General features: G+C 65.9%; 60 protein-coding genes (1 of these 60 cut by a window edge). 20 read left to right on the top strand and 40 right to left on the bottom strand.

Translation table 11 applies throughout. The features are described from left to right. Both OCU_RS29260 and OCU_RS29255 read right to left on the bottom strand, forming a co-directional pair. A protein-coding gene (locus OCU_RS29260; protein ID WP_009951777.1) for a thiolase family protein crosses the window boundary here: on the bottom strand, positions 1-483 show its 5' end (the start). 663 nt of this gene lie to the left of the window's left edge; the window shows 483 of its 1,146 coding nt (coding positions 1-483); the start codon lies at positions 481-483; its stop codon lies beyond the left edge, outside the window. A gap of 15 nt (positions 484-498) precedes the next feature. Next, entirely contained in the window at positions 499-915 is a 417-nt protein-coding gene (locus tag OCU_RS29255) for a Zn-ribbon domain-containing OB-fold protein (protein WP_009951778.1), read from the bottom strand. A gap of 144 nt (positions 916-1,059) precedes the next feature. On the opposite strand from OCU_RS29255, the gene OCU_RS29250 reads away from it, so the two are divergent. Then, the gene (locus OCU_RS29250) at positions 1,060-1,353 is read left to right on the top strand and encodes a putative quinol monooxygenase (RefSeq protein ID WP_008253825.1); all 294 of its coding nucleotides are present in this window, start codon (positions 1,060-1,062) and stop codon (positions 1,351-1,353) included. A gap of 14 nt (positions 1,354-1,367) precedes the next feature. On the opposite strand, the gene OCU_RS29245 is transcribed toward OCU_RS29250, so the two are convergent. Beyond that, a complete protein-coding gene (locus OCU_RS29245) occupies positions 1,368-2,300 on the bottom strand; it encodes an AraC family transcriptional regulator (protein ID WP_014379226.1) in 933 nt (310 codons plus the stop codon). Between the two features lie 82 nt (positions 2,301-2,382). On the opposite strand from OCU_RS29245, the gene OCU_RS29240 reads away from it, so the two are divergent. Next, the gene (locus OCU_RS29240) at positions 2,383-2,877 is read left to right on the top strand and encodes an anthrone oxygenase family protein (RefSeq protein WP_009951781.1); all 495 of its coding nucleotides are present in this window, start codon (positions 2,383-2,385) and stop codon (positions 2,875-2,877) included. On the opposite strand, the gene OCU_RS29235 is transcribed toward OCU_RS29240, so the two are convergent. Together OCU_RS29235 and OCU_RS29230 are read right to left on the bottom strand one after the other, a co-directional pair. Beyond that, the gene (locus OCU_RS29235; protein WP_014379225.1) at positions 2,874-3,863 is read right to left on the bottom strand and encodes an LLM class F420-dependent oxidoreductase; all 990 of its coding nucleotides are present in this window, start codon (positions 3,861-3,863) and stop codon (positions 2,874-2,876) included. The genes OCU_RS29240 and OCU_RS29235 overlap by 4 nt on opposite strands. Before the next feature lie 27 nt (positions 3,864-3,890). Next, positions 3,891-4,427: a TetR/AcrR family transcriptional regulator gene (locus tag OCU_RS29230; protein ID WP_009951783.1), complete on the bottom strand. Its 537-nt coding sequence runs from the start codon at positions 4,425-4,427 to the stop codon at positions 3,891-3,893. Between the two features lie 81 nt (positions 4,428-4,508). Between OCU_RS29230 and OCU_RS29225 the strand changes: the two genes are divergently transcribed. The 3 genes from OCU_RS29225 to OCU_RS29215 all read left to right on the top strand — a co-directional run bounded on the left by OCU_RS29225 (position 4,509) and on the right by OCU_RS29215 (position 7,279). Then, positions 4,509-5,717, top strand: a complete 1,209-nt coding sequence (locus tag OCU_RS29225) for an FAD-dependent monooxygenase (protein ID WP_014379223.1) — start codon at positions 4,509-4,511, stop codon at positions 5,715-5,717. A 63-nt stretch (positions 5,718-5,780) separates the two neighbouring features. Further along, positions 5,781-6,641, top strand: coding sequence for an LLM class F420-dependent oxidoreductase (locus OCU_RS29220; protein WP_014379222.1), 861 nt, complete (start codon positions 5,781-5,783; stop codon positions 6,639-6,641). A gap of 32 nt (positions 6,642-6,673) precedes the next feature. Next, entirely contained in the window at positions 6,674-7,279 is a 606-nt protein-coding gene (locus OCU_RS29215) for a class I SAM-dependent methyltransferase (RefSeq protein ID WP_041787028.1), read from the top strand. Positions 7,280-7,350: 71 nt separating this feature from the next. Here the strand turns inward: OCU_RS29215 and OCU_RS29210 are convergent, their stop codons facing one another. Together OCU_RS29210 and OCU_RS29205 are read right to left on the bottom strand one after the other, a co-directional pair. Next, a complete protein-coding gene (locus OCU_RS29210; protein ID WP_014379220.1) occupies positions 7,351-9,495 on the bottom strand; it encodes a 3-hydroxyacyl-CoA dehydrogenase NAD-binding domain-containing protein in 2,145 nt (714 codons plus the stop codon). 4 nt (positions 9,496-9,499) lie between these two features. After that, a complete protein-coding gene (locus tag OCU_RS29205; protein ID WP_009951789.1) occupies positions 9,500-10,711 on the bottom strand; it encodes an acetyl-CoA C-acetyltransferase in 1,212 nt (403 codons plus the stop codon). Positions 10,712-10,911: 200 nt separating this feature from the next. Between OCU_RS29205 and OCU_RS29200 the strand changes: the two genes are divergently transcribed. After that, a complete protein-coding gene (locus OCU_RS29200) occupies positions 10,912-12,093 on the top strand; it encodes a pyridoxal phosphate-dependent aminotransferase (protein ID WP_014379219.1) in 1,182 nt (393 codons plus the stop codon). On the opposite strand, the gene OCU_RS29195 is transcribed toward OCU_RS29200, so the two are convergent. Genes OCU_RS29195 through OCU_RS29180 form a run of 4 tightly spaced genes read right to left on the bottom strand, consistent with a single transcriptional unit; the run spans position 12,086 to position 14,642 of the window. Then, entirely contained in the window at positions 12,086-12,541 is a 456-nt protein-coding gene (locus OCU_RS29195) for an SRPBCC family protein (protein WP_026071396.1), read from the bottom strand. The genes OCU_RS29200 and OCU_RS29195 overlap by 8 nt on opposite strands. 58 nt (positions 12,542-12,599) lie before the next feature. Next, positions 12,600-13,055: an SRPBCC family protein gene (locus OCU_RS29190; RefSeq protein WP_014379218.1), complete on the bottom strand. Its 456-nt coding sequence runs from the start codon at positions 13,053-13,055 to the stop codon at positions 12,600-12,602. A gap of 58 nt (positions 13,056-13,113) precedes the next feature. Further along, on the bottom strand, positions 13,114-14,193 hold the full coding sequence (locus OCU_RS29185) for a CaiB/BaiF CoA transferase family protein (protein WP_014379217.1): 1,080 nt from the start codon (positions 14,191-14,193) through the stop codon (positions 13,114-13,116). 5 nt (positions 14,194-14,198) lie between these two features. Next, positions 14,199-14,642: an SRPBCC family protein gene (locus OCU_RS29180; protein ID WP_009951796.1), complete on the bottom strand. Its 444-nt coding sequence runs from the start codon at positions 14,640-14,642 to the stop codon at positions 14,199-14,201. 35 nt (positions 14,643-14,677) lie between these two features. Between OCU_RS29180 and OCU_RS29175 the strand changes: the two genes are divergently transcribed. Further along, positions 14,678-16,393, top strand: coding sequence for an alpha-keto acid decarboxylase family protein (locus tag OCU_RS29175; protein WP_014379216.1), 1,716 nt, complete (start codon positions 14,678-14,680; stop codon positions 16,391-16,393). Between the two features lie 4 nt (positions 16,394-16,397). Here the strand turns inward: OCU_RS29175 and OCU_RS29170 are convergent, their stop codons facing one another. The 5 genes from OCU_RS29170 to OCU_RS29150 all read right to left on the bottom strand — a co-directional run bounded on the left by OCU_RS29170 (position 16,398) and on the right by OCU_RS29150 (position 20,578). Continuing rightward, a complete protein-coding gene (locus OCU_RS29170; RefSeq protein WP_008253794.1) occupies positions 16,398-16,583 on the bottom strand; it encodes a (2Fe-2S)-binding protein in 186 nt (61 codons plus the stop codon). 9 nt (positions 16,584-16,592) lie between these two features. Continuing rightward, entirely contained in the window at positions 16,593-17,219 is a 627-nt protein-coding gene (locus OCU_RS29165; RefSeq protein ID WP_014379215.1) for a hypothetical protein, read from the bottom strand. Then, a complete protein-coding gene (locus tag OCU_RS29160) occupies positions 17,216-18,619 on the bottom strand; it encodes a FadD3 family acyl-CoA ligase (RefSeq protein WP_014379214.1) in 1,404 nt (467 codons plus the stop codon). Before OCU_RS29160 ends, OCU_RS29165 begins: the two co-directional genes overlap by 4 nt. A gap of 257 nt (positions 18,620-18,876) precedes the next feature. Then, entirely contained in the window at positions 18,877-20,067 is a 1,191-nt protein-coding gene (locus tag OCU_RS29155) for an amidohydrolase family protein (protein ID WP_009951843.1), read from the bottom strand. Positions 20,068-20,158: 91 nt separating this feature from the next. After that, positions 20,159-20,578 carry a lipoprotein LpqH gene (locus OCU_RS29150; protein WP_026071394.1) on the bottom strand — a complete coding sequence of 140 codons (420 nt, stop codon included), beginning with the start codon at positions 20,576-20,578 and terminating at the stop codon, positions 20,159-20,161. A 107-nt stretch (positions 20,579-20,685) separates the two neighbouring features. Between OCU_RS29150 and OCU_RS29145 the strand changes: the two genes are divergently transcribed. Together OCU_RS29145 and OCU_RS50135 are read left to right on the top strand one after the other, a co-directional pair. After that, positions 20,686-21,441, top strand: coding sequence for an enoyl-CoA hydratase/isomerase family protein (locus OCU_RS29145; protein WP_014379212.1), 756 nt, complete (start codon positions 20,686-20,688; stop codon positions 21,439-21,441). A 71-nt stretch (positions 21,442-21,512) separates the two neighbouring features. Further along, on the top strand, positions 21,513-21,878 hold the full coding sequence (locus OCU_RS50135) for a hypothetical protein (protein WP_009951839.1): 366 nt from the start codon (positions 21,513-21,515) through the stop codon (positions 21,876-21,878). On the opposite strand, the gene OCU_RS29140 is transcribed toward OCU_RS50135, so the two are convergent. After that, positions 21,794-22,495: a TetR/AcrR family transcriptional regulator gene (locus tag OCU_RS29140; RefSeq protein WP_014379211.1), complete on the bottom strand. Its 702-nt coding sequence runs from the start codon at positions 22,493-22,495 to the stop codon at positions 21,794-21,796. The genes OCU_RS50135 and OCU_RS29140 overlap by 85 nt on opposite strands. 194 nt (positions 22,496-22,689) lie before the next feature. Here OCU_RS29140 and OCU_RS29135 point away from each other — a divergent pair, with 194 nt between their 5' ends. Then, positions 22,690-23,985: a cytochrome P450 gene (locus OCU_RS29135; RefSeq protein WP_009951837.1), complete on the top strand. Its 1,296-nt coding sequence runs from the start codon at positions 22,690-22,692 to the stop codon at positions 23,983-23,985. A gap of 1 nt (position 23,986) precedes the next feature. On the opposite strand, the gene OCU_RS29130 is transcribed toward OCU_RS29135, so the two are convergent. The 4 genes from OCU_RS29130 to OCU_RS29115 are packed head-to-tail and all read right to left on the bottom strand — an operon-like array spanning position 23,987 to position 26,455. Continuing rightward, positions 23,987-24,271 (bottom strand): cytochrome C oxidase subunit IV family protein, encoded by a 285-nt coding sequence (locus tag OCU_RS29130; protein ID WP_026071393.1) that lies wholly within the window; start codon positions 24,269-24,271, stop codon positions 23,987-23,989. Next, positions 24,271-24,861, bottom strand: a complete 591-nt coding sequence (locus OCU_RS29125; protein WP_009951833.1) for a cytochrome c oxidase subunit 3 — start codon at positions 24,859-24,861, stop codon at positions 24,271-24,273. Before OCU_RS29125 ends, OCU_RS29130 begins: the two co-directional genes overlap by 1 nt. Next, entirely contained in the window at positions 24,858-25,673 is an 816-nt protein-coding gene (locus tag OCU_RS29120; RefSeq protein WP_014379209.1) for a hypothetical protein, read from the bottom strand. The genes OCU_RS29125 and OCU_RS29120 overlap by 4 nt, the downstream gene beginning before the upstream one ends. After that, positions 25,670-26,455 carry a hypothetical protein gene (locus OCU_RS29115; RefSeq protein ID WP_020188645.1) on the bottom strand — a complete coding sequence of 262 codons (786 nt, stop codon included), beginning with the start codon at positions 26,453-26,455 and terminating at the stop codon, positions 25,670-25,672. Before OCU_RS29115 ends, OCU_RS29120 begins: the two co-directional genes overlap by 4 nt. A gap of 101 nt (positions 26,456-26,556) precedes the next feature. Between OCU_RS29115 and OCU_RS29110 the strand changes: the two genes are divergently transcribed. Continuing rightward, a complete protein-coding gene (locus tag OCU_RS29110; protein ID WP_009951830.1) occupies positions 26,557-27,159 on the top strand; it encodes a TetR/AcrR family transcriptional regulator in 603 nt (200 codons plus the stop codon). A gap of 5 nt (positions 27,160-27,164) precedes the next feature. Here the strand turns inward: OCU_RS29110 and OCU_RS29105 are convergent, their stop codons facing one another. Beyond that, the gene (locus OCU_RS29105) at positions 27,165-27,554 is read right to left on the bottom strand and encodes a hypothetical protein (RefSeq protein WP_014379207.1); all 390 of its coding nucleotides are present in this window, start codon (positions 27,552-27,554) and stop codon (positions 27,165-27,167) included. Positions 27,555-27,766: 212 nt separating this feature from the next. On the opposite strand from OCU_RS29105, the gene OCU_RS29100 reads away from it, so the two are divergent. From OCU_RS29100 to OCU_RS29090, 3 genes are all read left to right on the top strand, one after another. Then, the gene (locus tag OCU_RS29100) at positions 27,767-28,561 is read left to right on the top strand and encodes a hypothetical protein (protein ID WP_009951828.1); all 795 of its coding nucleotides are present in this window, start codon (positions 27,767-27,769) and stop codon (positions 28,559-28,561) included. Then, positions 28,558-29,175, top strand: coding sequence for a hypothetical protein (locus OCU_RS29095; protein WP_009951827.1), 618 nt, complete (start codon positions 28,558-28,560; stop codon positions 29,173-29,175). Before OCU_RS29100 ends, OCU_RS29095 begins: the two co-directional genes overlap by 4 nt. Before the next feature lie 131 nt (positions 29,176-29,306). Then, positions 29,307-29,828, top strand: a complete 522-nt coding sequence (locus OCU_RS29090) for an Rv2253/PknI dimerization domain-containing protein (protein WP_014379205.1) — start codon at positions 29,307-29,309, stop codon at positions 29,826-29,828. 45 nt (positions 29,829-29,873) lie between these two features. Here OCU_RS29090 and OCU_RS29085 read toward each other — a convergent pair whose 3' ends face one another. The 10 genes from OCU_RS29085 to OCU_RS29040 all read right to left on the bottom strand — a co-directional run bounded on the left by OCU_RS29085 (position 29,874) and on the right by OCU_RS29040 (position 42,595). Next, a complete protein-coding gene (locus OCU_RS29085; RefSeq protein WP_014379204.1) occupies positions 29,874-31,613 on the bottom strand; it encodes an MCE family protein in 1,740 nt (579 codons plus the stop codon). After that, entirely contained in the window at positions 31,614-32,900 is a 1,287-nt protein-coding gene (locus OCU_RS29080) for an MCE family protein (protein WP_014379203.1), read from the bottom strand. Next, on the bottom strand, positions 32,897-34,324 hold the full coding sequence (locus OCU_RS29075; RefSeq protein ID WP_009951822.1) for an MCE family protein: 1,428 nt from the start codon (positions 34,322-34,324) through the stop codon (positions 32,897-32,899). Before OCU_RS29075 ends, OCU_RS29080 begins: the two co-directional genes overlap by 4 nt. After that, positions 34,321-35,439 (bottom strand): MCE family protein, encoded by a 1,119-nt coding sequence (locus OCU_RS29070; protein ID WP_009951821.1) that lies wholly within the window; start codon positions 35,437-35,439, stop codon positions 34,321-34,323. The genes OCU_RS29075 and OCU_RS29070 overlap by 4 nt, the downstream gene beginning before the upstream one ends. Beyond that, a complete protein-coding gene (locus tag OCU_RS29065) occupies positions 35,439-36,461 on the bottom strand; it encodes an MCE family protein (protein ID WP_014379201.1) in 1,023 nt (340 codons plus the stop codon). The genes OCU_RS29070 and OCU_RS29065 overlap by 1 nt, the downstream gene beginning before the upstream one ends. Next, positions 36,458-37,621 (bottom strand): MCE family protein, encoded by a 1,164-nt coding sequence (locus tag OCU_RS29060; protein ID WP_306454223.1) that lies wholly within the window; start codon positions 37,619-37,621, stop codon positions 36,458-36,460. Before OCU_RS29060 ends, OCU_RS29065 begins: the two co-directional genes overlap by 4 nt. Positions 37,622-37,750: 129 nt before the next feature. Then, positions 37,751-38,596, bottom strand: a complete 846-nt coding sequence (locus tag OCU_RS29055) for an MlaE family ABC transporter permease (protein WP_026071391.1) — start codon at positions 38,594-38,596, stop codon at positions 37,751-37,753. A gap of 40 nt (positions 38,597-38,636) precedes the next feature. Then, entirely contained in the window at positions 38,637-39,443 is an 807-nt protein-coding gene (locus tag OCU_RS29050) for an MlaE family ABC transporter permease (RefSeq protein ID WP_014381835.1), read from the bottom strand. A gap of 372 nt (positions 39,444-39,815) precedes the next feature. Further along, the gene (locus OCU_RS29045) at positions 39,816-41,021 is read right to left on the bottom strand and encodes a CaiB/BaiF CoA transferase family protein (RefSeq protein WP_009951816.1); all 1,206 of its coding nucleotides are present in this window, start codon (positions 41,019-41,021) and stop codon (positions 39,816-39,818) included. Beyond that, on the bottom strand, positions 41,018-42,595 hold the full coding sequence (locus tag OCU_RS29040; protein WP_085978332.1) for an aldehyde dehydrogenase family protein: 1,578 nt from the start codon (positions 42,593-42,595) through the stop codon (positions 41,018-41,020). The genes OCU_RS29045 and OCU_RS29040 overlap by 4 nt, the downstream gene beginning before the upstream one ends. A gap of 252 nt (positions 42,596-42,847) precedes the next feature. Between OCU_RS29040 and OCU_RS29035 the strand changes: the two genes are divergently transcribed. The 6 genes from OCU_RS29035 to OCU_RS29010 all read left to right on the top strand — a co-directional run bounded on the left by OCU_RS29035 (position 42,848) and on the right by OCU_RS29010 (position 47,239). Next, positions 42,848-43,549: an SDR family NAD(P)-dependent oxidoreductase gene (locus OCU_RS29035; RefSeq protein WP_009951813.1), complete on the top strand. Its 702-nt coding sequence runs from the start codon at positions 42,848-42,850 to the stop codon at positions 43,547-43,549. 57 nt (positions 43,550-43,606) lie between these two features. Beyond that, on the top strand, positions 43,607-43,804 hold the full coding sequence (locus OCU_RS29030; protein WP_009951811.1) for a ferredoxin: 198 nt from the start codon (positions 43,607-43,609) through the stop codon (positions 43,802-43,804). A 46-nt stretch (positions 43,805-43,850) separates the two neighbouring features. After that, complete coding sequence (locus OCU_RS29025) at positions 43,851-45,215, top strand: cytochrome P450 (RefSeq protein ID WP_014379197.1); 1,365 nt, start codon at positions 43,851-43,853, stop codon at positions 45,213-45,215. A 100-nt stretch (positions 45,216-45,315) separates the two neighbouring features. Further along, positions 45,316-45,759 carry a hypothetical protein gene (locus OCU_RS29020; protein WP_172417488.1) on the top strand — a complete coding sequence of 148 codons (444 nt, stop codon included), beginning with the start codon at positions 45,316-45,318 and terminating at the stop codon, positions 45,757-45,759. A 32-nt stretch (positions 45,760-45,791) separates the two neighbouring features. After that, entirely contained in the window at positions 45,792-46,670 is an 879-nt protein-coding gene (locus OCU_RS29015; protein ID WP_009951806.1) for a hypothetical protein, read from the top strand. Further along, complete coding sequence (locus OCU_RS29010; RefSeq protein WP_014379195.1) at positions 46,667-47,239, top strand: hypothetical protein; 573 nt, start codon at positions 46,667-46,669, stop codon at positions 47,237-47,239. The genes OCU_RS29015 and OCU_RS29010 overlap by 4 nt, the downstream gene beginning before the upstream one ends. 91 nt (positions 47,240-47,330) lie before the next feature. Here the strand turns inward: OCU_RS29010 and OCU_RS29005 are convergent, their stop codons facing one another. The 8 genes from OCU_RS29005 to OCU_RS28970 all read right to left on the bottom strand — a co-directional run bounded on the left by OCU_RS29005 (position 47,331) and on the right by OCU_RS28970 (position 55,860). Beyond that, complete coding sequence (locus tag OCU_RS29005; RefSeq protein WP_167324038.1) at positions 47,331-48,590, bottom strand: IS30 family transposase; 1,260 nt, start codon at positions 48,588-48,590, stop codon at positions 47,331-47,333. A 230-nt stretch (positions 48,591-48,820) separates the two neighbouring features. Beyond that, positions 48,821-49,996 (bottom strand): acyl-CoA dehydrogenase family protein, encoded by a 1,176-nt coding sequence (locus OCU_RS29000; protein WP_014379193.1) that lies wholly within the window; start codon positions 49,994-49,996, stop codon positions 48,821-48,823. Next, a complete protein-coding gene (locus OCU_RS28995; RefSeq protein ID WP_009952130.1) occupies positions 49,980-50,978 on the bottom strand; it encodes an acyl-CoA dehydrogenase family protein in 999 nt (332 codons plus the stop codon). The genes OCU_RS29000 and OCU_RS28995 overlap by 17 nt, the downstream gene beginning before the upstream one ends. Positions 50,979-51,102: 124 nt before the next feature. After that, positions 51,103-51,753: a nitroreductase family protein gene (locus tag OCU_RS28990; protein ID WP_014379192.1), complete on the bottom strand. Its 651-nt coding sequence runs from the start codon at positions 51,751-51,753 to the stop codon at positions 51,103-51,105. A 59-nt stretch (positions 51,754-51,812) separates the two neighbouring features. Continuing rightward, positions 51,813-53,216 (bottom strand): acyl-CoA reductase, encoded by a 1,404-nt coding sequence (locus OCU_RS28985; RefSeq protein ID WP_014379191.1) that lies wholly within the window; start codon positions 53,214-53,216, stop codon positions 51,813-51,815. Then, a complete protein-coding gene (locus OCU_RS28980) occupies positions 53,213-54,478 on the bottom strand; it encodes a hypothetical protein (protein ID WP_225341857.1) in 1,266 nt (421 codons plus the stop codon). The genes OCU_RS28985 and OCU_RS28980 overlap by 4 nt, the downstream gene beginning before the upstream one ends. Before the next feature lie 169 nt (positions 54,479-54,647). Then, a complete protein-coding gene (locus OCU_RS28975) occupies positions 54,648-55,103 on the bottom strand; it encodes a hypothetical protein (RefSeq protein WP_014379189.1) in 456 nt (151 codons plus the stop codon). Between the two features lie 10 nt (positions 55,104-55,113). Continuing rightward, positions 55,114-55,860: a hypothetical protein gene (locus OCU_RS28970; protein ID WP_041787163.1), complete on the bottom strand. Its 747-nt coding sequence runs from the start codon at positions 55,858-55,860 to the stop codon at positions 55,114-55,116. Positions 55,861-56,018: the final 158 nt, after the last annotated feature.

Below are 56,018 nucleotides of genomic sequence, written 5' to 3'. Positions count from 1 at the left end.
GTTGGCCACCCGCGCCAGCGTCTCCTGGGAGATGTTGTGGTCGTGGATGTACTTGTTGGCCTTCATGCCGAAGAACTTGGTGGTGACGAACTGCCCGTTGTTGGCGTACCACTGCGGCAGCGCCAGCTTGGCGGGGTCGTCGGTGAAGGCACCGCGCGGATGCTTGTCGAGGCCGATGGCAATGCCGATGTCGTACTTGCCCAACCGGATGGTGTCGGCGGTCTGCTGGATGGCGCTGGCCGCGGTGGCGCAGGCGTTGAACACGTTGGTGAACGTGATGCCGGTCAGGCCGACCAGGCGGGTCACGGCGTCGGGGTTGGAGACCTCGTAGCTGCCGCCGAACCCGAATTGGATGTCTTTCCAGTCCACTCCGGCGTCTTTGAGTGCGAGCTGGACGGCCTCGGCGCCCATCTGCATCGCCGTCTTTTCGAACCTGCCGAACGGGTGCAGGCCCACGCCGATGATGGCGACGTCGTTGGTCATCTCAATCCTCCTGACTCAGGCGACGGGCTGGAACGCGAAGGTGATGATTTCGGCGCCCTCGTCGTCGGTGGCGAACGGCACCATGGTGAGTTCGACTTCCTGGCCGAACTTCAACTTGGCCGGGTCGTTCTCGGTCAGGCGGCCTTCGACGCGGATCACATCACCGAGCTGGACCAGTCCCACTCCGAAGGGCACGAAGTCCTTACCGGCCGGGCCGATGTAAGGGGCTCCAGGGGGAAAGCCCTGGGTCGTCCACGCCACCAGCGTTCCGCGCCGGGGCAACAGCACGTCAGACATCTCGCCGCCGCTGCAGCGCGGGCACCACTGCTGCACCGGGAAGGTGGTCGCCTCGCAGCTGCCGCATCGGCTGCCGATGAGCTGCGGGCTCTCATCGGGCCAGGTAGAGATCTCGGGGGCAAGTGCCTTCTGCATCGGGGGGTCCTCCAGGAACGTCGACAATCCGCCAACAGAACTCACTGAACCGTATAACAGCTTTCCGAAAAGTGGAAACCGCATTCTCGCCTCCGCGCAATGGGCGAGGGCTGGCATCGGGCGCGGGGAAGATATGTTGGCGCCATGACGGTCACCGTGATACTCGAGCTCAGGTTCAAGCCCGACGAGGTCGCCGCGGGGCGCGAGCTGATGGGCCGGGCGCTGCAGGACACCCGCGCGTTCGACGGGAACGTCCGCACCGACGTGCTCGTCGACGAAGACGATGAAGCGCACTGGTTGATTTACGAAATTTGGGAGACGGTCGAGCACGACGAGGCTTACCGCGCGTTCCGCGCGGGCGAGGGCAAGCTGACGCAGCTTCCCCCGCTGCTGGCCGCGCCCCCGGCCAAGACCAGGTACCTCACCAGCGACGTGTAGCTCGCGCCGGCCGATCAGCCCGCGCCGGCGCGGTGGGTATTCGGGCTCACCCCGTAGGCGCGTTTGAAGGCGGTACTCAACGCGAACGGGGTGGCGTAGCCGACCTCTCGGGCGACGGCGGCGATGGTCGCCTGGCTGGACCGCAGCAGATCGGCGGCCAACGCAAGCCGCCAACCGGTGAGGAAAGCGATCGGCGGCTCGCCCACCTGCTCGGTGAACCGGCGGGCGAACGCTGCGCGTGACGCGCCAACTGCCGCAGCGAGATTCGCGACGGTCCAGGGGTGCGCGGGGTTGCTGTAGATCAGCTTCAAGGCCGGCCCCACCACCGCGTCGTGTTCGGCGTGCCACCAGGCGGGCGCGTTGACGTCGTTGTCGAACCAGATGCGCAGCACCCCGATGAGCAGCAAGTCGAGCAGCCGATCCAGATACGCCTCTTGGCCGGGGCCGCCACGGCCGGCCTCGCTGGCCAACAGCGGAACCAGCGGACTGTCCCATTCGTCCGCGCGCAACACCAGCACGGCGGGCAGCGCGTCGAGCAACCGGGCGCTGACCTCGCTGCGTCCCTCGTACGCGCAGACGATGGAGCGGGACGCACCCGAGGGACTGTTACCCCACGTCCGCACGCCCAACGACATTTCGAAGTGCAAGTCGTCCCCGGTCTGCGTGGTGCACCGTTGACCCGGATGGATCACCGCCATCGGGGCGGTCCCGGGGTCGTCCGCGAAGACGTAATGCTGGGTGCCGCGGGTGAGCGCAATGTCCCCGGGACGTAGCCAATCGGTGCCGCTGTCGTCGCCGACGATGACGGCGCTGCCATGCGTCTGGCAGATGATCGCCAGCGGCGCGTCGTCCTGGATGCGCAGCGACCACGGCGGGTCCATCATCATGCGCAACACAAATGCCCCGCGCGCCCGAACGCCGTCGAGCAATCCCACCACGGCGTCCACAACGGGATCGTAGACGGGCGCATATGTAATCGGGACGGATAGCGATGGATGGTCTCAGCCGGCCCGCGGTTGACTTCAGGCCATGAACGCAAGTCCGGTTGTCATCCTGACCTCCATCGCCACGATCGTCGGCGCCGCCGCCGGCGGAATGATGTACGTGTTCTCCACATTCGTGATGCGCGGCCTGAATGGCATCGATTCGCGCGAGGCGATTGCCGCGATGCGCGGTATCAACGTCGCAGCGAATTCCAGTCCCGCGTTTCTGCTCGCGTATTTTGGTGCGGCGATCCTCGCCTTGGCGGTCGGCGTCGTCGCGGTGACGCAGTTGCGCCAACCCGGCAGCTGGTGGCTGTTGGCGGGAGCGGTTTTCGCGATCCTCGCCGCGATCATCACGGTGGCGTTCAACGTGCCGCTGAACAACCGTCTCGACGGCGTAGACCCGGTGGGGCTGTCGGCCGCCGACGCCGCGCGCGAATGGCAGACGTACTTCTCCACGTGGACGGCATGGAACCATGTCCGCACCGTCACCGCGTTCCTCGGCGCCGCACTGATGCTGGTCGGGCTGCGCTGCCGCTAGCTCAGTGCGGGAATGACCTCTCCTTCGAACAGCTCGATGCCGGAACGGTCGTAGGCGGCCTCGGGGAAATAGCAGATGGCGTAGTCGCATCCGAGATCTCGGAGCTTGGTCAGACGCTCGACGACCTGTTCCGGCGTGCCGGTGGCCGAGTCCGGCCCGCTGGTGCCGGCGATCATCGCGTCCGCGGCGGCCTCCCCGACGTAATCGGCCATGCGGCCGCGGACCCGTTGCAGCCGGTCTTTGACGTCGGCCTCCGACGGGCCGACGACGGCGTTGACGTTGACCGAACGCACGATGGCGTCGAAGTCGGTGCCCACTTCGCGGCAGTGCCCGGCCAGCACCTGCGACTTGTGGGCGAACGCGGCCGGCTCGGGCGTGAAGTTGGTGTACTGCGCGTACCGGGCGGCGATACGCAAGGTCACCTTCTCGCCGCCGCCGGCGATCCACAGCGGAATCCCGTTGTCCTGCAGTGGCTTAGGGGCGACGATCGCGCCGTCCACCTGGTAGTGCTTGCCGTCGAAGCTGACCTTGCCGTCGCGCCAGGCGTCGCGCATGATCTGGACGCCTTCGTCGAGGCGACCCAACCGGACGCCCGCCGACGGGAATCCGTAACCGTAAGCGCGCCATTCATGTTCGTACCAGCCGCCGCCGATCCCCATCTGAATCCGGCCACCGGAGATGATGTCGGCCGTCGCGGCCACCTTGGCGAGGTAGACCGGGTTGCGGTAGCTCATGGCCGTGCACATCTGGCCGAGCTTGATGCGCGACGTGGTGGCCGCGTACGCGGACATGAGCGACCACGCCTCGTGGGTGGCTTCCCCGGTGGGCACCGGGACGGTGTGGAAGTGGTCGTAGACCCACAGCGAGTCCCACCGGCCGCGGTCCGCGTGATCGGCCAGATCGCGCATCACCGCCCAGTGTGTGTCGGGTTCGATGCCGACCAGATCCATCCGCCAGCCTTGCGGAATGAAGAGACCGAAGCGCATACCAACGGACTTTAGCCCCGCCACTATTCAGCCATTCAGCGCGTCGAACGCGGCCGCGACCGACTTCTCGCGCAGTTCCTCCTGCGGCGCGTCGACGAACTGCACGCAGCAGTCCTGCAAGCCGCCGAACGCGACGACCGCGCGGGTGGACTGTGCGAGCGTCGGCGTCTCCCCGAACACCAGCCGCGCCAACCGCTCTCGCCACGCCAGCACGGTGTCGATGAGGTCGAGGTCGATCAGCGTCGACAACTCGGTCAGCAACAGCACCAGGTCCCGGCGGTGCCGGTAGTGGAAATCGAAATAGCCCTCCAACAACTCGCGAACATCGACGGCGCCGCGGCCCTCGTGGTCGGCGACGAACCGCTCGCCCTCGTCGATCAGCGGCACCAGGATGCTGCGCACCAGGTCCTCGCGTGACGGAAAGTGGTAGTACAGCGCGGGTTTGGTGATGCCCAGCTGGTTGGCGATGTCCTGCAGGCTGGTGCGCTGCACGCCGCGCTGCAAAAACAGCTCGCGAGCGACCTCCTGAATCCGCTCGCGCGTGTCTGACCGGGGCCTGCTCACCCGCCCGAGTTTATCTGACTTACCGATCGGTAAGTGGGATGCTATGCTTACCGAACGTTAAGTAAGTGCGGGAGGTGGATCGTGCGGATACTCATTTCCGGCGCCAGCGTCGCCGGCCCGGTGCTGGCGTACTGGCTGTCCCGCTACGGCTTCGACGTCACCGTCGTCGAGCGCGCCCCGACGCTGCGCAAAACCGGCGGCCACGCCGTCGACTTGTTCCGTCCGGCGATGGAGATCTCGGCGAAGATGGGCGTCCTGCCCCGCATCGAGGCCCTGGCCACCGGAACCACCCGCCTGGCGCTGTACCGAGAAGGCCGGGCGCGGGCCACCGACATCGACCTCACCAAGATCTACGCCGCCAGCTCCGACCGGCACGTGGAGATCATGCGCGACGACCTCAGCGAGATCTACTACGACGCCGCCCGCGACGACGTCGAGTACCTGTTCGGCGACTCGATAACCGAGATCGAGCACGACGGCACCGTGGCGTTCGAGCGCTCCGAGGCACGCACCTTCGACGTCATCGTCGGCGCCGACGGCCTGCACTCCAACGTTCGGCGCCTGACCTTCGGCGAGGAAGCCGGCCTGACGCGCTTCCTCGGGGGATACCTGTCGGTGCTGTCGGCGCCCAAGGCGCTGGTGCGGGCCGGCGAGATGGTCGGCCACGTCGGCGTCGGCCGCTTCGCCGGTATCTACACGGCGGACCACCTGGACGACGCGCGGGTGGTGTTTCTGTTTCGCAGACGGGAAGAACCCGACTACGACCACCGCGATGTGTTGCGGCAGAAGGAGTTACTGCGCGACGCGTTCACCGGGATGCATGACCAGGTGGACGGCTGGCTGGCCGAAATCGAGCGCACGCCCACCTTCTACTTCGACTCCATCACCCAGCTCCGCACGGACAGGTGGTCGCGCCGCCGCGTCACCCTGGTCGGCGATGCCGGATACTGCCCCGGGCCGGCGGTGGGCGGCAGCACCAGCCTCGCCGTCCTCGGCGCCTACGTGCTCGCCGGAGAACTCGCCCGCGCCGACGGCGACCACCTGCGCGCCTTCGCCGCCTACGAACTGCAGATGCGCGAACCGGTGCATCGCAGCCGGTCCTTCGCCCGCGGCGCGGCCAAGGGCATCATCCCCGGTTCCCGCGCCGGAGTCTGGGCGTTAACCCGTGGAGCCCAACTGATCTCGGCGATGCCGGGGTCGCTGTCCCGGTCGCTGGCCAAGCTGAACACCAAGGGCGTCCGCATGCACGACTCGATGCCGGTCCCCGACTACGCCGGAAGCGACGTCTGACAGCATGTCCAGTAGGCCGCGGACCCGAGCGGCCGCGCGCGTGCCACGAAGGGAAGGCCTCAGATGGAACTGACCGGTGTTGGGATCTGGAGCAGTCAACTGCGCTACGGCGACCCGGCCGAATCCGCCGACGCCGCAGCCGAACTCGATGAACTCGGCTTCCCTGCGCTGTGGATTCCCGACGTCGGTGGGCCGGTGTTCGACTCGGTCGGTCATCTGCTCGCCGCGACCAAGCGGACCGTGATCGCCACCGGCATCCTGAATCTATGGATGCATGGGCCCGGCGACGTCGCCGAATCCTATGCGGCGCTCACCGCGGAGCACGGCGACCGCTTCCTGCTCGGAATCGGCGTCAGCCACGCACCGCTGATCGACGCCGGCCAGCCCGGACGCTACCGCAAACCGCTCGCGGCCACGGCGTCGTTCCTGGACGGGTTGGATGCCGCGCCGCGGCCGGTTCCCACCGGGCGCCGGGTTCTTGCCGCGCTCGGACCGAAGATGCTGAAGCTGTCCGCGAGCCGCGCCGCGGGCGCCCACCCCTACCTGGTCACCCCCGACCACACCGCTTCTGCCCGTTCGACTTTGGGCCAGGGCCCCCTGCTCCTGCCGGAGCAGACGGTCATCCTGACCGACAGCGCCGACGAGGCGCGTCAGATCGGAACCGAGTGGCTGCGGTCCTATTTGGCGTTGCCCAACTACGCGAACAACCTGCTGCGCAGCGGCTTCTCCGAAGACGATGTGGCGCAGGTGAGCGATCGACTGTTCAACGCGATCATCGCCTGGGGTGACGAAGACGCCATCATGGGCAGGGTCGCCGAACATCGTTCCGCCGGAGCCGATCACGTCTGCGTCCAGGTGTTGCGGGCCGATCCGAGAGCCTTCCCGCGCGAGGAATGGCGCCGAATCGCCGCCGCCTGCCGATAGCAGGTGATCCGCCGCGCGGCATAGGGTGAGCTATGGCTTCCAAACAGATGCTGTTTCGGATCTTCTACCGCATCGGTTTCACCCCATGGGACGGTCACCCGCTGGCCCGCAGTGTGCGGGACCTGGTCGAGGGAACCGGCGACACGGCCGCGCTTGCCGCCGGGTCCGCCCTCGAACTCGGATGCGGTACCGGTGACTGCTCGATCTACCTCGCTCAGCACGGCTGGCGCGTCACCGCGGTGGATTTCGTGGCCAAACCCCTGGAGCGGGCGCGGGCCAAGGCCGCCAAGGCCGGCGCGGCCGTCGACTTCGTCCAGGCCGACGTCACCCAGCTGAGCCGGGCCGGGATCGGCGCGAACTTCGAGCTGATCGTCGACAACGCCTGCCTGCACAACATGAGCGACGCGGATCGCGACGCCTACGTCCGCGAGGTCAGCGCCGTGGCGGCCCCGCATGCCCGGCTGCTCATCATCGCGTTCGTGCCCGGCGGCCGCGTCGGGGTGCGCGGCATCGACCACGCCGAGATGGAACGGCGCTTCACTCCCAACTGGACGTTGCTGTCCGCGGGCGCGGAACGCGAACTGGACCGCGCCGAGAAGACCCCGGCTCGGTACTACCTGTTCCAACGGCGCACCTGACCGGCGAGCAGACGTAAAAACCCCCGACACGCCGTGCGTGCGAGGGTTTTTACGTCCGCTCGTGGCAGGACTTAACTCAGTGACTTCGGCGGCAGGAACCGCTCGCCGTACTTGGCCGCCAGTTCCTTGGCGCGGGCCACGAACGCATCCTTGCCCGTGCCGCCGGCACCGGAGTAACCGACGATGAACTGCGCGCTACCACCGGTGTACGGCGGGAAGCCGATGCCCATGATCGAGCCGATGTTGGCGTCGGCGGTCGAGGTCAGCACGCCCTCGTCCAGACACTTCTGCGTCTCGAGCGCCTCGGCGAACAGCATGCGATCGATCATGTCCTGCAACGGAATCTCCGCGCTGCCCGACTTGAACGTCTCCTGCAGGCCGGGCCACAGGCGGGTCCGCTTGCCGTCCACGTACTCGTAGAAGCCGGCGCCCTTCAAGCGGCTGGGCCGTCCGATTTCGATCATCTTGTCGACGACGGCCTCGGCCGGGTGCGGCTCGTAGGTGCCGCCCGCGTCCTCGACGCCCTTGCGGGTGGCCGCGGCGATCTTGTGCATCAGCTCCAGGTTGAGCTCGTCGGACAGCTGCAGCGGCGGCGCCGGGTAGCCGGCCTGCGAACCGGCGTGCTCGATGCTGGCCGGGGCCACGCCCTCGCCGAGCATCGCCAGCGCCTCGTTCACGAACGTGCCGATCACGCGGCTGGTGAAAAACCCGCGGCTGTCGTTGACCACGATCGGCGTCTTGCCGATCGCCAGCGTGTAGTCGAACACCCGGGCCAGGGCCTCGTCGGAAGTCTTCTCGCCCTTGATGATTTCCACCAGCGGCATCTTGTCGACCGGCGAGAAGAAGTGGATTCCGATGAAGTCCTCCTGCCGCTTGACGCCGGTCGCCAGACCGGTGATCGGCAGGGTTGAGGTGTTCGACCCGAGCAGCGCGTTGGGTTCGACGATGTCCTCGATCTCCTGGAACACCTTGTGCTTGAGCTCCTGGTTCTCGAACACCGCCTCGATCACGAAGTCGACGCCCGCCAGGTCGGCGGGGTCGGCAGTCGGCGTGATGCGGTCCAGCAGCGCCTTGCTCTTCTCCTCGGTGGTCTTGCCACGCTGAAGTGCCTTGGCCTCAAGCTTTTCCGAGTAACCCTTGCCCTTCTGGGCGGCCTCGATATCGACGTCCTTGAGCACCACGTCGAAGCCGGCCTTGGCCGACACGTAGGCGATGCCGGCGCCCATCATGCCCGCGCCCAGCACACCGATCTTGTTGATCTTGACCGGCTCGATGCCGTCGGGGCGCGAACCGCCGCCGTTGATGTGCTGCAGGTCGAAAAAGAACGCCTGGATCATGTTCTTGGCGACCTGGCCGGTGACCAGCTGGGTGAAGTAACGGCTTTCGATGCGGCTGGCCGTGTCGAAGTCCACCTGCGCGCCCTCGACGGCCGCGTCCAGGATGGCCCGCGGCGCCGGCATCGGGGCTCCCTTGAGTTGCTTCTTGAGCAGCGCCGGGAACGACGGCAGGATGCCGGCCAGCGCGGGGCTGGACGGGGTGCCGCCGGGCATCTTGTAACCCTTTTTGTCCCAGGGCTGTTCGTGCGAATCGGGGTTGGCCTTGATCCACGCCTTGGCGGCGGGCACCAGTTCGTCGACCGAGCCGACGAGCTCGTCGACCAGGCCGATCTCCTTGGCCTTGGCCGGCTTGAAGCGGGTGCCCTGGCTCAACACCTCCATGAATGCCTTCTGGATGCCGAACATCCGCACGGTGCGGGTCACCCCGCCGCCGCCCGGCAGCAGGCCCAGCGTCACCTCGGGCAGACCCAGGACGCTGCCCTTCACGTCGGCGGCGATCCGGTGGTGGCAGGCCAGCGCGATCTCCAGGCCGCCGCCCAGTGCGGCGCCGTTGATGGCGGCCACCACCGGCTTGCCCAGGGTCTCCAGCGCACGCAGGTCGCGCTTGACCGACTCGACGGTGTCGAACGCCTCGCCGGCGTTCTCGGGGCCGAGGTTGATCATGCCCTTCAGGTCACCACCGGCGAAGAAGGTCTTCTTCGCGCTGGTGATCACCACGCCGGTGATCGAATCCTTCTCGGCGGCAAGGCGTTCGACGGCGTTGTGCATGGACTCGCTGTAATGCTCGTTCATCACGTTGGCCGACCCGGTGGGGTCGTCAAGCGTCAGGGTGACGATGCCGTCGGCGTCCTTATCCCACGCAATGGTGTTCTCTGCCATGGTCTTAAACCCTCTCGATGATGGTGGCGACACCCATGCCGCCGCCGATGCACAGCGTGATCAGGGCGCGACGCGCGTTGCGGCGCTCGAGCTCGTCGACCATGGTGCCGGTGATCATGGCGCCGGTGGCGCCCAGCGGGTGGCCCATCGCGATGGCGCCGCCGTTGACGTTGAGCTTCTCGTCGGGAATGTTGAGGTCCTTCTGGAACTTCAGCACCACCGACGCGAACGCCTCGTTGAGCTCGAACAGGTCGATGTCGTCGATCGTCAGGCCCGCGCGGTCGAGCACCTTGCGCGTGGCCGGGGTCGGGCCGGTCAGCATGATGACCGGGTCCGAGCCGCTGGTCGCCGTGGCCACGATGCGGGCCCGCGGCGTCAGGCCCTGCGACTTGCCGGCGGCCTCCGAACCGACCAGCACCAGCGCGGCGCCGTCGACGATGCCCGAGCTGTTGCCACCGGTGTGGACGTGGTTGATCTTTTCGACCCAGTGGTACTTGGTGAGCGCGACGTCGTCGAAGCCGCCCATCTCGCCGATGCCGTCGAACGCGGTCTTGAGCTTGCCCAGGCCCTCGAGCGTGGTGTCGGGGCGCATGTGCTCGTCGTGGTCGAGGATGACCAGGCCGTTCTGGTCGCGCACCGGCACGACCGACTTGGCGAAGTAGCCGCCCGACCACGCCGCGGCGGCCTTCTGCTGGCTGCGCAGCGCGTAGGCGTCGACGTCGTCGCGGGAGAAGCCCTCGATGGTGGCGATCAGGTCGGCGCCGATGCCCTGCGGCACGAAGCCGATCTGGTAGTTGGTCTCGGGGTCGGTCGCCCAGGCGCCGCCGTCGGAGCCCATCGGGACGCGGCTCATCGACTCGACGCCGCCGGCCAGCACCAGGTCGTCCCAGCCGGAACGAACCTTCTGAGCGGCGGTGTTGACGGCCTCCAGACCGGAGGCGCAGAACCGGTTGAGCTGCACACCCCCGGTGGTCTCGGGCAGGCCCGCGGCCAGCACCGCGGTGCGGGCGATGTCGCCGCCCTGGTCGCCGACCGGGGACACGACGCCGAGGATCATGTCGCTGATCAGGTTCTCGTCCAGGTCGGGGAAACGCCGCCGGAGCTCGTCGACCAGGCCGACGACCAGGTTGAGCGGCTTTACCTCGTTGAGCGAGCCGTTACGCTGCTTGCCCCGCGGTGTGCGGATGGCCTCATAAATGAAAGCTTCTTCGGACATGACGACTTCCTTGTTCGCGAATAGGGTTCGAATCCCGTCTTCAGGACTAGGTCCCGCACCACCCTAACAGCAGGCCCGGCCAACCTGTTGGTTGAGCAGGTTGGCGCTGGTCAGAGCCTCGAGCGTGACGCGACAGTCACGTTCGGCGCCGAACGTGACGGTGCAGTCACGCTGGGCGCAGGAAGTTAAGCTCGACGACCATGACGGTCTCGCGACTGCGCCCGTACGCGACCACGGTGTTCGCCGAGATGTCGGCGCTGGCTGCGCGGATCGGAGCGGTGAACCTCGGCCAGGGGTTTCCCGACGAGGACGGGCCGCCGGCCATGCTGAAGGCCGCCCAGGAGGCCATCGCCGACGGCGTCAACCAGTACCCGCCGGGGATCGGCATCGCGCCGCTGCGATACGCGATCGCCGCCCAGCGCCACCGCCAGTACGGCATCGAGTACGACCCCGACACCGAGGTGCTGGTGACGGTCGGGGCGACCGAGGCCATCGCCTCGGCGGTGATCGGCCTGATCGAACCCGGCTCGGAGGTCCTGCTCATCGAGCCGTTCTACGACTCCTACTCGCCCGTGGTGGCGATGGCCTCCGCGCGGCGGGTCGCCGTGCCGCTGGTCCCCCACGGTCGCGGCTTCGCCCTGGACGCCGACGCGCTGCGCCGGGCGGTGACGCCACGGACCCGCGCGCTGATCGTCAACTCGCCGCACAACCCGACCGGCACGGTGCTCAGCGCGGCCGAGCTGGCCACCATCGCCGAGATCGCCGTCGCGGCCGACCTGTTGGTGATCACCGATGAGGTGTACGAACACCTGGTGTTCGACGGGCGCCAACACGTGCCGCTGGCCGGCTTCGACGGCATGGCCGAGCGGACCATCACGATCTCCAGCGCGGCCAAGATGTTCAACTGCACCGGCTGGAAGATCGGATGGGCTTGCGGCCCAGCGCAACTCATCGCCGGGATGCGTGCGGCCAAACAGTATCTGAGCTATGTCGGCGGCGCGCCGTTCCAGCCGGCCGTGGCCTTGGCGCTCGAGCAGGAGGGCGCCTGGGTGGACGACCTGCGCGCCACGTTGCAGGCCAGGCGCGATCGGCTGGCCGCCGGGCTGATCGACGTCGGGTTCGAGGTGCACGACAGCGCCGGCACGTACTTCTTGTGCGCCGATCCCCGCCCGCTGGGCTACGACGACAGCGCCGCGTTCTGCGCGGCGCTACCCGAAAAGGTGGGGGTCGCCGCCATCCCGATGTCGGCCTTCTGCGACCCGGACACGGCACGCGGGCCGGCCGACGTGTGGAATCACTTGGTGCGCTTCACCTTCTGTAAACGCGACGACACGCTCGATGAGGCGATCAAGCGACTGGCCGCACTGCGCGACGCTACCTAGCCGGGCCGAAGCCCCGAGGCCCCATCACCCGCTTGCGCAAGCCCTCCAGCGCGGAGTGCAGGATCTTCTTGCGGGCCCGCGCGACCCAGAACTCCGGCAGCGGGGCCCACGGTTCGACGGTGATGGTGAACCGCACCCTCGTCCGGTCGTCGCCCAGCCGGCTCAGGTTGTACTCCCCGTGCTGGCCGTGTTGCTGGGCCGTCTTGTGGGCGTCCCACACCATCCAGTCGGGCCCCCAGTGGTATTCGAGCAGTTCGGTGTCGTGGATGCCGGTCACCGCGATCGTGACCTTCACGTGGTGCGGTCGCCCGTCGGGGTGCTTGTCGATGACCTCGACCCGCTTGTGCACCGACGACCATGACGGCACCGCGTCCATATCGGCGAGCGCCTCCATGATGACCTCCGGAGGCGCATCGATCACGATTTCCGACGATGCTTGTACAGCCACTGCTAACAAGTTAACTACAGCGCCGCGGCCGGCGAGGGCCGAAAACCACAGACGCCGGCTATTCGGGCTCCGCGGGACGGGTGCCGCGCATCACCATTTCGCGCAATCCCTTTTCCGCCCCGTCGAGGGCGCTTTCGCTGGCCCGCCGGACGATGAACGCGGGCATGGGCCGGCCCGGTTCGACGGTGATGTCGAAGCGCACTCGGGTCTGGCCGACGCCTTCGGGTTTGAGGTTGTATTCGACGTGCTGACCGTGCTGCTGGGAGGTTCCTTTGGCGTCGTAGCAGACCCAGTCCGGGCCCCAGTGATATTCCAGGATCTCCTTGTCGACGAGCCCCAGGATCTTGATGGTGGTCTTGACGTGGTGGGGCCGGCCGTCGGGATACCGGTCGATCACCTCGATGTTCTTGTGCAGCGGTGACCAGGACGAGAGGACGCCGACATCTGTCAGCGCCTCCATGACCACTTCTGGCGGCGCGTTGACGACAAATTCGCGAGATGCTTTTACGGCCACTGGGATCAAATTTAGCAACGCCGGCCCGGGCATGGATCGGTTCGTCGTAATCGATGGCCTACCAGTTGATTTCGTCAAGCGGTGTCGTCGCCGCCGGGGGTGGCTCGACCGGCCCGGTGGGTGTTCGCGAAAAGCGCGGGGCGGGTGCGGCCTGGTCGACGCCGTGGGCGGTGATGACGGTGGACCGCGTCCGCAGGTGGTCGTCGGTCGCGGCTTCGGTCCATGTCAGCACCGGGGTGACGCACGCATCGGTGCCGGCGAACGTGCGCGCCCATTCGTCGCGGGTTCGGCTCGCGAACCGTTTCGTGAAGATCTCGCGCATCCGTGGGTAGGAATCCTTGTCGAGCTGGCCGGGCACGTCCTCGGGTGACAGGCCGAGCCCGGCGAGCAACGCCGCGAAGAATTGCGGCTCGATGGCGCCGACGGCCACGTATCCTCCGTCGGCGGTCTCGTAGCAGCCGTAGAACGGGGCGCCGCCGTCGAGCAGGAAGGATTGGCGTCGGTCGCGCAGTGCGCCAGTGGACTTCATCGTCCACATCATCTGGGCCAACAGACTCACCCCGTCGACCATCGCCGCGTCGATGACCTGACCCTTGCCCGACCGTTCCCGTTCGTAGAGGGCGACGGCGATGCCGAACACCACCAGCATCGAGCCGCCACCGAAGTCGGCGACCAGGTTCAGCGGCGGAATCGGCGGACGGTCGGCGTAGCCGAGCGCCGAGAGCGCGCCGGTCTGCGACAGGTAGTTGATGTCGTGACCCGCCGTGCGCGCCAGCGGCCCGTCCTGCCCCCAGCCGGTGATCCGCGCGAAGATCAGGCGCGGATTGGCCGCCGCGCAGTCGTCGGGACCGATTCCGAGCCGCTCGCACGTGCCGGGGCGAAAGCAGTCCAGCAACACGTCGGCCTTGGCGGTCAGCTCGAGCAGGGCCTGCGGTTGCGTCTTGACGTCGAGGTCGACGATCCGCTTGCCGCGATGCAACAAGTCCCGGCCCTCGGCCGGCATTTCGAGGCCGCCCGACGGCCGCCGCACCCGCACCACGTCGGCGCCCAGGTCCGCCAGCAGCATTCCCGCGTGCGGCCCCGGTCCGATGCCGCCGAGTTCGATGACCCGCACCCCGGCCAGCGGGCCGCCGCCCACCGTGACTACTTGCCCTTCTTGACCGTGAGCACCCGCTCGCGCAGGGCCTTGGTGGCGGAGTCGATCGTCCCCTTCACGGCACGCTTCAGCACGAAGCCGGGCAGCGGCACGTTCGGGTCCGCCAGCAGCTCGAACTTCACCAGGGTCTTGTCGCCCTGCGGTATCAGGGTGTACTTCCCGTCCTGCGCCTTCTGCTGCGAGGAACTCACCAGCGTCCAACTCACGGCGTTGTCCGCCCAGGTGTAGGCGACCACCTGTTCGTCGGTGATCCCGGCGACCTTGACCCTCATCCTGACTTGGCGGGGCCGCCCGTCGTCGCCGGTCTCGAGGACCTCCGCGCTCTGGTGCGGTTCCGACCATTCGGGCATCGATTCGAAATCGGCGATGACGTCCAGAATCTCCTCGGGACTGGCTTCGATCACGATGTCGCGGGATTCTTTGAGTGCCATGGCCCGCACGATACTGGCCCGGCGTCCCGCCCGGAATGGATTCGGCCGAGCGTACCGTCGTGCCTGTGACTGATGCCGCGACCGATCCCGCTTACACCGTCGGTGACTACCTGTTGGACCGTCTCGCCGAACTCGGCGTGTCCGAGATCTTCGGCGTTCCCGGTGATTACAACCTGGAGTTCCTCGACCACATCATCGCCCACCCCAGCCTGCGCTGGGTCGGCAACGCCAACGAGCTGAACGCCGGCTACGCCGCCGACGGGTATGGACGGCTGCGCGGAATGTCGGCGTTGGTAACGACATTCGGCGTCGGTGAGCTGTCCGCGGCCAACGCGATCGCGGGCAGTTACGCCGAGCAGGTGCCCGTCGTGCACATCGTCGGCGGCCCGTCCAAGGACGCGCAGGGCACCCGCCGGGCGCTGCACCACTCCCTCGGCGACGGGGACTTCGAACACTTCTTCCGGGTCAGCCGCGAAATCACCTGCGCCCAGGCCAATCTCATGCCCGCAACGGCCCGCCGGGAGATCGACCGGGTGCTGTGCGAGGTGCGCGAGCAGAAGCGACCCGGATACATCCTGCTGTCCACCGACGTGGCCCGCTTCCCCACCGAGCCGCCCGAAGCTCCGCTGCCCCGCTACAGCGGCGGCACCAGCCCGCGCGCGCTGGCGATGTTCGTCGAGGCCGCGACCGAGCTCATCGGCGGCCGCCGGTTGACCGTCCTCGCCGACCTGCTGGTCCACCGCCTGCAGGCGATCAAAGAACTCGAGGCGTTGTTGGCCGCGGACGTCGTGCCGCACGCCACGCTGATGTGGGGGAAGAGCCTGCTCGACGAGAGCTCACCGAATTTCCTGGGGATCTACGCGGGATCGGCCAGCGCGCCGGCGGTGCGCACCGCGATCGAAGAGGCACCCGTGCTGGTCACCGCCGGGGTGGTGTTCACCGACATGGTGAGCGGCTTCTTCAGCCAGCGGATCGACCCGGCCCGGACCATCGACGTCGGGCAATACCAAAGCAGCGTCGCCGGAGAAGTCTTCGCGCCGTTGGAGATGGGCGCCGCGCTCGAGGCGCTGGCCACCATCCTGGCCCGTCGCGGGACCGCGTCGCCACCGGTGGCGTCGCCGCCGGCCGCACCGCTCCCGCCGCCCCCGCCCCGCGATCAACCCCTGACCCAAAAAATGCTGTGGGATCGGGTTTGCCGGGCCCTCACACCGGGCAACGTGGTGCTGGCCGACCAGGGCACCTCCTTCTACGGCATGGCCGATCACCGGCTGCCGCACGGTGTCACCTTCATCGGCCAACCTCTTTGGGGCTCAATCGGTTACACGTTGCCCGCCGCGCTGGGGGCCGCCGTCGCGCATCCCGACCGCCGCACGGTGTTGCTGATCGGGGACGGCGCCGCGCAACTGACCGTCCAGGAGCTCGGCACCTTCTCACGCGAGGGGCTCTCCCCCGTCATCGTGGTGGTCAACAACGACGGCTACACCGTCGAGCGCGCCATCCACGGCGAGACAGCGCCCTACAACGACATCGTCAGTTGGAAGTGGACGGACGTCCCGCACGCGCTGGGCGTCACCGACCACCTGGCGTTCCGGGTCCAGACCTACGGGGAGCTCGACGACGCGCTGACCGCCGCCGCCGAACACAAAGACCGCATGGTTTTCGTCGAGGTGGTGCTGCCGCGGCTCGAGATTCCCCACCTGCTGGTCGAACTCGTGCAACCGACGTCACCGGACGGCAGTCCGCGCCGCTGAAGTTCTAGCGCGGATTCGGCGTCCGCTCCGGGGACGATGATCGCAGGATGGCTTGCACCGTCCGCCGGCAGCGACCGCAGTCGGTGCCCGCTCCGCACGCCTGGGCGACTTCGTTGGTGGTCGACGCCCCGCACTCGACGGCCTCGGTCACGGTCTGGCTGGTGACCCCGTTACACAGGCACACGAACACCGGCGAACCTCAGTCCGCCTCGATGCGCATCATGTCGGAGAACCGGCCGACGAACAGCGGGGGGTAGGCGCCGATGCCCGCTCCCGACATCCACTGCGCCGCGGCGTCCGGGTGGTCGATCCACTCTCGCGCGCGTTCTTCGTCGGGGAACTCCTGCAGGATCAGCACCTCGTGGTCGTCGTCGAAAGCCTGGAACACCCAGGTCTTTCGGATGCCGGCCGTGGTGAACCTGTCGATCGCCGTGCTGACTTCGGAGGTCAGCAGGGTCACGTCGTTGACCGACGCGATGGCGGCCACCACGACGCCCGGCGCTGCCGGGGTTTGCGGCGGCTGGGCAATGAACCGGTCGATGATCTCGCCGGCGAACACCGCGGGGATGTCGTCGACACCGGCTTCGTCGAACCAATCGAAGAAGACCCGCGAGCGCAGCAGCTCGACGATCGGCTCACGGCTGTGGACCCCGATCATCACCAGGACCCGGCCGTAGTCGTGGGTCGAGGTGTAGACGAGCACGTGGTGCGCGCCGATGTCGGCCAGGGCCGCCTTGTTGCGTTCCAGCAGCGGCCATACTCGCGACGGATCGGGGACGCGGTAGTCCGACGCGATCACCATCGAATGAATATCGCCGTTATTCATCGAAGTTGGTCCTTCATCACTTTCCCCGTCGCGTTGAGTGGGAGTGAATCAAGGAACTGTACCGCGCGCGGCACCTTGAACCCGGCCATGCGGTCGCGGCACCAGCCGATCAATTCGTCGGCGCTGACCTCGCCCTTGCGGACCACGAACGCCTTGCCCACCTGGCCCATCCGTTCGTCGGGGATACCGATGACGGCGGCCTGCGCGACGGCGGGGTGGTTGAGCAGGAAACCTTCGATCTCGGCGGGATAGGCGTTGAAGCCGCCGACGATGAACATGTCCTTCTTGCGGCCGACGATGCGCAGCCGCCCGGCGTCGTCGAAACTTCCCAGGTCCCCGGTGTGCAGCCACCCCTCGGCGTCGATCGCCTGGGCCGTGGCGGCCGGGTCGTCGAGGTAGCCCTGCATGACGCCGTAGCCGCGGACCACCACTTCGCCGTCGTCGGCGATGCGCACCTCGACTCCGTCGCAGGGTAGGCCGGCGGTGGTGGCGACATCCTCGAAGGAATCCCCGGGCCGCGACAGCGTCACGTTGCCGGCCTCGGTGAGTCCGTAGCCGGTCATCAACGTCTCGAACGGCAGTTCGCCGTGGATGCGACGGACGAGTTCGACCGGGATGTCGGCGGCGCCGGTCACCGCCGCCCGCAGCGTCGACAGCTTGGACTTGTCGCCGACGCTCAGCAATGAGTGGTACAGCGTCGGCGGCCCCGGAAGCATCGTGATGCGTTCGCGTTCAATGAGTTCCACCACGGTGTCGATGTCGAAGACCGCGACCGGCAGCATCGTCGCGCCGCGCAGAAAGGACGTCACCAGCCCCGCCTTCAAGCCGAACGTGTGGAAGTACGGGTTGATCTGCAGGTAGCGATCGCCCTCGCGCAGATCCGCAAGCGTCGCCCACTCCTCGTACATCCGCAGCGTTTGGCCGTGGTTCAGCATCGCCCCCTTGGGGCGGCCCGTTGTGCCCGAGGTGAAGATGATGTCGGAGATGTCGGTGCCGCTGACCGGCCGCTCGAAGGGCGAACCGCTGGACAAGAAGTCGGACTTCAGATCGATGACCGGTGTCCCGGCCGGCGCGGTGTAATCCTGGTCCAGAAAGCCCTTTTGGACCAGGACGGCCTTCACCTTGCTGCGGACGATGATGTCGCCGGCTTCCTCGGTCTTGAACCGGGTGTTGACCGGGACAAGCACGCCGCCGGCCGTGAGCAACCCGAACGCCGCGATGATCCACTCGGCCGAATTGGGCGCCCAGATCGCGACCCGGTCGCCCTTGTCGATGCCGAGTTCCGCGAAAGCGCCTGCGGCACAGCGTATCCGCTCGACGACTTCGGTGAAGGTGAGGCGCAGCGGACCGTCGACGACTGCTTCCGCGTCGCCGAAGCGGTCCGCCGCGCTCAAGACCATCTCGGGGATGGTCCGCCACTCAGGCTCGATTGGTCAGCTCCTCCTCATCGCGCTGCGCGCTCTGCATCGTCGCCGACCGGGGCTCGATTGGTCAGCTCCTCCTCATCGCGCTGCGCGCTCTGCATCGTCGCCGACCGGGGCTCGATTGGCCGGCTCCTCCTCATCGCGCTGCGCGCTCTGCATCGTCGCCGACCGGGGCTCGATTGGCCGGCTCCTCCTCATCGCGCTGCGCGCTCTGCATCGTCGCCGACCGGGCCTCACACCGTGACGAGTCGACCGAGGTTGCCGCCCATGATCTTTGCCTGGTCTTCAGTGGACAGGTGCGACAGCGCCTCGATGTAATAGGTCGGCTCCGCCAGCCCCTCCGGGTGCGGCCAGTCCGACCCGTAGAGCACCTGGTCCACACCGACCAGGTTGACCAGATCGTCGATGCCGTCCTCGAAGAACGGGCTGACGTGAATCCGGCTCTTGACCATCTCGACCGGGTCGCTCGGGAACGCCTCCGGGGCCTTGCGGAAGACCTCCGCCAGGCCGTCCAGCAGCGGGGTCATCCACTTCGAGCCGGCCTCGACGATCGCGACCTTCAGCTTGGGATGCCGGTAGAGCGCGCCGTGAATCACCCACGACCCCACCGAGTCCTGGATCGGCCGCCACTCGTTGAGGATGCCCATCGCGTTGGTCTGGAACGGCAGCATCTCCTGGTCGGCGCCGTCCCACTCGGAGGTGTACCGGGAGTAGCCGCTGTCGGACGAGTGCATGCCGACCAGCACGTCGTGCTCGACGACCCGCTCCCAGAACGGGTCGAACTCGGGCACCGCGAACGACCGCGGACCACGGAAGCCGGGGACCGGAGCCGGGCGGATGAGGATGGCGCGAGCGCCACGCTTGACCGCCCACTCCAGCTCCTCGATCGCCTTCTCGACGATCGGCAACGTGATGACGGGTGTGGTGAAGATTCGGTTCTGGTAGTTGAAGCCCCAGACCTCGTCCAGCCACTGGTTCAGCGCGTGCACCAGGACGTGGATGGCGACCGGGTCGTCACGCAGACGCTCCTCCAGGAGGCTGGCCAACGTCGGGAACATCAGCGTCTTGTCCAGGCCCAGCTCGTTCATCGTCTCCAGGCGCGGGCCGGGCTCGAAGAACGCCGGGATGGCGCGCATCGGCTCGCCGAACAGCTCACGCTTGCTCTTGCCGTCCGGGTTGCCGTACTTGAAGTACTCCTCCCAGGCGCCCGGCCGGGCGACGACCTCGAAGGTCGGGTTGGGAATGTAGTTGCTGATCTGGCCGCGGATGGCGATCTTGGTGCGACCGTTGACCTGCACGTACTGGACGTAGTCCTTGTACTCCTTAGGCAGGAACTTGGTCAGCGCCTCCGGCGGCTCGTAGAGGTGGTTATCCGCGTCGAAGATCGGGAACGGAACGTCCACCTTGTGGGACAACTGGCCCATGGAATCCTCCTTCTTGATTTGTGAGAATACTATTCTCTACAGGTGCCCAACCGCAACGTGTGGGCCCCGCCGAGCCCGGTTCGGCGCGATGTCAGCACGTCACGACGATTTTGAACGTGGCGGCGGCGGGTTCACTGGGTTTGTCGGTCTGGTAGCCGTTGGCGGTGCCGCTGACGGTGAATTTGTCGCCGGTCATGCTCATGTCGGCGTTGCCGTCGCCGCCCTGCGAGTACATCCCGCTGAACCCACCCACGTTCCGGATGCGCACGGACTGGGTCGTCGCCGGCTGCGCGTTCTCGTCGACGACGACCTTGGCGCCGGAGAATTCGCTGCCGATGTCGATCATCCGAGTCCACTGCACCTGACCACACTTGACGATGTGGAAGGTTCGATCGTGACCGTTCACGGTCACTGATGCCGTGCTGGAGATGTGGGTCGGTGGATGCGAAGTGCATGCCCCGAGCAAGGCAGCGGTGAGGACCGCGCCGGCGGCCACTGTTCGGTTCCGCACCGAGTCACCTCCATCCTCCCAGCGAAAATTCTTTTGCCTGCAGCGATGATGTTATTCTCGCGAAAAGAGAATGCCAATATCGGGTTGGTGTCGAGGAGCGATGACGCATGGTGGACCTGGAGATCGACGGCGGGCTGGCGGTGGTCACCATCGACCGTCCGCACGCGCGCAACGCGATCGGCCTGGACACCATGGACCAGCTGGAGAAGGCGCTCGATGCGGCGGCGGGCGCCCAGGCGCTGGTGATCAAGGGCGCCGGAGAGCACGCTTTCGTCTCCGGCGGTGACCTCAAGGAACTGAGCGCGCTGCGGACCGAAGAAGACGCGGCGGCGATGGCCCGGCGCATGCGGTCCATCTGCGATCAGTTGGCGGACTTCCCCGCTCCCGTCGTCGCCGCGCTCAACGGTCATGCCTTCGGTGGGGGTGCCGAGGTCGCCGTCGCCGCCGACATCCGGGTGGCCGCCGACGACATCAAGATCGCCTTCAACCAGGTGCAGCTCGAGATCATGCCCGCGTGGGGCGGGGCCGAGCGGTTGGCCGCGCTGGTCGGAAAGAGCAAGGCACTCTTGTTGGCCGGCTCGGGAACCGCGCTGAGCGCGGCGGACGCCGAGCGACTCGGCCTGGTGGACAAGGTGTTGCCTCGCGCCGTCTTCGACTCGCCCGACGAGGGGTGGCGTTCTGTGGCGCGGTCGCTCGCCCGCCTCCCGGCGACCGAGATAAAGCGGGTGATCCGCGGAGTTTCCCCCGAGGAGGCGATAGCATCCTTTGCACGGTTATGGGTTGCCGACCCGCACTGGCAGGCTGCGGAACGGGTCATGACCCGCAACAGCAAACCTCGCCCGGCGGCCGGAGGAGCGTCATGACGATCAAAGTGAGGACGGCGATGCGCGTCGGGTCGGTCCTGTCGTCGGCTTCCCTCTTGGTCGCAGCGGGTGTGCTGGCGGGAAGCGGCCGGGCACATGCCGACGACCTCGTCATGCACCACGTCAAGTACACGGTCTCCACGCAGAACCCGATCTACACCAGCATCTATTACCTGGACCATGAGCCGGCCATTTTCGCCGACTACAGCCACAACCCTTACTCGTTCACGCCGCACGTCGACGTCGACCTCGCACCGGGCAAGCCGTGGAGTTACGAGCTGGACCTGTCAAAACCCGACGTGTATGCGATGGTCGTGGCAAGCACCGGTACCGAACCCGGAACGCCAAACCTTCACTGCGACTTGGCGGTCGACGGCGCTGTCGTCGTATCCAAGGACGGTCCCAAGGGTGTGCTCTGCTCGCTGCGGCATTGGTGAACCACCCAGGTTTGCGGGATATCTTCCATGGGGCGCGGTTCGCCTTCCAGGCGACGCAGATAACTTTCGACCAGTGCCACGGTTTCGGCGTGGCCACCATGAATGCCCACCGCCTGCTCGAGCACCAGGAACCACGACAGGCTGCTCATCAGGACCGTCCACACCACCGGCGGCATGTCTTCCCTGACTTCCCCATACCGCTCCAACGCGGCCGTCACCGCCTGGCGCTGATCCTCGCGGAGGCGCTGGGCGTAATAGGCGATTTCGGCACGCATCTCCTTGCGGTGGTTTGCCAGCGCCATGAATTCCATGGAGATCCGGGTGAACGCGGGGTCGGTGCCGAACCGCCACAACGCCCACAGCGGCTGCGGCGATTGCAGCAGTCGCGCATGCACGTCGAGCGCTTCCTCGGCGCGGCGGCGGAAGACCTCGAGGAACAACTCCTCCATGGTGCGGAAGTAGTAGTGCACGAGCTGAGGCTTCAGCCCCGCCTTGTTCGCGAGGCGGCGCGAGGTCACCGCGGCATAGCCCTCTTCGAGCATCAATTGCTCGGCGGCGTCGAGCAACAACCCGCGATTTTTCGCGTCCGGCGCCCCGATCCTGCGGGCAGATGTCATGTCCCTGCTCCGTACTGTGTGCCATCCCGTGCCGACCACACGGATCGTATCGTGGCGCGGCACCCTCGATCTTGACCCTGACATTACCGCCATGCTAAGCAGGTGCTCAGCACATTTCCGATTTCGAATTCACCGCGGCGGTACCGCTTGCCGCCGATACCACCGGTAAACCCAGCCCAGGGAGACGCAATCCGATGAGCACCTTCGAGTCGATCGACTTCTTCACCGATCCGTCTCTGGTCCCAGATCCGCACCCTTACTTCGACTATCTGCGCAGCCAGAACCCAGTGCTGCGGCTGCCGCACTACGGCGTCGTTGCGATCACCGGCTACGACGAAGCCTGCGAGGTCTACAAGGATCCCGAGACGTTCTCGAACATCGTCGCGCTCGGCGGGCCGTTCCCTCCGCTGCCGTTCACCCCCGAAGGCGACGACATCAGCGCACAGATCGACGCGCACCGCAGTTCGTTCCCGATGTTCGAGCACATGGTCACCATGGATCCGCCGGACCACACCAAGGCCCGGTCGGTGCTCGCCAAGCTGCTGACCCCGAGCCGACTCAAGCAGAACGAGGAGTTCATGTGGCGCCTCGCCGACCGTCAGCTCGACGAGTTCCTCGGCCTCGGTGAGTGCGAGTTCATCGCCGAATACTCAAAGCCGTTCGCCACCTTGGTGATCGCGGACCTGCTCGGTGTGCCGGAGGAGGACCACAAGGAGTTCCGCACCGTCCTGGGTGCCGATCGTCCTGGCGCGCGGGTGGGCGCCCTAGACCACGAGTCGGTCGGCATCAACCCGTTGGAGTGGCTCGACGACAAGTTCTGTCACTACATCGAGGATCGGCGTCGCGAGCCGCGCGGCGACGTCCTGACCTTCCTCGCCGAAGCGAAGTACCCGGACGGCTCGACGCCCCCGGTGATCGAGGTCGTCCGCTCGGCGACGTTCCTCTTCGCCGCCGGCCAGGAAACCACGGCCAAACTGCTCAGTGCCGCCCTGCAGGTGCTCGGCGATCGGCCGGACATCCAGCAGCAGCTGCGTGAGGACCGCAGCCTGATTCCGGGCTTCATCGAGGAGTCGCTGCGGATGGACAGCCCGGTGAAGAGCGACTCACGCCTGGCCCGCAAGTCGACCAGCATCGGCGGAGTCGACATCCCCGCCGGCACCGTGGTCATGATCCTGCCGGGCGCCGCCAACCGCGACCCGCGCCGATTCGACAACCCGCACGAGTTCGACCTGCGCCGCAAGAACGTCCGCGAACACATGGCGTTCGCGCGCGGCGTGCACTCCTGCCCCGGTGGCCCCCTGGCCCGCGTCGAGGGACGCGTGTCGATCGAGCGGATCCTGGATCGCATGCCGCACATCGAAATCAACGAGGCCCACCACGGGCCGGCCACCGAGCGTCGTTACACCTACGAGCCGACGTACATCCTGCGGGGTCTGAGCGAGCTGCACCTGACGTTCACGACCGCCGACGCCGTCGCACCCGTGGCCTGAGTCAGACCTGCATGCCGACGAAGTAACAGCCGAGCAAGACGGCGCCGACCAGCGCCACCCACGCATCGGTGAGTCGGCACAGCAGGACCGGAGCGTTTCGCACCTCCATGAACTCGCGAAAAATGATGCGCACCTTGATGAGTGCGATCACGATGACGCTCGACGTCACCACCGCGCTGGACTTCAGCAATCCGCCGGCGGAGTGATCTATCCATAGGTAGGCCAGCGTCAGCGCCGAGAGGACGAGCCATACGAACGTCAGCCGCTTGTTGAATTTGATTGCGATCACCTCACCACGTACAGCAGCGCAAAGATGAGCACCCACAGGAAATCAACGGTGTGCCAATAGGTAGCGCAGGTTTCGACGAGTTGCTGGGCTTGGACGGGCCCCTGCGCTTTTCGCGCCGCCCTGCGGATTTGGTAGACGATGACGCCGAGCGCGACGAAGCCGATCAGCAGGTGCACGAAGTGGATGCCGGTGAGAAAGAAGTAATAGGTGAAGAAGTCGTCGCTGTCGAACCCGTGCCCGATGCCGACCAGCCGGGCCCACTCCAACACCTTGAAAAAGAGGAACATTGCGGCGAAGGCGGCCGTGATGTACACGTCCTTGAGCGCCGCCCGGTAGGCGCCGGCCCGGGCCGACTGGACGCAGCGCGCCACCGACCAGGAGCTCAGCAACAAGACGAGCGTGTTGAAGACCCCGATCCGCAAATCCAGCTGCGCCTGCGAGTGCAAGAAGAGCTCGGGATTGTGGGCGCGGTAGAACAAGTAGAACCCGAAATACGCTGTGAAGACCAGCGTTTCGAACAGCACGAAGGCCCACATGTCCGGCTGGCCCGGCACGGCGCGCTTGTTCGAATCGGCGAGGTCCGTCATCGTGTGGCCGCCTCCTTGCGGGGACGGTCGGGCAGCGGCCCGGTGCCGAAGTCTTCGCGCCGGATCATCTGGAACAGCATGACGATGAACGTGACCTGGTAGATGCCGAACACCACCATGTCCAGCCACCAGGCGATCTGGCCGTTCCAGGCCAAGATGCCCCGCCGAAAGATCCAGCACGGAGCCACGACGACCTCGGTCAGCGCGTTGCACAGGTTGAGATAGCCGAACCACTTGGGGAACACGCGATTCCTGTCGAGCAGGATCGCGACCATCCAGATCAGCGATCCGATCAGGAACACCCCCATGGTCCCGTCGAAAGACAGGAACGCGAAGTCGTAGAGCCAGCCCAGCGCTTCGGGGTCTCGCTCGGGTCGCAGCGTCCCCACGATGAGCGCGATGTTGAGCAGCAGCATGCCGGGAACCGCGCTGAGCGAGTAGATGATCAGATAGCTGTAGCCGAACGCGGGACTGACGGACATGCGCCGCATGGAATACGCGATGAGGGCGTTGTTGATCGCGATCATGCCGCTGATGGCGAAGATGACGCCGAAGCCAAACGGTATGCCGAGGTGGCGCTCCGAGAACCAATGGGCTTGCGTCGCCAGATCCCAGGTGGGCTGCGGCGGCGGCTGGACTTGGGCCACGATGAAGAACATCGGAAAGAAGATGTTGTAGAACACCACGAGCGTCCACCACGCCAACCAGAGTTCGCGTTTGGGGTTGTGGCGCAGGTGCCAGGCGAATCGCTGGTGCAGGGGTCCGGCGGGCGGCGTGGCCGGAACGGACGGCGGTGTGATCACCGCACTCATGCGCCGACCAGTTCCTCTGCGCGCCTGGCGTTCTCGGCGCGCTCCCGGTGGACGGCTTGCCCCAACACCACGCCCGTCACGACGATCCAGACGGCGATCGCCACGTTTTTGACCCAGAAGGACAAGAGCCCGTCCCAGGCCAGCGGGCCGGTCAACGACACGCCGACGAAAGCGGCGGGAACCAGCGCGGCCGCCACCACGAGATTGAAGTGGGCCACCCAGTGGCGGAATACCGGACGCGGCTGATCGTCGAAATAGATTGCCAAGGCCAGGATTACGCTTTGGCCGATCAGGAACGGGACGAGGATGGTGAAGGTCATCCAGCCCAGGTCGTTGAGCAGCTGGGTCAGCGCCGGGCTGCGTTCCGGTCGAAAAGCGGCCAGTAACCAGCAGACGTTGGCGACGAGAAACAGCGTCGGACCGCCGGCCGCGCAACCCAGCATCGCGTACGAGAAGATCGGCGTCCGATGTGCCATGCGGCGGATCTGCAGCACGATCAGGGCCAGGATCGGGACCAGGCACACGCCGAACCAGTTGAACAGGATCATGCTGTAGCGGATCTCTGGGAGGTGGGCCGGATCGCGATAGAACGCGGCAACCTGGTCCGCCGGCATGGTGGGCGACATCGGCGGGTTGAAGCCGGGAAACAGGAAAAAGGAGGCGATCCACAGGATCAGCGCCACCGGCAACGTCCAGAGCAGGATCACCTCGCCGTCCGTCCGCCGGGGCGCGGTGCGCGCAGGCTGGCGACCGCCTGCATCGTTTCGTCCGACGTCGGACATCGATACTCCTTCCCCGCACGAGATCACCGCACGAGCTCGGCTCGTGAGCGAAGCTAGCCGATCGGCTAGCCTCGGTCAATAGCGTCGTCTAGTCTCGGTGCGTGGGAACAGCACGCCAGCCGGTCGCCGGAGAGCAATTCTGGCTGATCGCGCACAGCGCGGCCCGGACGCGCGTGCTCGACGCCGCCTTGGACCTGATCGCCACCCACGGGGTCAGCGGTACGTCGCTGCAGATGATCGCCGACGCCGTCGGCATCACGAAAGCTGCTGTCTACCATCAGTTCCGCACCAAAGAGCAGATCGTCATCGCCGTGACCGAGCGCGAACTCGGCCGCCTCGCGCCCGCGCTCGAGGCGGCCGAAGCCTACGACGACGGCCCTCAAGCACGAGATGCCTTGCTGGTGGGCGTCATTGAGATGGCCGTTCGCGACCGCCGGTTGGTGCGCACGCTGCAATTCGACCCCGTCGTCGTCCGGCTGCTGGCCGAGCACAAGCCGTTTCAGCTTTTCATGGACCGCCTGTACCGGGTGCTACTGAGCGATGCGGGCCTCGACGGCCGGATCGAGGCGGCGATGTTCTCCGGCGCGCTGAGCACCGCGGTCATGCATCCGCTGGTCGCCGACATCGACGACGACACACTGCTCGACCGGGTTACCGATCTGAGCCGCCGACTGCTGGGTCTGCCTCGGCAGACCCGCGACTGACGAAGCTACGTGTCGGCGCGGACCCAGCTCGATATGCCGTCGTGAGCAATACAGATCAGGAACAGGCCATCGGGCGCCTGCGCGACATAGTTCAGATAGTTCGTGCAGTCGGCGTTTTCTTCCTTGACCCCAGCCATGGGCGGGGAGCGGAACCATCGAGGCTGGTATCGCCTTGGCGACCCGCAGAACATCAACCGTCCGGGTTCCGAGGCGAAGGAGACGTAGCCGTCGGCGACACCGAAGGCGTAGTAGGTGGTGTTGTCACACGGCGCGCCGAGAACCTGATGGGGCATGATGCCCGGGGTGCAGGCGGGGTAGTCGCAGACGGTCGGTCCTGCCGAGGCTGGCGGCGCCGCCACCACACCGGCGCCCAGCAACGCGGCAACCAGAGGCACGATTGATCGCACCCGATTACTCTGCCACACCTGAAAAGAAAATTCTCCTGGTTGGAGAAGATCTCCATTACCTAACGGTGGTGGCGCCGGGCCCTCCCGAACGCATGGAAGCCCCGTCCCCCTGCCAGCGCGCATTTCCGCACGTAAGAGCCACGAAGGCGGCCGTCCGGCGACGGCGTTGAGCCCAGGTTCCAGTGATAAGCTGCTTCTCCGTGCACGACCCGGAGGGACCTAACGTCGACGATCGTAATGACCCGAGGGACGCAGTCGATCCTGACGCACCACAGTCGGGCGCAGGGGCCGACAGCGACGACGTAGCGGCCCCCTCAGAATCGGACGTAGAAGACGAAGTTGCCAAGGCCGAAGCGCGCGCCGAGGCGGCCCTGGCACGCCTGCTGAAGCTGCGCGGGGCAACCGAAACCGCGGGCGCGGACGACACCGAAGATGCCGAGCAGCGCCCCGCCAAGTGGGCCCGGAAACGGCTGCGGTTGGGGCGGCTTCGACGTCCGGGGTGGCTCCGGCGCCCAGGGCGGAAAACGATAGCCGCCGGCGTCGGCATCGTGCTCGCCTCCACGTCGCTCGCCGCGAGCGGCTACATGCTGTGGCAGCACCGCATCGCGGTGCATAACCACCACCTCGCCGCGGAGTTCAGTGCGGCCGCCCGGCAAGGGGTCACGGCACTGATGTCGATTGACCCCGATCATGCCCGGGAGGATGTTCAGCGCTCGATCGATGCCTCGACGGGCGACCAGAAGAACCAGCTATCGGTGCTGTCGCCCCTGATCGTCAACAAGGCCCAGGAAACGAAGGTCGGCACCAAGGTCACCATCGAAGCCGTCGCCGTCGAGTCGCTGAGCGACAATTCCGGCGTCGTGCTGGTGGCGGCGAAAACCATTCCCACCGGACCGGATAACGCCAAACCGCCACCGGCCTTGTTTCGGCTCAGCGTCAACATGGACCGCGACGACGGCCAACTCAAGATGTCGAAAGTTGATTTCTTGCGATGACCGAGGAACATGGCTCGTCGCCGAACGGCACCGCCAAGCCGGTTGACGACGCGGAGACTTCACCTGCCGGCGAGGGTCCGGCACGCTCGGGTCGGCTGGCAGCGATTCGGCGTCGCGCGCACCGGTATTTGGCACGGTGGCGTTCGATGGTCGCGACGACGTTGGTCATTGCCGCGGTGGGAGTCGCTGCCGGCGTGTACTTCTTTCTGTATCGGCCCGATCAGCAGGTCGGCGACGCGGCGGCGCGCCGGGCAATCCAGGCGGCGTCGGATGGTGCCACGGCGGCGTTGTCGTATTCGTACGAGCATTTGAACCGCGATTTCAACAACGCGAAGTCCCATCTCACCGGCGACTTTCTCACCTACTACAGCAAATTCGCCGAGGAGGTGGTGGCGCCGACGGCGCAGAAGGGGCAACTGACGGCCAGCGCCAAGGTGATTCGGGCCGCGGTCTCGGAATTGCATCCCAATTCGGCCACCGTGCTGGTTTTCATCGACCAGACCACGGCAAGCGTGAAAAAGAAAGATCCCGAGAAGACGCAGAGCAGCATCCTGGTCACGATGACAAAAGTCGACGGTTCCTGGCTGATCTCGAAATTCGACCCGGCGGGGTGAGCCCAGCGGATCTTGTCCTAACCGTTACCGGGCCGACCGAAGCGGTGTAACGTCATCGCTCGAGGACGCCGCAACCGACGGCGGAAAGGTGCCACAGGCACTCTCGGATTACGCGCTTCGAGGAGCACCTGATGCGTTCAGTCAAAACACTCACCACCGCAACGCTGGTGGCCGCCACTGCATTCGGCGGTTTGAGCGCTGCCCCCACGGCCCGGGCAATAACCAAAGAAGACGTGGCGATCAACGGAACTTTCCGGGCCACGTCCATTGGCGATTATGCCCAGACCAACGATCAGTACAAGGGTGAGCCGACGGTCTACCAGGTATGGACCATCACTTCCACGTGCGACTCAACCCAGGAATGCCATGGCCAGGTGACGAGCGACCAGGGCTGGACCGCCCCCCTGTACATGAACGATGGGGAGATGTGGAAGGTGAGACGCGAAGTGCCGAACTGGGAACGGTGTGAAGACGGCACCACGTTCACCGGAGTGCAGACCTACTTTTTCTACCCCGTAAACGACAACGGCGGATGGCAACTCGGGTCTCGAGTCTTCTCGGGCAAGGACAAGACGGTCGGCCCCAGCGGTGCCTGCGGGCAGAACCAGTGGCTTGATGTTGCGATGCCGTTGCGCCTGGACCAGCTGTCCTGACCGGGCGGCCATAACGTCGTTCCCGCGCTTCGCCTCCGGGTGGATTCAGGTGGGGAGCATGTCCTTCCACGTCTTGGGCGCCTTCTGAGCGACGAGATCCGACTGCTGGTACAACTTTCCGTCCGGCCCGACATAACGACCGGTGTGCGGATCGTACTTCGCCACCACGACCGAGGGCGCGGGCTTAGATGTGTTGGCGCCGAACGAGCTTGGCGCGGCCTGGGGCTGTCCACCGTCGACCTGATCCAGCGGTGCAGGCGCTAGTGCGGGCACCGGTGGTGGCGGCGGTGGCGTCGGAAGCTCGCCCGGGGCAGCGACATCGAGCGGCGCAAAAGCCGGGATGTCAGCCGACATTCTCGTCATCGGCGCCAGCGTTGGTCCCGACGACGGCATGGGGGGCACAGCTGCCCCCGCCGTGCCCGGCGGTGGATTTTCTCCCCGCGGCCCCGCCGCGTCGCCGCGAGGCACCGCCCCCGGGGGCAGCGGCGTGCCCTCGACCGGGCCGAAGATCCTGTCGTTGACGGTAATCCGGTCATCGGGCGGGACGCCCTGGGAAATCAGGTTCGGATCCAATGGGTAGGGCCCCGTGGTGTGCTGGCGCATCGCCAGCGGCATGTACGGCTTGTCGCTGTTGCAGATTTCGACGGTGGGCGCGCGCTTGCCCGGGTGACCCATGCAGGGATAGTTGCGGGCACCGCGAACCGCGATCGGCGAATCCTGCGGGAGTTTGCAATACAACCCGTCCGGTGTGTCGATGTCGCTGAGGTCGTCCGGGGATCGCCAGGTGTTGGGCGGCATGAAGCCGACGGTGCAGATCGGCGGATCGTCGACCGTGGCCGCGAAGTCGCCGTAAGCCCTACCGTCGGGGTGGTTTTCACCCGTAGCGGCCTGCTCGATTGCGACCCCCGAGGGCAGCAGCACCAGCAGCTGCTCGATCGAGGGGTGGTAGGTGATGCCGATCTGCCCGATGGTGGTCAGGTTGGCGAGCAACACCGGCAGCGTCGGCTTGATCTGTTCGAGAAGCCGGGATGCTTCGTTCGCGGTGTCCGGACCCTTCTCCAGGATGGTCCGGAAGTGGGAATCGTTGTTCACCAACACATCCGAGATGCCGGCGAAGCTGCGCGCCCACGTTCTGATCGAGTCGGTGGTGTGCGCCTGGGTATCCAGCAGCGGCCCGGTGTCTTCGGTGAGGGCCCGGGTGCGATCGACGACGCCGTTGGCGTCGCGCGACAGGGTCTTCGAGGAATCGATCAGTGAGCCCAGGTCGTAACCGGTGCCGTTGAAGCCCTCGAAGGACTCGTCGAGCAATTGGCCGAGTTTGGCCTTCGGGATGCTTTGAACCATGGCATTGACCTGCTCGAGCATCGGGGCGACCGGCTGCGGAATCGTGGTGTCGCGCACGGAGATTACCGAGCCGTCGTGCAGGTAGGGCGGCGAATTGGTTTTGGGCCGCAGGTCCACGTACTGCTCACCCACCGCGGAGACACTGAGCACCTCGGCGGTCAGGTCCGCGGGGACTTTTGGTGAAGTGCTCAGCGACAGCGTCGCTTTCGCGCCCGTCGGCGTCAAACCCACCGCGGTGACCTTGCCGAGCTGAACACCGCGGTAGGTCACGTTGGAAAACCGGTACAGCCCGCCGGTGGCCGGCAACTCCAGCGTCACCGTCATCCGGCCGATGCCGAGCAGGGTCGGCGCCTGAATGTAGAAGAGCACCATCGCGACCACGCCGATGATCCCGGCGACCAAAAAAATCCCCAGCTGAATTCGAACGAAGCGCGTCAGCATCTATCCACCCGCTCCCGTCGAAGGTGCCTCCGCCGGCGGTGGCGTTTGACCCAGATTCGCGTCAGGCATCGGCGCCTCAGCCGGAGCAGGCCCCGGACGAGGTCCATAGTTCCCCGGTCCCGGCACCGCACCCGGCGGTGGCGGGGGCAACGGCAACGCGTCGGGATCGACCCACGGTGGCCTCAGCGGGTTATGCAAGGGATCGAGCGTGTAATTCATGCGATACGGATCCCCGGGCACCGGCGGCACCGGCATATCGAGTTGCCCCCAGTGGGTTCCCAGGAACAATCCCTTCTTGAGCCTTGGGATCGTCAGGTCGAAATCGAAATGCAGGTTGAAGAAGTCGCCTCGGACGGCTCGGTCGACGAAGTTCTGGGTGAACGGGAACACGAACGACGCCGCGATGGCCGCGCCGAAATCCGGTCCGACGTCGGCGAGCGCTTTGATGGTCGGCTCCAAGTTTTTGAGGTTCCTCACCAGGTCGGCCTGGGCGTCGTTGACCAGCCGGTTGGCGGTGTTGCTGAACACGCGGAGGTGATCCAGCGCCGCCGTCAGACGCGGCCGCTCCTTGATCAACACCTCGAGCGCCGGCGGTATCTTGCGCAGCGCGTCGGTGACAACGTCGCGCTGGTCGGCGAAGGTGGCCGACAGCCGATTCAGCGCCTGGATGGAGGCAATGATGTTGTCCTGCTGGTCGTCCAGAGTTCCCACGAACGTGTCCAGGCGGGTGATCAGGTCACGCACCGCACCCTCGTGCCCGGACAGGGCGGCCGAGAAATTGTGGATGACCTCCCCGATCTGACCCAGTCCACCGCCGTTGACGACCGCACCCAGCGATGACAGCGTCTGCTCGGTCGACGGGTAGGCCGAGGACCGGCTCAGCGGGATGGTGGCGCCCGGTTGCAGCCGTCCGCTGCCCTGCTGGCCCAGCGGGGTATTGAGCTCCACATGCATCGAGCCCAGCAGGCTGGTCTGACCGACGGTGGCCACCACATTGGCCGGGACCACCACGTCGCGCTTGACGGAGATCTCGACGTCGGCGTGCCAGCCATGCACCCTCATCGTGCCGACACTGCCGACCACGACGTCGTTGATCATCACCGGCGAATTCGACTCCATCGTACCGACATTGGGGAGTTCGACGTGGTAGATGTTGGCCCCCGGCCCGCGTCCGACCGCGCCCGGCAGGGGTAGTGAATTCAGGCCGTGGAACGCGCATCCCGTCGCCGTCAACACCACGCAACAGCCGACGGTGAACACCCGCCGTGCCGCTGCCCGGGCGATCATTGTTGCGGCCCGTCTGTCGGCAACAGCATCTCCGAGGCACTCGGCGCCGGCGGTGGTGGCGCCGGTGTCGACGGTGGGGGCGGCAGCGGCATCGCCGCGCCCGGTATCCGCGCCGGTGGCACCGCCCCCGGCGGTCCCACCGGGTCACCCGGCAGACCGGTGTAGGCCGACACCGCGGGCGGGATCTCGGGTGCCGTGGGCTTCGGGCCCTCCCCGCCGGGTGCCAGGCGCGGTTCGGTGTAGAGAACCCTGGCCGGGTCAATCGACTTGGATATGAACGGGTTTAGCGGAAGGGGCGAGTTATTCCAGCTGGTCTGCCGCAATCCAGGACCAATGAACAGGGAGCAGAGCTTGCCCGTTTCGACCGAGGTGATGTTCCCGATGGCGCCGATTTGCGTGCAGCCCGGTACGGATAACAGAACCTGACCGCCCCATGTGGGATTCGACATGTTCATGAGCCCGAATCCTCCGACGATGGTTCCGGTGTCGGCGTTGTAGTCGTTGAAGAAGTTGCCGAACGCGTTCGGCGCTGCGTGCAGGATGTTCTCCAGGTCCAGGTGGTGATCGACCAGGTTCTGCGTGACGTCGGCCAATCGGGCGATCTGTTCGCTGGTCTGGTTGCGCGTGCCGGCGATGAATCGCTGTACCTCGCCGACCGCCGTCGACAGATCGGTCAGCGCCGCGTCCAGGTCGGATTTGCTGTCGTTGACGACGCTGGTGAGCGTGGCCAGGCGACCGTTGAACTGCTCGATCTGCACGTTGCTGTCGCGTAGCGCGCCGATGAACGTCTGCAGGTTTTTGATGATGTCGACGATGTTGCCGCTGCCGTTGGCGAGGATCCGGCCGACGCCCGAGAGCTGACCGAGCGTTTGCCGCAGCTTGTCGCCGTTGCCGTCGAGGGCGTTGGCGGCGCTGTCGATGAACCGGCCGACGGATGTGCCCGATACCCCGCTTTTGGGTCCCAAATCCGTTGCCAGCCGCATCAACTGGGTTTTGACCTCGTCCCACTCGACCGGCACCGCGGTCCGTTCGACCGGTATGACCGCGCCGTCCCGCATGACCGGCCCGCTGTCTCGATAGGCCGGGGCGAGCTGAACGTAACGGGCGGACACCAGGTTCGAGGCGACGATCACCGCCTTCGCGTCCGCCGGAATCGGCACGTCATGGTCGACCTTGAGGATCATCTTGGCCTGGGTGCCCTGCGGCTGAATGGATTTGATGGTGCCGACTTTGACACCCGAAACCCGCACCTCGTCGTGGGGATAGATCGCGGTGGCGGTGGTGAAATAGGCCGTGATCGTCTTCTGCCCGAAGAACGTATTGCGGACGACCACGGCCGCTCCGGCAAGCAGGAGCCCGACCAAGGCAACCGCCGTCACGGCCGCGAGCCGCTTGCGCGGGATCCGAGAGGTCCAGGAGGTCACTGTGACCCTCCGACCCGTCCGCCCAACGTGCAGCCAGGGCACATTGGAATGGAGTTGTAGGGCCAGGGGGTCAGCGCCCGAGGCACCGGCGATGGGAAGCCGGGACCCTTCGACGTATCGAAGGTGCGGAATCCCCAGAGGTAGTCGAACAACTCCTGGAAGAGTTGCGGGATAAGGAAGTTCGGGGCGAACGCCTGGTAGGCGTACATACCGGCGATGGCCTCACCGACCGTGATCTGAAATTTCTTGAGGCCCGCCAGCGACTTGGCGATGTTGTCGCGGTTCTTTTCCAGCATCGCGGTCACCGAATTCAGTCTCTCCAGCGTCGGCGCCAACGTGCTTTCGTTGTCGTGCACCAATGCCGTCAGCTGCTTGGCCACCGCCGACGTGTTGGCCAGCAGGTCGACGATCTCTTGACGCCGCGCCACCAGGACTTGGAGCAGGGAGTCGGAGTTGAGGATGAGCTTGTTGACCTGCTGGCTGCGTTCGGAAAGAACCCCCGTGACGTCGCCGGCGCTCTTGAAAAGGTCTCCCAGGTTCTTGTTGCGACTGTTGAGGGTGCGCGATAACCGAGTGAGCGCGTCGAAGGCCGGGCCCATTTGGGGCGCAATCTGATCCAGCGTCGCCGCCAGCGTGTCCAGCGACTGATTCAGCGCCGCGGTATTGGTTCCCGCGGTGTCGGTGGTCAGGTCGCTGACCGCTTCGGTCAACGAATACGGCGAGGACGTGCGCGAGACGGGGATGAGGGCCATCGGGTGCATCGTGCCGCTGCCGGCGGACTCCACAGCGAGCATCCGCTCGCCCAGCAGCGTGCCCGTGCGGATGTGCGCGGAGGTCTCCGAGCCGAGCAGGACGTTGCCCTTCATCGCGAACGTCACCAGCGCATCGCCATGGCGCAGCTTCACATCCGACACCGTGCCGACCTTCATCCCCGACACGATGACGGGGTTGCCCGCCGCAAGGCCCCCGGCTTCGGTGAACAGCGCCTGGTACCTGACCATCGTCGCCCATGCGACGAATCGGTCGGGCGACAGCCCCACCAGGATGACCATCACCGCCAGGACGGTGCCGATGAGTCCGGCTTTGACCAGCCCGGCTCCGCGATACTTGAGCATTAGGGTTCCGTGCACCTTCCTGCATCTGACCTGAAGATATTGGCGCGCACGGTCTTGCCGTTGAGATCCGTACCGCGGAGCCCGAACTGGCAGATGTAGTACGGGATGGTGGCGCCGTTCACGCCGAGTCGAACCAGCTTGCGGTAGTTCCTGGGCGCCTTCTGAATTGCGGTGTCGATGCGGTCCTTGTCGTTGTCGAGAATGGGTGCCAGTCGATTCAGCTGAGCGATGGTCCCCGACAGCGGCGGGCGAGCCTCGGCAAGCAGATCCGCCAGCGAGGCGGTTCCCTTGTCCAGGGCGTCAATCGCGGACCCGATCGTGTCGCGGTCATTCGACAGCCCGCTGACAAGCTGCTCGAGGCGATCGATTGCGCCGGAGAACTGTTTGCCGTCCTTGGCGATCGTGCCGATCACCGTGTTGAGGTTGTCGATCAGCTGCTGCACGGTTTGATCGTTGTCGGCCAAGGCGTTCGAAAACGACGTCGTCTTGGTGAATAGCGACTCGATCGTCCCGCCCTGACCCTGGAAGACCTGCAGCAGCCCTGCGGTCAACGCGTTGACATCGTGCGGATTCAGCCCCTGCGTAACGGGTTTCAGTCCGCCGAGGAGGAGGTCGAGGTCAAGCGCGGGCGCGGTGCGGCTGACGGGAATCTGACCGCCGGCGGGCAGCCGTTTGGGCGAGCCCGGACCATCGAGCAGTTCGAGGTAGCGGTCGCCCACCAGGTTCAGGTAGCGGACCGCCGCCCTGCTGCCCTCGGTGAGGACGACGTTGCGGTCGGCATCGAACTTCACCACGACTTTTTTGTCGGGCCGCAACGAAACGCTGTCGACCGTGCCGACGCGAATCCCGGCGACGCGCACCGACTCGCCCGGTTTCAGCCGCGACACGTCGTTGAACACCGCCGAATACCCGGTCGTCGCGCCCGTCCGGTACTGGCCGAAGATGAAGAACAGGAAGGCGGTCAGCACCGCCATCACGACCGCAAAGGTCGCGAACTTGATGAGCGTTGCGCGCGTTCTCATCCCTGTTGTCCGATCTGGGCGGGGTTGCGCGGCGGGCCGGCGATCGGCCCGTACAACAGCTGCTTCAGCCCGTCGAAGTTGAGCAACAGCTGCGGGTTTCCGTAGTTCACCGGGTTGGCGCCGATGTCGGCAATCAACTGCGGCGGGGCGGTATTGAACGGCAGCTTCGGCAGGCCCACACATTGCGGGCCGCCCGTCGCCGCGACCTTGGGCAGGTTCGTCGGATACCGATAACGTTCTGCGCCCCACGTGAGGCTCGCCGAGATGTTGATGCTCGGTTCCGACAACGGCGCCCCGTGCGTTATCTGTACGAGCCCGGCGAACGCACAGTTGAGCGCCGGGGCGTACTCATTGGTCAGATCCGTGGTCGGCGCCAGCAGATGCACCACGTCCGTCAGCGGTTGACGGTTCGTCGACAAGACGTCGTTGCCGATGTCGGCCAGGCCGATCGCGCTGATCAGCAACGCATCCAGGTTGCGTTGCTCGTCGACGATCGTCTTGCTGATCCGCGTCGCGTTCGAGGCGGTCTTCATCAGGTCGGGCGCCGCGTCGGCGTAGGCGTTGGACACCACCGGTAAGACCGCGAGGTCATGCCGGAAAGCGGGCAGGCTCGGCTCCAGCCTGGCGAGAAAGGAATCCAGGTCGCTCAGCGATTGGCCAAGCTGTGGACCCCGCCCACTGAACGCCTGTGCCAGCGCACCCAGCGACTCGTTGAGCTTGGGCGGATCGATGTGGCTCAGGACCGACACCAGTTGCTGGAACACCGTGTTGATTTCGACCATGACGTGCTGGCCCTGCAGCGTCTGGCCGCTGTGTAGCCGCTGCGCCGAGGGTTGGGCCGGTTCTACGAGCAGGATGGACTTGGCGCCGAACACCGTCGAGGACGCGATGTCGACGAGCACGTTGCCGGGGATGAAGTGCAACTGGGACGGGTCCATCGCCAAGTGGATGGCCGCTTGGCCGTTGGGCAGCGGGTCGATCGAGGCGACCTTGCCCACCTGCACGCCGCGCATCTTGACCTTGGCGTCCGGGTTCATGACCAGGCCGGCTCGTTGCGAAATCACGGTCACCGGCACGGTTTCGGTGAAAGAGCCCCGAAACAGGCCAACGGCAACGGCGACGATCACGGCGACCACGGCGACGGTCGCCAAACCGGCCAGGGGGCGCGCATACGATTGCGCGCCGAAGTTGCCACCGGGTGACGCCGCGACAGGCGCTGCGCTGCTGGCTGTTTCCGAACGGTCGATAGGGCCGGGTCCGAGGCGGTCCGTCACGTCAGGTCTCCTCCCCTACCCGGACAAGTTGAAGTTGCCGTTGGAGCCGTAGATCGACAGCGAGACCAGCAGCGTCACGGATACCACCACGACCAGCGAGGTGCGCACCGCGTTGCCGGTCGCGACGCCGACGCCGGCCGGGCCGCCGGAGGCAAAGTAACCGAAGTAGGTATGGATCAACAAGACGGTCAGCGCCATCAAAACGGCTTGCAGGAATGACCACAACAAGTCGATGGGGTTGAGGAACGTGGTGAAGTAGTGCTGATACAAACCGCTTGACTGACCGAACATAAACACCGTGATGAACTGACTGGCCACGAACGACAAGATGACGGCGATGGAATAGAGCGGGGTCACCGCGAGCATCCCGGCGACGATCCGGGTGCTGACCAGATACGAAACCGGCCGGATAGCCATGGATTCCAGGGCGTCGATTTCTTCGTTGATCCGCATGGCGCCCAGCTGCGCGGTCACGCCGGCGCCGAACGTGGCCGCCAAGCCGATGCCTGCGACGATCGGCGCGGCAATCCGCACGTTGATGAAGGCCGATAGGAATCCGGTCAGCGCCTCGATGCCGATATTGCCCAGCGAGCTATAGCCCTGGACGGCCAGCACGCCACCGGCGGCGAGTGTCATGAAGCCGACGATTCCCAGCGTGCCGCCGATCATCGCCAATGTGCCCGCCCCCATGCTGATTTCGGCAATGAGGCGAATGATCTCGCGGCGGTAGTGGGCCGTCGCGAACGGCACCCCGGCCAGCGCCCTGGCGTAGAACAGCGTGTGATCGCCGATCCGGCTCAACGTGCTGACGGGCTTCTCAAGCTGCCGCGTCAGACGCGGGTAGGTAGCGCGTAGGGCTATCACGATCTGTCCTTACACCTCCTTCGTCACTACTTGGCCGCTACTTGGCCGAAAATCGGATGCCGATGGCGGTGACAACCACGTTGACGACCATCAGGGACATGAACGCATACACCACGGTTTCGTTGACGGCGTTGCCGACGGCCTTGGCGCCACCGCCGGTGATCGTCAACCCGCGATAGCACGCGACCAATCCGGCAATAAGGCCGAAAAGCGCTGCCTTGACGCAAGAAATGATCACTTCCGGCACGCCGGTGAGCAAGGTGATGCCCGCAGCGAACGCGCCTGGGTTGACGTCTTGAATGAACACCGAGAAGGCGTAGCCACCGACGATGCCGATGATGACGACCAGACTGTTCAGCAACAGGGCCACCAGCCCCGCGGCCAGCATGCGCGGAGTCACCAGGCGCTGCACCGGATTGATGCCGAGCACCTCCATCGCGTCGATCTCTTCTCGGATGGTTCGCGACCCCAAGTCCGCGCACATCGCCGTGGAGCCGGCGCCGGCCACGATCAACACGGTCACCATGGGGCCGATCTGAGTGACGGCACCGAACGCCGCGCCCGCGCCGGAAAGGTCCGCGGCACCGAGTTCCCGCAGCAAGATGTTCAGGGTGAAGCTGACCAGAACGGTGAACGGGATGGCCACCAACAATGTCGGCGCAATCGCGACCCGCGCGATGAACCACGACTGCTCGAGAAACTCACGCCACTGGAACGGGCGCTGGAACAAGAACTTGACCGCGTCCGCCGACATCGCGAACAACCCACCGATCGCCTGTGCCGGCTTGGAGCCGCGCCCCAACATAATCCCGGGTGACCAGCGGTCAGCCCCTTTATTCGCCATGGGAACAACACCCTTTCGGCATTACGAGACTGCCAGTCTTGTTCCGGCGCAAGGCCTGCGGTAGATTCGGCAGAACCGGCGCCCGCGAAGCCGTGCCGCCGATGGCGAAAAGCGCAGCGGGCGGCCGCATTTCGGAGTCGACATCCGGTACGACAGCCGCGACCTCGGTCACGCCAGTCCTCCGTTCTGCTGCGGGAGTCGGCGCTGCAAAACGGGTGGCCCCACGTCTTGAAGCGTCCGGAGATTATGACTCATGCGCCGTCCCGGCGGAGCGAAAAAGGCATAACCGTTATCGGACTCCGCAACGTCGGAACGGCGACGCGGCACGGGTGGGTCGCAACAAACATGTTCGGCATCAGGCAAACTCCAGTCCTAGGTGACGGCGCCGGCCGTCTTGAGCTCGATGATGCGGTCCCAATCGAGTCCGAGTTCCATCAGAATTTCGTCGGTCTGCTCAGCGAACCCGGGGGCCGGTCCGGTCTGTGGCGCTGCGACGTCGAACTGTACCGGGTTGGCAACCAATTCGAGCTCACCCGCTCGCACCATGTACTCGTTCGAGCGGATCTGCGCGTCGTCGACGGCTTGCAGGGTGTCCTGCACCGGCGCCCACGGCCCGGACAGCGTCGCGAAGCGTTCGCTCCACTCGGCCAGGGTGCGGGTTGCGATGGCCTTGCTCAAAAGCTCCACCGCTTCCGCCGTGTTGGCGGCAATCTCCTCCACCGTGGCGAAGCGCGGATCGTCGGCCAGCTCCGGCAGGTCGACGTGGCGGCACACGTCAGCCCAGAACTTGGTGGGCTGCATCATCACAAAGGAGATGTAGCGGCCGTCGGACGTCGTGTACAGCCCCACCAACGGATTGTTGGGCGCGCCGTGCACGCCGGGCGGGGGCGCTTCGAGCCGCTGCCCCAGATGCTTGGTCAGCGCGACGGTGTGCCCCATCGACCACAGCCCACTGCCCAGCAGTGACACGTCGACGACGGACGGTTCCCCGGTGCGCTCACGTTTGAGCAGCGCGGCCGCGATGCCGCCGGCGAGGTTGGTCCCCGAGATGGTGTCGCCGTAGGCGGGCCCGGGCGGGGCGATCATGCCCGGCATCCCGGCGGGAGTAATGGTCGCCGCGGTTCCCGCCCGGCACCAGAAGGCGGTCATGTCGTAGCCACCCTTCTCCGCCTCGCCGCCGCGCGGGCCGAGTGCGCTGCCGCGGGCGTAGATGATGTTCGGGTTGACCGTACGAATGTCGTCGACGTCGATGCCGAACTTGTTCCGATGAGCGGGAAGGAAGCTGGTCAGGAACACGTCGGAGCGACGGGCCAGCTCGTAGAGCACTTCCTTGCCCTCGGGCACCGACATGTCCAGCCCGATGCTGCGCTTGCCGCGGTTGGCGTGCTCGATGTTGGGGTTGGGATCGCCTTCGACGCGCAACATCCCGGTCTGGCGCAGCCCGCGCTGCGGGTCGCCGGTCACCGCGTGCTCGACCTTGACCACGTCGGCGCCCCATTCGGCGAGCACCGCGCCCGCCGACGGGACGAACCCGTACATGGCGACTTCCAGCACCCGGATGCCCTCCAGCGGCCTCACGCGCCCGCCCCCTTGGTCGGCACCGCGGGAACGGCGAACGTCTTGCGCTCGAGGAACTCCTCCAACCCGGCCACCCCCATCTCGCGGCCGACGCCCGACTGCTTGAAGCCCCCGAACGGGCTGTCGGCGCCGAAATAGTTGCCGCCGTTGATCGAAAACGATCCGGCCCGGATCCGGCGCGCCACGGCCAGCGCCCGGTCCTGGTCGCGGCTGAACACCGCGCCCGCCAGGCCGTAGATCGAGTTGTTGGCGATGCGCACCGCATCGTCGTCATCGTCGAACGCGATCACCGCGAGCACCGGCCCGAAGACCTCGTCCTGGGCGATCTCGCTATCGGGATCGACGTTGGTGAGCAGCGTCGGCGCATAGAAATAGCCGGGATCGAGCCGCTTGCCGCCCGTGACCAGGGTTGCCCCGGCGGCGACGGCGCGCTGGACCATGCCGTCGACCTTGTCCCGCTGCCGTTCGTTGATCAGCGGGCCCATGTAGGTCTTGGGGTCGGCCGGGTCGCCGTGGCTCACCTTGGCGAAGTTCTGCGAGATGAGGTCGACGATTTCGTCGTGGTGCGATCGGGGCACCAGGAGCCGCGACGTGAGCGCGCACCCCTGGCCGGCGTGGGTCACCATGCTGAAGGCTGCGAACAGCGCCGCGTTGGCGAAGTCGGCGTCGTCGAGCATGATCGCCGCCGACTTGCCGCCCAGCTCCAAAAAGACGCGCTTGACGGTCTGGCTGGCGGCGGCCATGATCTTGCGCCCGACCTCGGTCGATCCGGTGAAGGTGATGACGTCGACGTCCGGGCTGGTGGTCAGCGCGACCCCGGACACGGGATCCGACGAACTGAGCACGTTGACCACGCCGGCGGGAATGTCGGTGTGGTTGGCGATCAGCTCGCCGAGCGCCAAGGTGACCAGCGGCGTGTCCGGGGCGCCCTTGAGCACGACCGTGCATCCCGCGGCAAGCGCCGGCGCCAGCTTGGCGAGCGCGAGCTGGTTCGGATAGTTGTAGGCGATGATGGCGCCGACCACCCCGGCGGCTTCCTTTTCCACCCAGCGGTGGTGCAGCATGCCCCGCGATTCCCGTTCCCCGAGGTCCTCGGAGAACTGATAGGTGCGCAGCAGGTCCGCGTAGAAGCGCACGATGCCGATCGGCTCGTCGAGCTGCGCGCCCTGGGTCAGCGCGCGGGTGGCGCCGACCTCGGCGATGGTGAGCTCACGCAACTCGTCGGCGTGCTCGACGAGCGCCCGGTGCAGCTGGTCGAGGCAGCGAATGCGCAACTCGACATCGGTGGGCCAGTCGGTGCTGTCGAACGCGCGACGCGCCGCCGCGATCGCCGCTTCGGCCTCCTCGGCGCCGGCGTCCGGCGCGTGCCCGATGACAGCGCCCGTCGCGGGATTGATCGAAGCGAACGTCTTGCCGGCGGCGACGAGGCGGCCGTCGATCAACAGGCGGCGGTCTGCGCCTGACCCCGGGCCCGGCTCAGGCGCGGCTTCCGCGATGGTCGCTGTGGACCCAACGGCGGGTTCTGCCGTGTCCTGGGCAGGCATGCCGGTACCCCCTGGTGTGGTGACGATCACGATAATTTCATTCTCTTCCCCGGCGAATCTTACATTCGAGTTTCGATAATTCAAGAAAGTCTCAGGAATGAGATCGAGGTGCTGACCAGCGGCGCAAACGGCCAGAAGTTGCCCCCGAGGCCCTCTCGACGCAGGCCGAACGCGGTTTCGCGGGCGTGTTGCACGCCACTCCGCGTGGAGAGTAGGGTTCTCATAATTGTAAGGGAGATTCTTTGTGGCTGAAATGGCCCCCGTCGGAGTAGAGGCCTCAAGATGAAGACTGCGGTGGTCACCGGTGGCGGATCCGGCATCGGCCTTGCCGTCGTGCAGCGCCTACGCGCCGACGGCTTGAACGTCGCCACCATCGACCTGCGGCCGTCGGACGCCGAATTCACCTTCACCGCCGACGTGACCGACCGGTCGCAAGTGGACGCCGCGCTCTCGGCGATCCGCGCCCAACTCGGCCCGGTGACGGTGCTGGTCAACGCCGCCGGGCTGGACGGCTTCAAGAAGTTCCACAACATCACCTTCGAGGACTGGCGGCGGGTGATCGACGTCAACCTCAACGGCGTCTTCCACACCGTCCAGGCGGTGCTGCCCGACATGGTCGAGGCCGGCTGGGGACGCATCGTCAATATCTCTTCGTCGAGCACACATTCCGGCGCGCCCTACATGAGTCACTACGTGGCGGCCAAGTCGGCGGTCAACGGCCTCACGAAATCGCTGGCACTCGAATACGGGCCCAAGGGCATCACGGTCAACGCCGTGCCGCCCGGCTTCATCGACACCCCGATGCTGCGCGCCGCCGAGAAGAACGGCTTCCTCGGCGACATCGAAGAGACCATCGCCCGCACCCCGGTCCGTCGCATCGGCACACCCGAGGACATCGCCGCGGCGTGCGCGTTTCTGGTGTCCGAGGAAGCCGGCTACATCACCGGTCAGATCTTGGGCGTCAACGGCGGTCGCAACACCTGAGCGGTGGCGATTCGTCGACGGTGCCCGGCAACCAGCATCAGGTGAGAGGAGACAGCCGTGAAGGTTTGGGTGGATTCGCAGCGATGCCAGGGCCATACCCTGTGCGCGATGATCGCTCCGGATTCGTTTCAGCTCAGCGACATCGACGGCAGCTCGTCGGCGATCGACGAAGTGGTGCCCGCCGATCGGGAGGACCAGGTTCGTGAGGCGGCGCAGTCCTGTCCGGAGCAGGCCATCATGATCACCGAAGACTGAACCGGCACCGAAGTCGTAGAAGCGAAACACTGAGGGAGACAGAGCGTTGAGTGTCGACGACGTCGTCAATGACGGTGACCGGAAGAAGAACCGATACCACTTCGATCGGCATTCTTCCGAGTATCGGTCGCAGTTCAAGGCCATCACCGAAGAGATGCACGCCAAGTGCCCCATGGCCTGGACGGATACCTACGGCGGCCACTGGGTGGCGGCCGGCAGCCACGAGGTCTTCGAGCTGGCGCGCTGCCCGGCGGTCTCCAACGACCACGACATCCACGGCGAACGCCGTGGCTATAAAGGCATTTCGATCCCCACGGCCAGCCGCGTCAGCGCCGTCCGCGGCGGCATCCTGGAGATGGACGACCCCGAGCACCGCACCTACCGGACCGTGCTCAACCCTTATCTGTCCCCGGCCGCGATCAAGCGCTGGGAGCCGTTCATCGACGACGTGACGCGCGCCTGCCTCGACGAGAAGATCGAGGGCGGCAGCATCGACTTCGTCGACGACCTCGCCAACATCGTGCCCGCCGTCTTCACCCTGGCCATGCTCGGCATCCCGCTGAAGAAGTGGAACATGTACAGCGAGCCGGTGCATGCCGCGGTCTACACACCCGAGCACTCCCCCGACATCGAGCGGGTCACCGCGATGCACCGGGAAATGGGACTCGACATGGTCAACAACATGATCGAGATCCGCGCCAATCCGCGGCCAGGAATCGTGAACGGTCTGCTCCAGATGCGCATCGACGGCGAGCCCGCCCCGGAACTGGAGATCCTCGGCAACCTCGGGTTGGTCATCGGCGGTGGCTTCGACACCACGACCGCACTCACCGCGCACTCGCTGGAGTGGCTTTCGGAGCACCCGGAGCAACGGCAGCTGCTCAGCGACGAGCGCAAGACCCTGCTCGACCCGGCGACCGAAGAGTTCCTGCGCTACTTCACCCCGGCACCCGGGGACGGCAGGACCTTCGCCGAAGACACCGAACTCGACGGCACCCGGTTCAAAGAGGGCGAGCGGCTGTGGATTTCGTGGGCGATGGCCAACCGAGACCCCGCGGTGTTCCACGACCCGGACGAGATCATCCTCGACCGTAAGGGTAACCGGCACTTCAGCTTTGGGCTCGGGGTCCACCGATGCATCGGGTCGAATGTGGCACGCACGGTGTTCAAATCCATGCTGACCGCGGTTCTCGACCGGATGCCCGACTACAAGTGCGATCCCGAGGGGACCGTCCATTACGAGACTATCGGTGTCATCCAGGGCATGCGTAAGCTGCCGGCGACCTTCACGCCCGGCCGCAGGATCGGAGCCGGCCTGGACGAGACGCTCGAAAAGCTCCAACGCATTTGCGACGAACAAGAGCTCGCCCGGCCGATCACCGAACGCAAGGAAGCCGCGGTCATCGACTAGGTAGGCCTGGACGGACCAATCGTTGACGGCCGCAATTTTTCCGAGTAGGCCTGTTCAGCGTGACCGCCCCCTATATTTGGGCGCAAGCGCGTGTGCAGAGATGGGAGACGCAACGGTGAAGCGATTCGCAGTGAGCCTTGCGGTTGCCATGGCCGCGCTGACCATCGCGCCGACCGCCCACGCGGACATGCTGTATTCCAACTACAGTGTGAACTCGGACCGGGATCCCGGCCATTTCTGGGTTTGGTCGATCAACCCGTGCTTCCCTAATCAGCCGGGATGCCTGCAGATCTACGCGACTCCGCAGCCCAACGGGCAGGCGACGGTCTACCGGGGAGAGGCCCGCCTGTCCAACGGCCGCTACACCATGGCCGTCGACGTGCCCGATGGTGTGCGCTGCGTGGTCCAGTTCTTTCCCTCGCATGATGTTTACTCGTGGGATGCGGTGACGCTGGCGGGTCAGGTCGACTCGACGTTCGACACCGGTTGCGGTGGCGGACCGGGGGGCACCAACAGTTGGCCGTTCACGCTCGTGCGATTCTAGCCGCGTGAGAGGTACAGGAGTCGGTAAGCACGATGGCTGAGGCCAAAGAACCGCCGCGCGATTCGGCCACGTCGAAAGCCGATGCCAGGGCATTGCTCGAGGAAGCCGAGGCCGAAGCAGCCGAAGCCGAAGCGCTTGCCGCAGCGGCGCGCGCCCGCGCCCGCGCCGCCAGGCTCCGGCGCGAAGCGCTGGACGAAGCCCGAAAAGAGGCCGAGGCAAAGGCCGCCGAGGACAAGGCCGCCGAGGAGAAGGCCGCCGAGGAAGCAACCGACACCGACGGGCCGAAGGCCGACGACGACGTCGCCGACACCGACGAGGCAACCGACGCCGACGAGGCGGAGACCGAAAAAGAAGAAGTTTCCGACGAAACCCCCGAAGACGCGGAACCGGAAACCGAGCCGGCCCGCAGCCGGCGGCGCTTGCGAATGCCGCCGCTGTCCGTGACGTGGAAAGTGGCCGTCATCCTGCTCATCTGCGCCTTCGTCGCGGCCAGCGGATACATGATGTGGAACCGCCATGAAGTCAACGAGCGCAGCCAGCGGATCGCGAACTTCGTCGCGGGAGCCAGACAAGGTGTCGTCAACTTGACTTCCATGGACTGCAATAAGGCCAAGGAGGACGTCCAGCGGGTGATCGACAGCTCGACCGGCCAGTTCCACGACGACTTCCAGGCCCGCGCAAAAGATTTCACGACCGTCGTCGAGCAGTCCAAGGTGGTGACCAAAGGAACCGTGAACGCGGCGGCCGTGCAATCCATCAACGGCGATTTCGCGTTGGTTCTCGTCGCCGCGACGTCGCGCATCACCAACGCCGCGGGCGCCAAAGACGAACCGCGCAATTGGCGGCTCAAGGTGACCGTCAAAAATGACGGCGGGCAATACAAGATGTCCAACGTGGAGTTCATCCCATGAGTGAGGACGAGCCCAGCATCGACACCGCCGACGAGTCTGCCGACCGAACCGAGGGCGGCGAAACAAGTGCCCCACCGGCGCGGCGCAGGGTGAAAGTCGTTCCCGCGATTCTGATTGCGCTGCTGCTGCTTTCCGGTGGTGGGGCGACGTGGCTGTACTTCAAGCAGTACCGGCCCGATAAGCAGACAGACGCCAGCGTCGCGACCGCGGTCGTCAATGCCGCCTCCGACGGAACGGTCGCGCTGCTCTCCTACTCGCCCGACTCTCTCGACAAAGATTTCGCCACCGCCAAGTCGCACCTGTCCGGCGACTTCTTGTCGTACTACAACCAGTTCACCGAGCAGATCGTGGCTCCGGCGGCCAAACAGAAGTCACTGAAGACCACCGCTCGAGTGTTGGGGGCCGCGGTCCAGGAGTTGCATCCGAATTCGGCAGTCGTGCTGGTGCTGGTCGATCAGAGCACCACGAGCAAGGACAACCCAGACCCAGCGATGGCGTCGAGCAGCGTGCTGGTGAGCCTCACCCGGGTCAACGGCAAGTGGCTGATCACCAAATTCGACCCTGTCTAAAAACACGTTAGGTGTCGCCGGGTCGCATCGTCATCGAGTGTGAATCCGCGGCTTTGACTGTGCGCTGAGGGCGACGACACGCCGGGTGGTTTCAAGGTTTGGTTGCAACAGTGGTTTGTGGCGGGTTTGACAGTAGCCGGTTGAGGACTTGGGCGGGGCTGTCCCAGCCGAAGCGTTTGCGTGGGCGTTCGTTGAGTTCAGCGGCGACTTCGGCGAGGTAGTCGGCCGAGTGCACGGATAAGTCGGTGCCTTTCGGAAAGTATTGGCGCAATAGGCCATTGGTGTTTTCGTTGCTGCCGCGCTGCCAGGGTGAGTGTGGATCGCAAAAGTAGATGTCGATGCCGGCGTCGATACTGATGCGGGCATGGCGCAACATTTCGTGGCCTTGGTCCCAGGTCAGCGAGCGCCGCAATGCCTGGGGCAGGGTTTTGATGGTGGCGATCATCGCATCAGCCACCGTCTCAGGGTCGCGACGGGCGGGCAGGTGCAGCAGTTGCACGAACCCGGTGGAACGTTCGACCAGGGTGCCGATCTGAGAGTGTTGATTTTTGCCCAGGATTAAGTCACCCTCCCAGTGCCCGGGCACCGCGCGGTCAGCGGCCTCAGCGGGCCGCTCACTGATGTTGACCATGCCCGGAATTCGGCCGCAGCCGCTACGGGCGCCGACTCTGGCCCGTGGCTTGCGCAATGCCCGCCCGGTCCGCAAACACTTAGTCAGCTCGCGGCGTAGCTCCCCGCGTCCTTGCACGTAGAGCGCCTTGTAGATGGTTTCGTGGGACACCTGCATCTCCGGGCGGTCGGAATACGTCGTGGCCAACATCCCGGCAATCTGCTCCGGGCTGTACTTCTTGACCAACCACGCTTGCACCTGATCACGCAACGCAGGGCAGCGACCCAGCTTGCCGATCTTGGGCCGGCGCGCTCGCTGCTCGCTGCGAAGCTGAGCAATCCGCGCCGAATAGCCCGATTTCGCATCCACGCCCGCTCGGCGGGCTCCGAAGCGGTAACGAGAACGATAACGGCCCACATACCCCCGCATGACGCCGTTGTTGGCGATCTCGCGCATGACTGTCGACGGGGCCCGGCCCAACCGGGCTGCCATCGAGCGAATCGATTCGCCCTGAGCGGTGCCGATCATGATCTGTTCACGCTCATCAGCCGACAACCGCGGCCGTTTCTGCCCCTGAGGGGCTAACCATCGCGGATTCACACCACCAAACCTGCGAAACCACTTGCCGCCGCACGTCGCCGACACGCCGACCGCAACCCCGGCGTCCTCCGAGGACACCCCGGACGCGATCAACTCCCAATACCGGCGCTGCACCGACAACAACTGAGGCTGACCCGTCATCAACACCCCTAACTACGAAGTGTTGCAATCACCCCTTGAGCCCACCCCGGTGGCTGCCACCGTGGCTTCACGCTCAAAGCCGTGGCTTCACGCTGCGCGGCGGCCCGTCGCCATGCTGAGCACATGGCCTTCCCCACCGCGTTGCCGTGCTTGCCGGCCAGCTGGCAACTCCGGACGTGGTCCGGATCCCGTTGCCCAGCAAGTTCTCTGGACAGGCGCTTTGACACGCGCTAGGCGCGCGGGAGTCCGAGCACCCGCTGGGCGATGATGTTGCGCTGGATTTCCGACGTGCCGCCGGCGATGGTCCCCGAGAAGCTGCGGGCAAAGCGCTCAAACCAACTGGCGAAGTAGTGGTCGAGATTCATGTGCGCATACGGCCCGGTCTGCCCGGGCTGGACGAGCCCGTCGGCGCCCGCGGAGGTCAGCGCCAGTTCCATCCCGCGCAACTCCGCTTCAGAGCCGAGCAGCTTGAGCACCGAGATCGCGGCCACGTCGTCTTCGCCACGGGCGGTGCGGGCCAGGGCGGCCGAGCCCAGCAGGCGCAGCGCCTGCCGGTCCATGATCGTCGTGGCGTACTGGTCGCGCTCGACATCGGTGGTGGGGTGGAAGTCGTCGATCATGTTCTCGAGACGGTCCGCAAAGCCCAGCCACATCATGGTGCGCTCGTGGCCCAACGAACCGTTGGCCACCATCCATCCCTGGTTGAGCTCACCGACCAGGTTTTCCGCCGGCACCCGCACGTCGGTGAAGAACACCTCGTTGAAGTCCAAATCGTCGATCGAGCAGATCGACGGGAAGGGCCGGCGGACGACGCCGGGGGTGTCGGTGGGGATGACCAGCGCGCTGATTCCCTTGTGCTTCGGCGCATCTGGGTCCGTCCGCACGAAGGCCAACAAGAAGTCGGCGTCGTGGGCCCCGGAGGTCCACACCTTCTGCCCGTTGACCACGAAGTGATCGCCGTCAAGCACCGCGCGGGTGCGTAGCGACGCCAGGTCAGAACCCGCGCTGGGCTCGCTCATCCCCAGCGACGCGGTCATCTCGGCGCGCAGGACGGGCACGGCCCAGCGTTGTTTCTGCTCATCGCTGCCGAACGACAACAGCGATGCCGCAACGATATTGACGCCCTGCGGGTTGAAGCTGTGATAGATGCGGCGGCGGCTCAGTTCCTCCAGGTAGACGAACTGCTGCAGCACGGTCGCGTTGCGGCCACCGTATTCCGGTGGCTGGCTCGGCAACAACCAGCCGTTGTCGAAGAGGAGCCGTTGCCAACGTCGCGCCCACTGCGGCATATGCGACACCGACCGCGGGCGCTCGCTCGTTTCGCTTGCGGGAGGCAGGTTTTCGTCGAGGAAGGCCGAAAACTCGGACCGGAACGCCTCGACGTCGGGATCAAAAGTCAGCTGCACGATATTCCTCGGCGATCCGCGCCCGATGCTCCGCCGCGCCGCCCAGCATGAGTTCGCCCGCCTTCGCGCGCTTGAGCGCGAACTGCAGGTCGTTCTCCCACGTGAATCCCATCGCGCCGTGCAGCTGCAAGCCGTGACGGAAGACCAGCGACTGGCACTCCCCCGCCGACGCCTTGGCCATCGCGGCCGCCAGCCGGCGGCGCGGATCGTCCGCCGCGATCGTCAATGCCGCGAAGTACGCCAACGCCCTCGCCCGTTGCACCGCGACGTGCATGTCGGCGGCCTTGTGCTGCACGGCCTGGAACGAGCCGATCGGCACACCGAACTGCTGGCGGCTACTCACGTGCTCGAGCACCAGGTCGAGGATGCGTTGGCAGGCGCCGACCATGGTGATTGCCATGCCCGTCAACGCAATATGGTGCGCGCGCTCGTGGTCGACGCTGATACGGGCGGTGTCGGGGACCCGGACCTCGCTGAACGACAGGTCGGCCACGTGCAGGACGGGGTCGAAGACCGCCGTGCGGCGGGCCGACACCTGGCTGGACGGCGCGATGAACACGCCCGCGTCGGTCACCACCGCCAGGCGGTCGACGCGATCGCCGTCGAGCACATGGCGCGCGGTGCCGTCCAACACCCAGCCTTCGGCGTCGCGGTATGCCACCACCCCGCCGTACACGGCCGTGCCCGACTCGTGCGGGTCGAAGCGATCCGCCACCAGCGGCGCGAACTGGCTCATCGTCGCCAGGAACGGTGTGGGATCGGTGGCGCGGCCCAGCTCTTCGAGAACGATGGCGAGCTCGACCGTGCTCTCCGGGTCGTTCAGCTCGGTCCAGCCCTGATCCACGTAGGACTTCCACAGCGGGCTCGGGTCGACGCCTTCTTCGGCCACGCTGCGCACCAGCGAGGGCGGGCACTGCTTGGTGACGGCATCGCGCACCGTGTCCTGCCACAGTCGCTGATCAGCATCGAACTCCAACAGCATCCGCGCCGCCTCTCGTCGTGACTGTCACGGCGAGAATATCATTCTCGGTTCTGGAAGTAATAATCTCTGAATCCGGGCATGGGTTCACCGAACGGTGCGTGACGAGCCGAATCGCTGAAGCCACCTAGTCGCTGGTCAGCAGCCCGTCGGCGGCGCCATCCCAGCGGTCGAGGTTCACGAACTCGGCAAGCGAACGGCGGCGCAGCGGCCCGTGTTTGCCCTTGGGCCATCCGACCACGATGTGCCCGGCGACCATCCAGCCGTCGGGGATACCGACGGCATCGCGCAGCAGCTGCTCACCGCCGTAAGAGGCCCAGCTGGTCATGCAGGCGCCGAGCCCCTGCGCGCGAGCGGCGAGCAGAAAGTTCTGCATGGCGGGAAAGATCGAACCGCCCAGCAGCAGTTCCGATGCCGTCGGGTAGTGCGCCTGCGCGAACAGCACCGACGTGAATTCACCGGCGCGGTCGTGCAATTCGTAGGTCGCACGGTAGGTGCGGGCGCGACGGCTGTTGTCGCCGTCGGCGGGCCGGCTCATTCCGTAGACCGGCTCGATCACCTGGAGTGCGTGGGCGGCGGCCTTGGCCACCACGGCGCGCTGCTCGGGCGACCGCAGCACCACGAAACGCCGGCCCTGGGCATTGGCGCCGGAGGGAGCCCACCGCGCCGCCTCGAGGCACCGCGTCAGGGTCGCGTCGTCCACCGGTTGGTCGGTGAAGCGCCGGATCGTTCGGGCGGTCGCCATGACTTCCCAGACGTCGGCGCTTGCTCCGGTCATCGCGTCTCCTCAACTCGGGCTCCCTGAGGCAACCTAGCGTGCGGCGCGGCCGGTCGGTCTCACCCCTTCGCGCCGGCGATGTCGTCGTCGCCCATCCAATGAACGAATCTCTGCAGTGGATACATCGCGTCATGTGGACTGCCGAGCACGTGCGCGTTCGCGGTGCCCAGGCGGCACAAACGTTGAGCCCCGGCGCTCGCCAGTCGATCCCGAACCTGCGCCTTGCGTTCGTATGGGTACACGCCAATGGTTTGGGTGGCGACGTTGACGTAGCGAACGGCGTCGTCGAGTGAGCGGACCATGACGACGTTCGACGTCTTGTTGGTGGGCTGAAATTCGACGGGCCGCTCCGTCAAGATCACCAACCCGCGCCCGTCGAAGTCACCCCAAAACTTGAGATCGCCCATCGCCGCCATCACCTGGATCTCGTCACGCACCTCCGAGGCCAGGGGCGGGCCCATTGCGGAGGCGAAATCACGGTCCATGGCCAGCCGTTGCGCCAGCGCGCCGCACAGCGATTCGACCTGGGCCCGTTCACCTTCCACGAACGCGAAGCGGCTCGCCAGGCAGGCCTCCTGGTTGAACACCGTCGTGTCGGCGGCCAGCCGATCGGCGACGTCGACGATGCGGTCCTCGGACTCGAAAACCTCGCGCCCGATCATCGAAATCGAGGACTTCGGATCAAACGAGATCAACTGAATCCCGGGACCCAGGTACCCAATCACGTTGTTGATCGCCTCGCCGCCGCCCCAGGCGACGATCTTGTCGAAGTACTGCGGCCGGTAGAGGGTGCGTTCGATGGTGGTGTCGCCGCCCTGCCAGTAGATAGCCGACATCGACCGCACCACGGGGTGTTTCGGGTCGATCTCGGCCATGGTGCGCAGCACCGCCACCGTGGTGAAGGGGTCGCTCGACGGCAACTTGAACAGATTGACCGCCTTGACCAGAGCGCCCTGGGCGATCGATGCGACGCACCCCGACGGGGCATTGCCGGCCAGCATGTGCACCATCCGCGACGGAAACGCCCGCACGGCCCCCGTGTTGCCGTATGCGTCGACGCGCTCGACCCATCCGTCCAGGGCCTCGCGATTGGCGAAATTCGAATCGACCATGCTCTCCAAGAGGGGCTTGGTCAGATACATCGGCGCCTGGCGATACAGATTTTCGACGACGCGCCGCGGCAAGGGATTTGTGGCCGCGATCAGGTCCAGGCATCGCTGCAGATGCGGATTGCGATCAAGGTGCAGACGTTCGCCCGTTTCGGCCAGGAAGTCGATGATCTCCTCGAGCTTGACGTCCAGCAAGGGCGGGAGCTGCGACCGCGGCATGACCAGCGCGTCGAGATCGATTGCGGGAGTGACGAAATCAGCGCCCAGATCGCGTGAGCGGTGGCGCGTCGCCTCGCCTTCGATCAATACCCCCTGAACGAAATGGGGCGCCCTCAAGGCATCGGCGACCGTCATGACACACCTCGCACATAGGCGTCGATGCTGCCCGCGCAGGTTATCTTGTCGCCCCCAGGCAGGTCGGAATAACGTGTGATCTCACGGCCGATCGTCGGCCCCTGGTGGCCGCACCCACACTTGCCGAAACTGACACTGACCCGGTCTCCGCTGATCACCCCGCCCCAGCGCCCTTCAATGGAGGCGTCGAAAAAGGCCGCCCGGGCCTCGATCTCCTCGGCGTCGACATCCAGCAAGTGCTCGCCGGTGCTATCCAGCGGCAGCATGATCACCCAGGGCGAGACATGGTATCGACCGTGATGGCAAAGCGGGAAGGTCGCATTGATCTCGCGCATGCTGTACGCGTGGTACAGCCGTTCCTCAGTGACGTTGAAGGTTTCGAGCACGTATTCGCGGTAATTCTCCGGTAGCGCAGCGCCTTTGAGCCCGCCGGCGACCATCATCGCGTTGTTCGGGTCGAAGTCGTCGCCGCCGTGCCCCTTGGCCCGGATGCCTTCGGCGATCTGATAGAGCGTGGCGAACATGCCGGTCGCCAGCAGCGGTACGTCACGGGCCTCGATCACCGCGTCGACCGCTTTTTTGGCCGCGGCTTCCATGTCCGCGCCGCGCTGTGCGGCGATACGTTCGAACTCCGCGATCTCGTTAGGACGCGCGGTGCCGTCGGCCAGCTTGCGGCGCAACGTGATCATGTCGACCATCGACCCGACGGTGATCGGCTCTCCGTCGCCGAATTGGTAGGGCGGGTATCGCGAGGAAAAGCAATCGACCATCGCCTGACGTATCGCATCCTCGCGTGGGGCGGCGAATTGCGGGCCCAGGCCGAGGAATTTGCGGTCCTCACCGCGGGTGAGGCCGGTGGCCCACAGCAGCGCTTCGATGTTGATCCGGGCCGAGAGTGCGATATCACCCTCGGTGCATGACAGCATGGCGGGCTTGCCGGTAGTGCCACTCGAGCACGACAGGTAATGGCCGACGGTCTCCAGCTCTTTGAGCCAGTCATCGAGCGTCTCCACCCCCGCCGTGTCGAGGCCTTCCACGTCACGGGTGGAGACGGTGGCCAGCCACCTGCCCATGCGGTCCCACCGGCCGTCGTTCAGCCAGCCTTCGGCGTAGGTCTTGTAGGTGGTGTGGGCGAAAAGCAGCGGCACCAAGTCGGCGGGCTGCGCGATGTCTTCGATGCCGCCCGACTCCGCACGATTGGCCAACAGCGGAATGCGCCGGGCCTGGGCCGCGAGACGCTCGTTGGCCGCCTCCAACTGCACGGGCAGCAGGTCGATGGGGTCGATGTCAAAGCAGTCGTCGGCCCCAACCAACTTCACCAGTCGCGCTACTGCTGATCGCATCGGGTGCTCCTTGGGTCGACGCAGCGGCAGTTAATTGAACAATACTGTATATTAATGGCCCCGGCCAGGCGAGGCCAAGGCCGTCCGGTCACCGAGGCGCGGCTGCCCGATCGTGCTCGGCCTGTTGCCGGGCGATCCGTTGATCGTGAATCCTGACCAGCTCACGGAAGCCCAAGCGCGGATATTGCGGTACGGGCTGAATCCCCCACTGGTCCTTGGCCGTGTTGATGCCCGCGCCCTCCGGCGCGCCGCTGAGCGGCGGGCCCGGGAACGGGTACGGGTGTCGACATTCCAGCGACTCGTTGCTGTAGCGCACCTTCATGAGCTCGCTGCAGATGTCACGGAAGCTCAGGGTCGGATACCCGTACCAGATCGCCAAGAGCGGCAGCGTGAACGCCCCCTCGAGGACCAGCCCGACCAAGCACACCATGATGCCGTGCTTCAGCCATTTATGCATCCGCGCACACTCTTTCGTGGTGCCCACCGGCAGTTCCTCAACCGCGGATTTCTCCGGCGAATTGTGGTCGATCCTCGATGCATTCATCGAATGCTCCCTAATCCGTGAAGATTTCGCGGTTGACGGTGTGCAGGTACGGGATCGCCAGGAAGGGAGTGATGTACATGATGTCGTAGATCCACCACCCGAGCACCGGGAACACCACCCCCGAATACCGGACGTCGGCGTAGACGGTCATGTTCATCACGTACCCGATCCAGATCACCACGCCGAACCAGCATGTGACGAGCAGCCACTGGTGGCCCCAACGCTTCATCTGCAGGAAGGCGATGGCAGCGGCGATCCGCATCGGAAACACCGTCAGGATGAGCGCGACTTCCCAGCCCTTTTCGCCCGGCGCACTCGCGCCGCCGATCCACAGCTGGTTGTAGTGCCAGAAGTATCCGGCGTCAAAAGCATTGCCCCACGCCGTATATAGGACACGGTAGATGAGGGAATGGTTGGCAACCATGTCCAGGATCCAACCCTGCAGGTTGAGCCCGGCGTCCAGGATGACCAGATACCCGATCAAGGTGACCATGATGGGGCGCACCGACAGGCCGGATTTCAGCGAACGTCGAAGCAACGCCAGCCCGTAAAGGAATAGCGGCAGGCCAAAGATGCCGGGCACGTTGGCGCCCATCAGCAATGCTCCGGCAATCAACCATTTGTCGGCCCGGCGTTGTGCCGCCCGGCTCTGCTCGATGTGGTCATCAAGCGATACCGACGGGGCACCATCCGACCCCAATGCGGGAACCGGCGCCTTGCCCGATCCGGAAAAGCGTTTCATCAGAGGTGGATTCATGGCCACTCCTACCAGTTTCGCGTCGCCCACATTGACAATTGGATGCCGAACATCAGCAGCAGGTAGCCATAGATGAAGATCTGAAATACCATCAGGGCCCGCTTTCGGCGCCGTTCGGGATTCACGGTGCGATCTGCTCCCTTCTCGAGGGATCGATG

The organism is Mycobacterium intracellulare ATCC 13950, from assembly GCF_000277125.1.
Classification (GTDB): Bacteria; Actinomycetota; Actinomycetes; order Mycobacteriales; family Mycobacteriaceae; genus Mycobacterium; species Mycobacterium intracellulare.
The sequence above is the reverse complement of the archived record's forward strand: the minus strand, read 5'-3'. Positions and strand labels throughout refer to the sequence as shown.

Excerpts from the sequence above, each read along its gene's own strand:
- OCU_RS29255 (WP_009951778.1), bottom strand. The coding sequence starts at position 915 with ATGCAGAAGGCACTTGCCCCCGAGATCTCTACCTGGCCCGATGAGAGC.
- OCU_RS29250 (WP_008253825.1), top strand. The coding sequence starts at position 1,060 with ATGACGGTCACCGTGATACTCGAGCTCAGGTTCAAGCCCGACGAGGTC.
- OCU_RS29240 (WP_009951781.1), top strand. The coding sequence starts at position 2,383 with ATGAACGCAAGTCCGGTTGTCATCCTGACCTCCATCGCCACGATCGTC.
- OCU_RS29235 (WP_014379225.1), bottom strand. The coding sequence starts at position 3,863 with ATGCGCTTCGGTCTCTTCATTCCGCAAGGCTGGCGGATGGATCTGGTC.
- OCU_RS29220 (WP_014379222.1), top strand. The coding sequence starts at position 5,781 with ATGGAACTGACCGGTGTTGGGATCTGGAGCAGTCAACTGCGCTACGGC.
- OCU_RS29215 (WP_041787028.1), top strand. The coding sequence starts at position 6,674 with ATGGCTTCCAAACAGATGCTGTTTCGGATCTTCTACCGCATCGGTTTC.
- OCU_RS29210 (WP_014379220.1), bottom strand. The coding sequence starts at position 9,495 with ATGGCAGAGAACACCATTGCGTGGGATAAGGACGCCGACGGCATCGTC.
- OCU_RS29205 (WP_009951789.1), bottom strand. The coding sequence starts at position 10,711 with ATGTCCGAAGAAGCTTTCATTTATGAGGCCATCCGCACACCGCGGGGC.
- OCU_RS29200 (WP_014379219.1), top strand. The coding sequence starts at position 10,912 with ATGACGGTCTCGCGACTGCGCCCGTACGCGACCACGGTGTTCGCCGAG.
- OCU_RS29180 (WP_009951796.1), bottom strand. The coding sequence starts at position 14,642 with ATGGCACTCAAAGAATCCCGCGACATCGTGATCGAAGCCAGTCCCGAG.
- OCU_RS29175 (WP_014379216.1), top strand. The coding sequence starts at position 14,678 with ATGGATTCGGCCGAGCGTACCGTCGTGCCTGTGACTGATGCCGCGACC.
- OCU_RS29165 (WP_014379215.1), bottom strand. The coding sequence starts at position 17,219 with ATGAATAACGGCGATATTCATTCGATGGTGATCGCGTCGGACTACCGC.
- OCU_RS29160 (WP_014379214.1), bottom strand. The coding sequence starts at position 18,619 with ATGGTCTTGAGCGCGGCGGACCGCTTCGGCGACGCGGAAGCAGTCGTC.
- OCU_RS29155 (WP_009951843.1), bottom strand. The coding sequence starts at position 20,067 with ATGGGCCAGTTGTCCCACAAGGTGGACGTTCCGTTCCCGATCTTCGAC.
- OCU_RS29145 (WP_014379212.1), top strand. The coding sequence starts at position 20,686 with ATGGTGGACCTGGAGATCGACGGCGGGCTGGCGGTGGTCACCATCGAC.
- OCU_RS29140 (WP_014379211.1), bottom strand. The coding sequence starts at position 22,495 with ATGACATCTGCCCGCAGGATCGGGGCGCCGGACGCGAAAAATCGCGGG.
- OCU_RS29135 (WP_009951837.1), top strand. The coding sequence starts at position 22,690 with ATGAGCACCTTCGAGTCGATCGACTTCTTCACCGATCCGTCTCTGGTC.
- OCU_RS29125 (WP_009951833.1), bottom strand. The coding sequence starts at position 24,861 with ATGACGGACCTCGCCGATTCGAACAAGCGCGCCGTGCCGGGCCAGCCG.
- OCU_RS29120 (WP_014379209.1), bottom strand. The coding sequence starts at position 25,673 with ATGAGTGCGGTGATCACACCGCCGTCCGTTCCGGCCACGCCGCCCGCC.
- OCU_RS29115 (WP_020188645.1), bottom strand. The coding sequence starts at position 26,455 with ATGTCCGACGTCGGACGAAACGATGCAGGCGGTCGCCAGCCTGCGCGC.
- OCU_RS29095 (WP_009951827.1), top strand. The coding sequence starts at position 28,558 with ATGACCGAGGAACATGGCTCGTCGCCGAACGGCACCGCCAAGCCGGTT.
- OCU_RS29090 (WP_014379205.1), top strand. The coding sequence starts at position 29,307 with ATGCGTTCAGTCAAAACACTCACCACCGCAACGCTGGTGGCCGCCACT.
- OCU_RS29085 (WP_014379204.1), bottom strand. The coding sequence starts at position 31,613 with ATGCTGACGCGCTTCGTTCGAATTCAGCTGGGGATTTTTTTGGTCGCC.
- OCU_RS29080 (WP_014379203.1), bottom strand. The coding sequence starts at position 32,900 with ATGATCGCCCGGGCAGCGGCACGGCGGGTGTTCACCGTCGGCTGTTGC.
- OCU_RS29070 (WP_009951821.1), bottom strand. The coding sequence starts at position 35,439 with ATGCTCAAGTATCGCGGAGCCGGGCTGGTCAAAGCCGGACTCATCGGC.
- OCU_RS29065 (WP_014379201.1), bottom strand. The coding sequence starts at position 36,461 with ATGAGAACGCGCGCAACGCTCATCAAGTTCGCGACCTTTGCGGTCGTG.
- OCU_RS29050 (WP_014381835.1), bottom strand. The coding sequence starts at position 39,443 with ATGGCGAATAAAGGGGCTGACCGCTGGTCACCCGGGATTATGTTGGGG.
- OCU_RS29035 (WP_009951813.1), top strand. The coding sequence starts at position 42,848 with ATGAAGACTGCGGTGGTCACCGGTGGCGGATCCGGCATCGGCCTTGCC.
- OCU_RS29020 (WP_172417488.1), top strand. The coding sequence starts at position 45,316 with ATGGGAGACGCAACGGTGAAGCGATTCGCAGTGAGCCTTGCGGTTGCC.
- OCU_RS29015 (WP_009951806.1), top strand. The coding sequence starts at position 45,792 with ATGGCTGAGGCCAAAGAACCGCCGCGCGATTCGGCCACGTCGAAAGCC.
- OCU_RS29010 (WP_014379195.1), top strand. The coding sequence starts at position 46,667 with ATGAGTGAGGACGAGCCCAGCATCGACACCGCCGACGAGTCTGCCGAC.
- OCU_RS29005 (WP_167324038.1), bottom strand. The coding sequence starts at position 48,590 with ATGACGGGTCAGCCTCAGTTGTTGTCGGTGCAGCGCCGGTATTGGGAG.
- OCU_RS28995 (WP_009952130.1), bottom strand. The coding sequence starts at position 50,978 with ATGCTGTTGGAGTTCGATGCTGATCAGCGACTGTGGCAGGACACGGTG.
- OCU_RS28990 (WP_014379192.1), bottom strand. The coding sequence starts at position 51,753 with ATGACCGGAGCAAGCGCCGACGTCTGGGAAGTCATGGCGACCGCCCGA.
- OCU_RS28985 (WP_014379191.1), bottom strand. The coding sequence starts at position 53,216 with ATGACGGTCGCCGATGCCTTGAGGGCGCCCCATTTCGTTCAGGGGGTA.
- OCU_RS28975 (WP_014379189.1), bottom strand. The coding sequence starts at position 55,103 with ATGAATGCATCGAGGATCGACCACAATTCGCCGGAGAAATCCGCGGTT.
- OCU_RS28970 (WP_041787163.1), bottom strand. The coding sequence starts at position 55,860 with ATGAATCCACCTCTGATGAAACGCTTTTCCGGATCGGGCAAGGCGCCG.